Origin of the sequence: Paenibacillus sp. FSL M7-0896 (genome assembly GCF_037975415.1) — a bacterium.
GTDB lineage: Bacteria > Bacillota > Bacilli > Paenibacillales > Paenibacillaceae > Paenibacillus_AQ > Paenibacillus_AQ silagei.
In genome coordinates this window covers 5,823,268-5,880,938 of the sequence record NZ_CP150250.1, presented here as the reverse complement: position 1 = coordinate 5,880,938, position 57,671 = coordinate 5,823,268, and the positions used below count along the sequence as shown (strand labels likewise).

General features: G+C 53.7%; 53 protein-coding genes (2 of these 53 only partly in view). 40 read left to right on the top strand and 13 right to left on the bottom strand.

Features of this window, described 5'->3' with window-relative positions:
• The 5 genes from MKY12_RS25320 to MKY12_RS25300 all read right to left on the bottom strand — a co-directional run.
• Positions 1 to 684, bottom strand: partial view of a MurR/RpiR family transcriptional regulator gene (locus MKY12_RS25320; RefSeq protein WP_036727152.1) — the 5' portion only. The gene continues 195 nt to the left of window position 1, outside the view; only the first 684 of its 879 coding nucleotides appear in the window; the start codon lies at positions 682 to 684; its stop codon lies off the left edge, out of view.
• A gap of 775 nt (positions 685 to 1,459) precedes the next feature.
• The gene (locus tag MKY12_RS25315; protein WP_339311406.1) at positions 1,460 to 3,277 is read right to left on the bottom strand and encodes an FTR1 family protein; all 1,818 of its coding nucleotides are present in this window, start codon (positions 3,275 to 3,277) and stop codon (positions 1,460 to 1,462) included.
• Positions 3,278 to 3,613: 336 nt separating this feature from the next.
• A complete protein-coding gene (efeB, locus tag MKY12_RS25310) occupies positions 3,614 to 4,963 on the bottom strand; it encodes an iron uptake transporter deferrochelatase/peroxidase subunit (protein WP_339250794.1) in 1,350 nt (449 codons plus the stop codon).
• 4 nt (positions 4,964 to 4,967) lie between these two features.
• Positions 4,968 to 5,882, bottom strand: a complete 915-nt coding sequence (gene efeO, locus MKY12_RS25305) for an iron uptake system protein EfeO (protein ID WP_339250792.1) — start codon at positions 5,880 to 5,882, stop codon at positions 4,968 to 4,970.
• Positions 5,883 to 6,083: 201 nt separating this feature from the next.
• Entirely contained in the window at positions 6,084 to 7,061 is a 978-nt protein-coding gene (locus tag MKY12_RS25300) for a LacI family DNA-binding transcriptional regulator (RefSeq protein WP_339250790.1), read from the bottom strand.
• 476 nt (positions 7,062 to 7,537) lie between these two features.
• Here MKY12_RS25300 and MKY12_RS25295 point away from each other — a divergent pair, with 476 nt between their 5' ends.
• Positions 7,538 to 7,762, top strand: coding sequence for a LuxR C-terminal-related transcriptional regulator (locus MKY12_RS25295; RefSeq protein ID WP_019908812.1), 225 nt, complete (start codon positions 7,538 to 7,540; stop codon positions 7,760 to 7,762).
• A gap of 122 nt (positions 7,763 to 7,884) precedes the next feature.
• Here MKY12_RS25295 and MKY12_RS25290 read toward each other — a convergent pair whose 3' ends face one another.
• Both MKY12_RS25290 and MKY12_RS25285 read right to left on the bottom strand, forming a co-directional pair.
• Positions 7,885 to 8,274: a hypothetical protein gene (locus MKY12_RS25290; RefSeq protein ID WP_339250788.1), complete on the bottom strand. Its 390-nt coding sequence runs from the start codon at positions 8,272 to 8,274 to the stop codon at positions 7,885 to 7,887.
• Positions 8,271 to 8,531, bottom strand: coding sequence for a hypothetical protein (locus MKY12_RS25285; RefSeq protein WP_339250786.1), 261 nt, complete (start codon positions 8,529 to 8,531; stop codon positions 8,271 to 8,273). The genes MKY12_RS25290 and MKY12_RS25285 overlap by 4 nt, the downstream gene beginning before the upstream one ends.
• A 384-nt stretch (positions 8,532 to 8,915) precedes the next feature.
• On the opposite strand from MKY12_RS25285, the gene MKY12_RS25280 reads away from it, so the two are divergent.
• From MKY12_RS25280 to MKY12_RS25235, 10 genes are all read left to right on the top strand, one after another.
• Positions 8,916 to 9,905, top strand: a complete 990-nt coding sequence (locus tag MKY12_RS25280; protein ID WP_339311404.1) for a LacI family DNA-binding transcriptional regulator — start codon at positions 8,916 to 8,918, stop codon at positions 9,903 to 9,905.
• 20 nt (positions 9,906 to 9,925) lie between these two features.
• Positions 9,926 to 10,915 (top strand): BadF/BadG/BcrA/BcrD ATPase family protein, encoded by a 990-nt coding sequence (locus tag MKY12_RS25275; protein WP_339311403.1) that lies wholly within the window; start codon positions 9,926 to 9,928, stop codon positions 10,913 to 10,915.
• Entirely contained in the window at positions 10,900 to 12,198 is a 1,299-nt protein-coding gene (locus MKY12_RS25270; RefSeq protein ID WP_339311401.1) for a 6-phospho-beta-glucosidase, read from the top strand. Before MKY12_RS25275 ends, MKY12_RS25270 begins: the two co-directional genes overlap by 16 nt.
• 24 nt (positions 12,199 to 12,222) lie before the next feature.
• Positions 12,223 to 13,149, top strand: a complete 927-nt coding sequence (locus MKY12_RS25265; protein WP_076083030.1) for an ABC transporter permease subunit — start codon at positions 12,223 to 12,225, stop codon at positions 13,147 to 13,149.
• A gap of 43 nt (positions 13,150 to 13,192) precedes the next feature.
• Complete coding sequence (locus MKY12_RS25260; RefSeq protein WP_339250777.1) at positions 13,193 to 14,083, top strand: carbohydrate ABC transporter permease; 891 nt, start codon at positions 13,193 to 13,195, stop codon at positions 14,081 to 14,083.
• A gap of 34 nt (positions 14,084 to 14,117) precedes the next feature.
• Positions 14,118 to 15,764 (top strand): extracellular solute-binding protein, encoded by a 1,647-nt coding sequence (locus MKY12_RS25255; protein WP_339250775.1) that lies wholly within the window; start codon positions 14,118 to 14,120, stop codon positions 15,762 to 15,764.
• Between the two features lie 50 nt (positions 15,765 to 15,814).
• Entirely contained in the window at positions 15,815 to 17,554 is a 1,740-nt protein-coding gene (locus tag MKY12_RS25250; protein ID WP_339250773.1) for a family 10 glycosylhydrolase, read from the top strand.
• Positions 17,555 to 17,566: 12 nt separating this feature from the next.
• The gene (locus tag MKY12_RS25245) at positions 17,567 to 19,282 is read left to right on the top strand and encodes a beta-N-acetylglucosaminidase domain-containing protein (protein WP_339311398.1); all 1,716 of its coding nucleotides are present in this window, start codon (positions 17,567 to 17,569) and stop codon (positions 19,280 to 19,282) included.
• 226 nt (positions 19,283 to 19,508) lie between these two features.
• Positions 19,509 to 20,270 carry a SagB/ThcOx family dehydrogenase gene (locus MKY12_RS25240; protein WP_339250769.1) on the top strand — a complete coding sequence of 254 codons (762 nt, stop codon included), beginning with the start codon at positions 19,509 to 19,511 and terminating at the stop codon, positions 20,268 to 20,270.
• 58 nt (positions 20,271 to 20,328) lie between these two features.
• Positions 20,329 to 20,736, top strand: a complete 408-nt coding sequence (locus MKY12_RS25235; RefSeq protein ID WP_339250767.1) for a hypothetical protein — start codon at positions 20,329 to 20,331, stop codon at positions 20,734 to 20,736.
• Positions 20,737 to 20,963: 227 nt separating this feature from the next.
• On the opposite strand, the gene MKY12_RS25230 is transcribed toward MKY12_RS25235, so the two are convergent.
• Positions 20,964 to 21,494, bottom strand: a complete 531-nt coding sequence (locus tag MKY12_RS25230; protein WP_339250765.1) for an NAD(P)H-dependent oxidoreductase — start codon at positions 21,492 to 21,494, stop codon at positions 20,964 to 20,966.
• 186 nt (positions 21,495 to 21,680) lie between these two features.
• Here MKY12_RS25230 and MKY12_RS25225 point away from each other — a divergent pair, with 186 nt between their 5' ends.
• The 3 genes from MKY12_RS25225 to MKY12_RS25215 are packed head-to-tail and all read left to right on the top strand — an operon-like array spanning position 21,681 to position 23,407.
• On the top strand, positions 21,681 to 22,037 hold the full coding sequence (locus MKY12_RS25225; RefSeq protein ID WP_209876059.1) for a helix-turn-helix domain-containing protein: 357 nt from the start codon (positions 21,681 to 21,683) through the stop codon (positions 22,035 to 22,037).
• A 59-nt stretch (positions 22,038 to 22,096) separates the two neighbouring features.
• Entirely contained in the window at positions 22,097 to 22,519 is a 423-nt protein-coding gene (locus MKY12_RS25220) for a MarR family transcriptional regulator (protein WP_339250759.1), read from the top strand.
• 51 nt (positions 22,520 to 22,570) lie between these two features.
• Positions 22,571 to 23,407: an alpha/beta hydrolase family protein gene (locus tag MKY12_RS25215; RefSeq protein ID WP_339250757.1), complete on the top strand. Its 837-nt coding sequence runs from the start codon at positions 22,571 to 22,573 to the stop codon at positions 23,405 to 23,407.
• Between the two features lie 321 nt (positions 23,408 to 23,728).
• Here MKY12_RS25215 and MKY12_RS25210 read toward each other — a convergent pair whose 3' ends face one another.
• Positions 23,729 to 23,914, bottom strand: coding sequence for a hypothetical protein (locus MKY12_RS25210; protein ID WP_036723496.1), 186 nt, complete (start codon positions 23,912 to 23,914; stop codon positions 23,729 to 23,731).
• Between the two features lie 251 nt (positions 23,915 to 24,165).
• A complete protein-coding gene (locus tag MKY12_RS25205) occupies positions 24,166 to 24,648 on the bottom strand; it encodes a hypothetical protein (RefSeq protein WP_339250755.1) in 483 nt (160 codons plus the stop codon).
• 281 nt (positions 24,649 to 24,929) lie between these two features.
• Here MKY12_RS25205 and MKY12_RS25200 point away from each other — a divergent pair, with 281 nt between their 5' ends.
• Genes MKY12_RS25200 through MKY12_RS25190 form a run of 3 tightly spaced genes read left to right on the top strand, consistent with a single transcriptional unit; the run spans position 24,930 to position 27,410 of the window.
• Complete coding sequence (locus MKY12_RS25200) at positions 24,930 to 25,901, top strand: ABC transporter substrate-binding protein (protein WP_339311396.1); 972 nt, start codon at positions 24,930 to 24,932, stop codon at positions 25,899 to 25,901.
• The gene (locus MKY12_RS25195; protein ID WP_339250754.1) at positions 25,882 to 26,664 is read left to right on the top strand and encodes an ABC transporter ATP-binding protein; all 783 of its coding nucleotides are present in this window, start codon (positions 25,882 to 25,884) and stop codon (positions 26,662 to 26,664) included. The genes MKY12_RS25200 and MKY12_RS25195 overlap by 20 nt, the downstream gene beginning before the upstream one ends.
• Positions 26,658 to 27,410 carry an ABC transporter permease gene (locus MKY12_RS25190; protein ID WP_339250752.1) on the top strand — a complete coding sequence of 251 codons (753 nt, stop codon included), beginning with the start codon at positions 26,658 to 26,660 and terminating at the stop codon, positions 27,408 to 27,410. Before MKY12_RS25195 ends, MKY12_RS25190 begins: the two co-directional genes overlap by 7 nt.
• 549 nt (positions 27,411 to 27,959) lie before the next feature.
• On the opposite strand, the gene MKY12_RS25185 is transcribed toward MKY12_RS25190, so the two are convergent.
• Positions 27,960 to 28,787, bottom strand: a complete 828-nt coding sequence (locus MKY12_RS25185; protein WP_076083072.1) for a TerC family protein — start codon at positions 28,785 to 28,787, stop codon at positions 27,960 to 27,962.
• Between the two features lie 578 nt (positions 28,788 to 29,365).
• Here MKY12_RS25185 and nifB point away from each other — a divergent pair.
• The 16 genes from nifB to MKY12_RS25105 all read left to right on the top strand — a co-directional run bounded on the left by nifB (position 29,366) and on the right by MKY12_RS25105 (position 48,626).
• The gene (gene nifB, locus MKY12_RS25180; protein WP_339311394.1) at positions 29,366 to 30,733 is read left to right on the top strand and encodes a nitrogenase cofactor biosynthesis protein NifB; all 1,368 of its coding nucleotides are present in this window, start codon (positions 29,366 to 29,368) and stop codon (positions 30,731 to 30,733) included.
• Between the two features lie 6 nt (positions 30,734 to 30,739).
• A complete protein-coding gene (gene nifH, locus MKY12_RS25175) occupies positions 30,740 to 31,606 on the top strand; it encodes a nitrogenase iron protein (RefSeq protein ID WP_339311392.1) in 867 nt (288 codons plus the stop codon).
• 34 nt (positions 31,607 to 31,640) lie between these two features.
• Positions 31,641 to 33,098, top strand: a complete 1,458-nt coding sequence (gene nifD, locus MKY12_RS25170) for a nitrogenase molybdenum-iron protein alpha chain (protein ID WP_339311391.1) — start codon at positions 31,641 to 31,643, stop codon at positions 33,096 to 33,098.
• Complete coding sequence (nifK, locus tag MKY12_RS25165) at positions 33,095 to 34,654, top strand: nitrogenase molybdenum-iron protein subunit beta (protein WP_339311389.1); 1,560 nt, start codon at positions 33,095 to 33,097, stop codon at positions 34,652 to 34,654. Before nifD ends, nifK begins: the two co-directional genes overlap by 4 nt.
• An 88-nt stretch (positions 34,655 to 34,742) precedes the next feature.
• Positions 34,743 to 36,107, top strand: coding sequence for a nitrogenase iron-molybdenum cofactor biosynthesis protein NifE (nifE, locus tag MKY12_RS25160; RefSeq protein WP_339311388.1), 1,365 nt, complete (start codon positions 34,743 to 34,745; stop codon positions 36,105 to 36,107).
• The gene (gene nifN / locus MKY12_RS25155) at positions 36,097 to 37,425 is read left to right on the top strand and encodes a nitrogenase iron-molybdenum cofactor biosynthesis protein NifN (protein ID WP_339311386.1); all 1,329 of its coding nucleotides are present in this window, start codon (positions 36,097 to 36,099) and stop codon (positions 37,423 to 37,425) included. The genes nifE and nifN overlap by 11 nt, the downstream gene beginning before the upstream one ends.
• Positions 37,400 to 37,810, top strand: a complete 411-nt coding sequence (gene nifX, locus MKY12_RS25150) for a nitrogen fixation protein NifX (protein WP_339311384.1) — start codon at positions 37,400 to 37,402, stop codon at positions 37,808 to 37,810. Before nifN ends, nifX begins: the two co-directional genes overlap by 26 nt.
• Complete coding sequence (locus MKY12_RS25145) at positions 37,794 to 38,360, top strand: DUF269 domain-containing protein (protein ID WP_339311382.1); 567 nt, start codon at positions 37,794 to 37,796, stop codon at positions 38,358 to 38,360. The genes nifX and MKY12_RS25145 overlap by 17 nt, the downstream gene beginning before the upstream one ends.
• A 47-nt stretch (positions 38,361 to 38,407) precedes the next feature.
• Positions 38,408 to 39,160: a HesA/MoeB/ThiF family protein gene (locus tag MKY12_RS25140; RefSeq protein WP_339311380.1), complete on the top strand. Its 753-nt coding sequence runs from the start codon at positions 38,408 to 38,410 to the stop codon at positions 39,158 to 39,160.
• On the top strand, positions 39,157 to 40,299 hold the full coding sequence (locus tag MKY12_RS25135; protein ID WP_339311378.1) for a homocysteine methyltransferase: 1,143 nt from the start codon (positions 39,157 to 39,159) through the stop codon (positions 40,297 to 40,299). The genes MKY12_RS25140 and MKY12_RS25135 overlap by 4 nt, the downstream gene beginning before the upstream one ends.
• 396 nt (positions 40,300 to 40,695) lie before the next feature.
• Entirely contained in the window at positions 40,696 to 41,466 is a 771-nt protein-coding gene (locus MKY12_RS25130) for a Cof-type HAD-IIB family hydrolase (RefSeq protein ID WP_245368363.1), read from the top strand.
• A 376-nt stretch (positions 41,467 to 41,842) separates the two neighbouring features.
• On the top strand, positions 41,843 to 43,144 hold the full coding sequence (locus MKY12_RS25125) for a collagen-like protein (protein WP_339311375.1): 1,302 nt from the start codon (positions 41,843 to 41,845) through the stop codon (positions 43,142 to 43,144).
• 253 nt (positions 43,145 to 43,397) lie between these two features.
• Positions 43,398 to 45,125 (top strand): alpha-glucosidase, encoded by a 1,728-nt coding sequence (locus MKY12_RS25120; protein ID WP_339311373.1) that lies wholly within the window; start codon positions 43,398 to 43,400, stop codon positions 45,123 to 45,125.
• Between the two features lie 297 nt (positions 45,126 to 45,422).
• Entirely contained in the window at positions 45,423 to 46,160 is a 738-nt protein-coding gene (locus MKY12_RS25115) for a class I SAM-dependent methyltransferase (RefSeq protein WP_339250727.1), read from the top strand.
• A gap of 41 nt (positions 46,161 to 46,201) precedes the next feature.
• Entirely contained in the window at positions 46,202 to 47,197 is a 996-nt protein-coding gene (locus MKY12_RS25110) for an MBL fold metallo-hydrolase (RefSeq protein WP_339311371.1), read from the top strand.
• 1,000 nt (positions 47,198 to 48,197) lie between these two features.
• Positions 48,198 to 48,626: a TetR-like C-terminal domain-containing protein gene (locus tag MKY12_RS25105; RefSeq protein WP_339311370.1), complete on the top strand. Its 429-nt coding sequence runs from the start codon at positions 48,198 to 48,200 to the stop codon at positions 48,624 to 48,626.
• A 54-nt stretch (positions 48,627 to 48,680) separates the two neighbouring features.
• Here the strand turns inward: MKY12_RS25105 and MKY12_RS25100 are convergent, their stop codons facing one another.
• Positions 48,681 to 49,514 (bottom strand): hypothetical protein, encoded by an 834-nt coding sequence (locus MKY12_RS25100; protein WP_339250721.1) that lies wholly within the window; start codon positions 49,512 to 49,514, stop codon positions 48,681 to 48,683.
• Between the two features lie 42 nt (positions 49,515 to 49,556).
• Positions 49,557 to 50,156 carry a phosphatidylglycerophosphatase A gene (locus tag MKY12_RS25095; RefSeq protein WP_339250719.1) on the bottom strand — a complete coding sequence of 200 codons (600 nt, stop codon included), beginning with the start codon at positions 50,154 to 50,156 and terminating at the stop codon, positions 49,557 to 49,559.
• A 264-nt stretch (positions 50,157 to 50,420) separates the two neighbouring features.
• On the opposite strand from MKY12_RS25095, the gene MKY12_RS25090 reads away from it, so the two are divergent.
• From MKY12_RS25090 to MKY12_RS25060, 7 genes are all read left to right on the top strand, one after another.
• Positions 50,421 to 51,542, top strand: a complete 1,122-nt coding sequence (locus MKY12_RS25090) for a GerMN domain-containing protein (RefSeq protein WP_036726066.1) — start codon at positions 50,421 to 50,423, stop codon at positions 51,540 to 51,542.
• A gap of 191 nt (positions 51,543 to 51,733) precedes the next feature.
• The gene (gene rph / locus MKY12_RS25085) at positions 51,734 to 52,492 is read left to right on the top strand and encodes a ribonuclease PH (RefSeq protein WP_076083128.1); all 759 of its coding nucleotides are present in this window, start codon (positions 51,734 to 51,736) and stop codon (positions 52,490 to 52,492) included.
• 1 nt (position 52,493) lies between these two features.
• Positions 52,494 to 53,135, top strand: a complete 642-nt coding sequence (locus tag MKY12_RS25080) for an XTP/dITP diphosphatase (RefSeq protein WP_036726063.1) — start codon at positions 52,494 to 52,496, stop codon at positions 53,133 to 53,135.
• A 483-nt stretch (positions 53,136 to 53,618) separates the two neighbouring features.
• A complete protein-coding gene (locus tag MKY12_RS25075; RefSeq protein ID WP_339311369.1) occupies positions 53,619 to 55,475 on the top strand; it encodes a glycosyl hydrolase family 18 protein in 1,857 nt (618 codons plus the stop codon).
• Positions 55,476 to 56,141: 666 nt separating this feature from the next.
• Entirely contained in the window at positions 56,142 to 56,576 is a 435-nt protein-coding gene (locus tag MKY12_RS25070) for an NfeD family protein (protein ID WP_209876844.1), read from the top strand.
• Positions 56,576 to 57,511 carry an SPFH domain-containing protein gene (locus MKY12_RS25065; protein WP_081751185.1) on the top strand — a complete coding sequence of 312 codons (936 nt, stop codon included), beginning with the start codon at positions 56,576 to 56,578 and terminating at the stop codon, positions 57,509 to 57,511. Before MKY12_RS25070 ends, MKY12_RS25065 begins: the two co-directional genes overlap by 1 nt.
• A 145-nt stretch (positions 57,512 to 57,656) precedes the next feature.
• Positions 57,657 to 57,671, top strand: partial view of a cupin domain-containing protein gene (locus tag MKY12_RS25060; protein WP_076083140.1) — the 5' portion only. The gene runs 444 nt beyond the window's last position; only the first 15 of its 459 coding nucleotides appear in the window; it begins with the start codon at positions 57,657 to 57,659; its stop codon lies off the right edge, out of view.

The following is a 57,671-nucleotide window of genomic DNA, read 5'->3' as shown; positions in this document are numbered from 1 at the left end:
ATCAGCGAGTGTAGCGAGAGTACTGCTTCCGTATGAGGTTAACGACACCGTGGCTGCGCCGCTTGCGGCCGCACAGGTTAAGGCATCCACCGTCTCCGGGGTCTCTCCTGAATAAGAGACTGCAAAGGCTACATCGCCGGAAGAGAGTGAGGAAGCGGAAGTAATCTGCATATGGGAATCGGCAAAAGCGGTACAGTTCACACCGATGCGGATCAGCTTCTGATAGAAATCCTGGGCTACGATGGATGAGGTTGCCATCCCGTACAGATCAACCCGCCGCGCCCGGCACAGCAGATCAATGACCTGCTGCAGCCGGCTCAGATCCAGCAGCGAGGTGGTATCCCGGATCGAGGCCAGGTGGTTGGCCTGCATGGCCTCTACAATGAATTGCAGCGGATTGCCGGCCACGATGTCCTGATAAGAGGAGCTGCCGGTCTCCGGCGAGCCATCGCTATGCGCCAGCTCAGCCGCCAGCTTGAGCTTGAAATCGGGATACCCCTTGAAGTGCAGCGCTTTGCAGAACCGCGTAATCGTCGCTGTGCTGATGCCGCATTCCTCCGCCAGCTCGGTGATGCCCATATGGACAATCTCCCCGGGCGAGGCCAGAATACGCTCAGCCAGCTTGCGTTCCATTTGCGACAGCTTGGGCTTGTCATGCTCCAGAGCATGCAGAATGGGAGACAAGCGTTCACCTTCTTTTCTATAGATTCAGATTCATGTAGCTTTCTCTACTTATAAGATGTACATGTAGAATGAATACTTAATCTGGCCGAATGCACCGCTTTCTGAAATTATTTTACACAATGCTTATGTTTATTAAGAAAATTATTTTCATACTCAGGATAAAACAAATTGCGGAAGGTTGCAATAGGCAGTTTGGTTTAAGGCTGATTTGGGGCTGAATGAAGGGGGAGGGAGGTGGATTTTGGATAAAGTATGTATATAATTGCGGCCCAAGTGTATGTGGAAAACAACGTTCATTGTGCTGACGCGTAAGCACATGGGCCAAATGCGAATGTATGTGGAAAACAGCATACATTGTGCTGACGCGTAGGCACATAGGCCAAATGTATGTCGAAAACAACATACATTGTGCTGACGCGTAGGCACATAGGCCAAATGTATGTCGAAAACAACATACATTGTGCTGACGCGTAGACACATGGGCCAAATGTATGTGGAAAACAACATGCATTGTGCTGACGCGCAGGCACATGGGCCAAATGTATGTGGAAAACAACATACATTGTGCTGACGCGCAGGTAATCCTATATGGTCCTTTTCTGCACTTGCACGCTCAGCAATTAGTGTTTGACACGGCATTCAACTTCTGTTGATTCTTTAATCTGAACTTGTAAATATTCCTTACAAGTTCGGATTAGGGCAGAGATACAAAAAGCTGCAATCTGCGTGTTTGAAGGCACACGCACAGATTGCAGCTTTTATATTATTAGTATGTTTATTTAGTGATCCCGTTGGCAGCCTTTGTCTTGTTGACTCTACGTCTGCTGCGCAGCAGCTCCCAGAGGATGAAGACGAGGACAAGCAGCTGCGGGATGGTGGTCTCCCAAGTCGGATATATGCCCAGCCAGCCGATGGAAGGCAGACTGTGGCCGTTATGGGCGGGCAGCTTGCCGGCGATCTGCAAGGCGTGAAGGCTCTCCCCGAGGAAGCGGAACACCAGATAGTAGATCAGCACTGTAGCAGCGCGGAAGAAGGCGGCAACCGGCAATCTGGCGCTCAGTGCAATCATGGCATAGCCGAGGATAATCAGGACCACAAGGGCACTGCCAATCCCGAGCAGCAGTTGAGAGGTATCAATGGCCGGTGCCATTCCTGCGTAGAAAATCGTAGTCTCGGCCCCTTCGCGCAAAATGGCCAGCGCAGCGATGAAGAACAGGTACCACAGATTGCCTTTGGCCAGAGCGCCCTGCATCTGGCGGTCCACATATTTATTCCAGGCTGCCGTGCTGGATTTCCCATGCAGCCAGCGGCCGACGGTGAGCATCATGACCACAGCGACGAGGCCGGTGATGCCTTCGATCAGCTCGCGTGCGCCACCGGAGGCGGCTTGGGAGAGGGAATAGGTCAGCAATACGGCGAGGCCGATGCTTGCAGCCAGACCTGCCGCTGCGCCGGACCAGACCCAGCGGCGGGCCGCCGGTACTGCTTCACGGCGCAGATAGGCAAGCAGGGCGGCGAGTACAAGAATCGCCTCCAGCCCCTCGCGCAGCAGAATGAGTGCCGCATCCCATGCGGTATAAGTCTGTTCCCCGGCCAGCGGCGTCAGCTCAGAGAGCATTGTGTCCATAAGCGATAGCGCTTGGTCCAGCTTCGGAGGGCTGGAGAGCAGATAACCGGTGACGGCGGTGCTCTTGTTCTCGACGCTGGCATAGACCTTGGGTGAGGCCAGCTGGACCTGGCCTTCGGCCGAAGGCCAGGCAGCGATGAACTGTTCCATTATATCAGCGGCTGCTGCGCTGTCGCCGGCCTGGGCAGAGGCGGAAGCTTGCTTCAGATAGCTGATCAGCCCTTCAATGGAAGCCGGCTCCGCTGGCGCGCCACCGGTATCGACGGTTTTGCCTTCGCTGTAGCCGGACAGCAGCGTCACCAGCGCTTCCGATTCCGCCTGCGCTGCCTCTCCGCGGACCGGCTCTGCCTGCAGCGCAATGCGCAGCAGGCTCATCTTCGTCTCCAGCAAGCCGTAGACGGCGGGATTGTCTGCCCGGATGCCGCGTTCCACCGGCGTCCAGCCGTTCACCACGGCGCGGTAGGCTTCCGCCGCCGCGGCCCAGTCGGCGCTGCGCGCCGCATCCCGCGTGCGCTCCGCCGCGGGCAGCAGCTTCGCCGCCGCTGCGCGTCCGGCGGCGCCCGTGTCACCGCCGCCTTCGCCTGCGGCGGCGGTGACGAACGCGTCCACGCTGCGGGCGAGCGTGGACAGGGCCGCCTTGGCGGGCGCTCCGCCGCCGCCCGCCAAGGCTTCCGCCGCGGCGGCCAGCGCGGCGTCCACCTCAGCAGCCGGACCGGCGAGTGCCGGGTCCGGCTTGCTCTCGTTAGCGCTGCGCCACAGCGCCGCGAACGATTCAACATCGGCCGCCGCCGCCTCCCAGCGGCTCTGGCCGGCCTCGACCAGCGCGCTGCCTACAGGCGGCAGCAGCTCATCCAGCGGCGCGCCTGACGCAGAAGCCGGCGCGCCGGGTAGCAGCACAAGCAGGCAGAGGAGCAGCAGCGCTGCCCTGATCGGCCGCCATGGACTCTGTGTAACCGTGATCATCATCGGGATCATTCCCTTCAAGTTTAGCGAGGAGGGGTCACTTGCAACGGACTCAGCTGCGCTTATTTTAGTAATATTAACGTTTCTGCAAGTTAAACGGACTCAGTGGAGCTTATGTACAAATAATTGGGAGGAAAACGCCCGCTGTAGCGGAAATAAGCGCCGTGCAGTCCGTTGGAGTAGCTGAATATGCTCGAAAAGAGAAAATAAAGGCCTCTCAGTCCGTAACGATCAGCTACCTTTCCGTCCTCTCCGGTCCCCGAATCGCCGTTGCGCTTTCGGCCTCGCAATCCCCATAGCTCCTGCTTCCTCAGCGTCACCGGTCACAGCCTAGGCATTTCATCCCTCGAGCAGCAGCTCCCCGATATATCCGCCTTCGCGTACACCCGGGAAGCAGGCGAAGACGGCGCTGCCGGTGTGAACCATGTATTCATTCAGCCGGTCATTCTTCGCAAGGCGCTGCTGGATGCTGACAAACTGCTTCATCAGATCCTTTTGGAAGCTGATGAACACCAGACCGGCATCAAGCTGTCCGGTCTTGAGATCCATGCCGCTGGAATAGGAGTAGGAGCGGCGCAGAATCTTGACCGAGCCGTCCCCATGAGCGAGGGCGGAATGGGAATCCGGCGGAATGACGGGCTTGCCGCTGGCATCGGCTGCTGCCAGATTCAGCTCGGCGAATTCATCTCCGGCTCCAATCGGTGCACCGCTCTGCCGGTGCCGCCCGAAGGTGGCTTCCTGATCGCTCAGCGAGGAGCGGTCCCAGACCTCAATACGGAACCGTACGCGCCGCACCGCAAGATACGTGCCCCCGTTCATCCAGGCCGGGCCATCGGCGCTGCCGCTCCAGACGATATTTCGCATCTGCGTCTCATTGGTGACGTCCGGATTCCCCGTGCCGTCCTTGAAGCCAAGCAGATTACGCGGGGTGCCGCCTGACGGATCGGCGCTGCCGCTGCGCTGGAAGCCTTCCTGGGTCCAGCGCAGCACCGCCGTACCCCTGGCGATACGGGCGAGATTGCGGATGGCATGGAACGCCACCTGCATATCGTCCGCGCAGGCCTGCACACAGAGATCGCCGCCGCACCACTGCGGCTCCAGGCTGTCCCCTGTGAATGCCGGGAGCTCGGTGAAGGAGGCGGGCCGTTTGCCGGAGAGGCCGAAGCGGCTGTCGAAAAGGGCCGGACCTGCCCCGAAGGTAAGCGTGCACCCCGAAGGGGTGAGGCCGTCCGCCTCGCCGGTGTCAGTAGGCGGGAGATTGGGCTTGTCGTTCGCCGTGCCGATCATCGTACCCGAGGTCAGGGCAGCGGCGGCGGCAGTCCAGTCCTCCAGCAGTTTTTTCAGATCACTGACCTTGGTAGTCGTCACATCAAATGAAGCGAAGCACAGAAAATTCTGCGCAGGGGTAAGAATCCCCGCCTGGTGCTTGCCGTAGAAGGGGATCGTATCCGCCTGTTCTTCATTCTGCCCGGAGGCTGCGGCGGCGGGGACCGCCCGTCCTGCTGCCTGGCGTGCCGCCATAATGCCGCCCACCCCGCCTCCGCCGAGCAGCAGCCCGAGACCCGAGGCACCGGTCAGTCGCAGCATATCGCGGCGGCTGAATTTGGTGTTGAACAGTTTGGTCTCCGGCGCAGGAATCCCGTGATCCGCGTCAGCCTTATTCCGGGAATTCTTGTCTTTCTTGTTCATATCGTCACACTCCCAGAATCGTTCCCATGTTGGATAGCGGCTCAGCCAAGGCGTCGAGATTCTGGCTCAACCTGCGGACCTCCTCCGGTTTGAGCGTTTCGTAAGAGACGTAACCCTCCCCCGATTTGAACGGCGCCAGCTCATTCGTTAAGGCGGTGAACCGCTCGCCGATGGTTTTCTCAAGGGCCGGGTCTTTTTTGGCCAGCTCCGGCTTCAGCAGCTCATAGATCTTCTGGGCCCCCTCCACATTCGCCACAAAATCATACAAATCCGTATGAGAATAACGCTCCTCTTCCCCCGTTACTTTGGAGGAGGAGACCTCATTCAGCAGCTCAACAGCCCCGGTAACGAGCAGATTGGCATCGATTCCGGCCGTCTCCACCTTGGCTCGCAGCAGCTGCGCATCCTTCAGCAGGCGGTCCGCGACATCCGTCATGCCCTCCGTTGTATTGTTCTGCCAGAGAGCCTGTTCAATCTTATGGAAGCCGCGCCAGTCCGCAGCATCTACATCATTCTCACGGGCATCAATGTTCGGGTCCAGATCCCCAAGCGCTTCAGCGATCGGCTCGATCCGCTCATAATGCATGCGTGCCGGAGCATACAGCACCTTGGCTTCATCCAGCTTGCCCGCCTTGACAGCATCCGTGAAGCCCTCGGTCTGCTTAACGAACGCATCGCATTGTTCGATGACGTATTTGCGGTATTCGTCGATGGCAGTGGTGAAATCTGCATTCGTCTCACCTCCGGCCTTCGCTACACTTTCTGCCCCGCTGTCTGCCTGGGCTGCAGCATTATTCCCTGAGTTGTTACCACTGTTGCCGTTGTTGCCATCGTTATTACTGTTGTCCTTGCCCGCACAGCCGGCAAACAGGAGGGAAGCCGCAAGCAAACCTGCGGGTACTGCATAGCCTATTTTCATCTGTATGGATACCCCTTTTCATTTATGAAAATGATAATCGTTATCAATGATGGACTTATCATAAATCTCCCCCTATTGGCTGTCAATAAAAATGTGATAATTATCATATTCATACTGATCCGCACAAATAAAATGCAAAAATACGCCTCCCGGCAGGCGGAAGACGCAGTTCGTATATATAAATTTCCGGCTGATCGGATTCTACACCGTGGCCCGCTCAATAATCCGGTAGTCCAGCTTGCGGTAGACCGGCTCGGGGCGCTCCGAGTGAATCTGCTCATGGATAATGCGGAAGGCGGCGGCCCCCATCTCATACAGGTGGTTGTCCATGGTGGTAATCTGAAGCAGCCGTCCGATCGGCTGGTTATCGAAGCCCATAACTGCGAGGTCCCCAGGGATGCTGAGGCCGGCTCTGCGCGCTTCAATAATCAGCCCGGCGGCGACATGGTCTCCCGTAATAATCATGGCTTCCGGCCGCTGTGGCATCTTCAGCAGGGACTGTGCAGCGGCTGCGCCGTCTTCCTCCGTTGTACAGTCATAGATCATCCATTCCTCTTCAAAAGCCAGCTTATGCTCAGCAATGAATTCGCGGTAAGCAGACTGCCGGATCACGGCGCTGCTGCCGTTACTCCGTCCTTCGCAATACCCGATGGAGCGGTAACCTTTGCCGGTTAAGTACTCCAGCCCTTCCTTGAAAGCCGCATAATGCTCAATATAGACAGAAGAGAAGCTCCGCTCTCCATTATCCTGGCAGGTGACGACCGGACCGTAGGCCGTGTACTCCTCGATGATGTCCGGCTTCAGCGCAGTAGATACAATAACAACACCGTCAATCTCTTTATGGCGCAGCATCTCCAGCACTTTGACTTCTTCTTCCTCCAGATAATTGCTCTGGCACAGAATCAGCCGGTATTGCGAGAGCAGCGCCTCGTGGGCAATGCCATTCATAATAATCGAGAAATAAAAAGCATTAATATACGGCAGAATCACCGCCACCGCACCGGTACGTCCGGTAATCAAATGAACGGCGTTCATATTGCGGGTGTAGTCGAGCTGCTCAATCGTACGGAGTACAGCGGCTCTTTTGTCCTTGCTGACATACGGATGATTATTGAGCACCCGCGAGACGGTCGTTACAGACACTCCGGCCATCCGGGCGATTTCTTTAATATTAGCCACGCTTCTCTGCGCCTCCTGTGTGAGACTGTTATTTCATTATTCTAACATAGAAATGAACAGCTTTTCGGCCGATAAAAAGCTTGCTATGGAATCCATTTCATACTTTACACTGGGGGTGCAACAAGCCTTACCGGAGAAACCGGCGTGACCGCAAGGGCGTGACGGACCGGTAACGTTAGCCATTTCACGCTGCGGGCAGGAAGGATGTTCAGCAATATTTTTTCCTGAGCAACCCTTTAGCAGCGTGGTTTCTATAGACATTGCCCGACGGATGCCGCCTTAATGACTAAGGAGCAGCAGCCGTTTTTTGTGTGCATTCCGGTCAGAAGTACCGGGATTGTCCAGACTCCGCGCCTGCCCCCGCCCAATTTAATGCTGCGACAGCACCATTAACTGCCCCTCCACATAGTATGTTTTGACTGTATCCCTTTACCTTGTTATACCAAACAAACCCAGGGCAAGGAGGGGTGACACCATTGAAGGGCAACGAACATCATAGCAAATTTTTGCTGACGCATCGTGAACGCGAAGTATTCGAGCTTCTTGTGCAGGACAAAACTACACGGGATATTGCCGGACTGTTATTCATCAGCGAAAAAACCGTCCGCAACCACATCTCAAACGTAATGCAAAAATTAAACGTAAAAGGCCGTTCGCAAGCGGTTGTCGAGCTGATCAAGCTTGGGGAGCTGAAAATATAGCTGCCATGCTTCAGAGGTGATGCGTTTAAGCCTTCTCTTATCCTTCGGGATGAGGGGAGGTTTTTTGTTGCGGGCAAAAATAAACCAAGCGCTTGCTGACCTCTGATGGGGCATCGCTTGGTTTATTTATCAAGTTCGATGGTCATGGTTTCAAAATTCACCTTGCATTTGGCGCTCATCATAAAATCAATGCCAATAATTCCATCAAAGCCGTAAGGCTCTTGAATCGAACCAAGCTGTATGGGAAAATCACTCAAATCGATACCTTCAATGCAAAAGTCGGGAATCTGCTGCTCATAACAAATTTCGCTCGTTCCTCCTACTCCATACATTCGCTTGGCTCTTCCGTTAATAAAATCAATATCGATACCTATTACAGCTAGTATATCGGAATCAAAGACGGTTGCAGCACAGCCAGTATCAAATAAAAGATTCCTAAGAGAAATGGATTTACCTTGGTGAGTTAGTGTCAAAGAAATAATAGTCAGGCCATGGAGGAGGTGTAACTTCATATCGGTTGCCTTACTCCTGAGAAAAACTCTTCCACAACCTCAACATCATTTCTGCTTGTATGGAATACATACAGTTCACGGTTTGGATGAAGTTTATGCAGCTTTTTATAGCCGCTCCACGCTTCTTGCGGGTTATCGTAATCTTGTATGACTGCCATATCTTCTAAATGACGCATGCGGTTACTTGAGCTTGCTTTAATTGCTTCCACCAGTACAAAGCGGCTTGGGTGCAATTCTGTAATCTCTCCCCATTTCATTGGCTTCACCTCACTTGGCTTATCATATGTTTAGTATATCATAGCGGCTCTGCTTCAGCTTGCGCATCATTAAGCTTTCTCTTATCCTTCGGGATGGATTTTTTTTACTCTTACTAGTCCCGGCGATCCAACCTCCCGAAATATTAAGTCAAGTCCGGCTGCATTTTCTGGATTGACGGATAGGGGAATTGGTTGTAAAATCTGTGTAAAGTATAAACCTTTAAACTTTATGAAAGGTTATAAAGCTTTTGGTAAATGCAAAGCTGACGTACAATGTCCGATTTTTCAGTCAGGCTGTAAGTTGTAGCATACTGAGTAAATCTTTTTTATTTCTCTAAAAGTTAAATCGTTTAAACTTTCGAACGTGGAGGCATAGATACTTAAATGAACATTCATGATGTAGCCAAAAAGTCGGGGCTCTCGGTGGTGACTGTATCCAGAGTCCTTAACAATTCACCCTCTGTACGTGAAGGCAACCGCCAGAAAGTGCTGAATGCGATAGAGGAATTAAATTATCAGCCCAATTCAGCGGCGCGGAGTCTGGTGCGCGGCAAGACCGGAGTCATTGGGATGTCGATTAACAACTTTAACGATTCTTTCTATGACCGGGTGATTCGCGTAGTGAACCGGAAGCTGGCAGAGCAGGGGTACTTCCTGGCTCTGTCCATCGCCGAGAATGACGATGATGGGGTGAACTTCCTGTTCCAGAAGGACCGTGTGGACGGGATTATCCTGTTGTCTCCGCTGGAGGAGAAGGAATATGTGGAGGAGCTGAAGCGCAAGAACATTCCGGTTGTTCTGCTCGATAACCAGTTCCAGCATGAGGATGTTCCCAGTGTCCTCGTGGATAACTACCAGGGAGGGTACGAAGCGACAAGGCACTTGATTAGTCTTGGACACACTCAGATCGCTTATATCGGCGGCCCTTCGGAGTTCCTGAGTGTAACCGAGCGCAAACGGGGATATGTCCAGGCGCTGGATGAAGCGGGACTAACGCCCTTTAGCACGGAATATTGCGGCTTTACGGTAAGCAGCGGTTATGAGGTGGCCAAGCGATGGATTCGTGAAGATAAGCTGCCTACAGCCATTTTTTCGGGAGATGACTTTATTGCCCTCGGGGTTGTTCAAGCGCTGCGCGAGGAGGGGATTCTGGTGCCTCAGGATATCTCAGTCGTCGGCTTTGATGATCAGCAGTTCGTAGGTGAATTCTACCCGCGGCTCACGACGGTCAGACAGCCGGAGGCGCAGATGGGCAATATCGGCGTAGACTTACTGCTGAAAATGATCAATGGGGAGGTGATGCCGCCTGCGGTAACGAAGCTTGCTCCTCAGCTTCTCATCCGTGAATCTACCGCTTCTGTTCGATTAACTTGAAATTTAGGAGTGAATGATCTGTGAAGTATTTTTTGGGAGTGGATGCAGGGGGCAGTAAGACCTACGCAATGATTGCAGATGAACAGGGGAAGCTTCTCGGCGTAGGCAAGGGCGGGAACGGGAATCATCAACTGGACCGTGAGCAGGCAGAGAACAGCTTACAGCAGGCTGTATCGGAAGCCATTAAGGCCTCTGGACTGACCAGGGATCAGCTGGATTACTCCTGGTTCGGCTTGGCGGGAGCGGACAGAGAGGCCGATTTTAGAATTTTACGGCCCATCATCGGCCGCCTCGGCCTTCCCCGGACGGAGATTTCCTGCGATACCTGGAATGCCTTGCGTTCAGGGACAGAGAAGAATTACGGGATCGTGCTGATTTGCGGATCAGGCGTGAACTGCAGCGGCAAAAATCCGGCGGGTGCTACCTATCAATGCGGCGGCTTTGGCTACCGGTTCGGGGATTTCGGCGGCGGCTATGACTTAAGTATGGAGGTTTTCCGCAGCGTCCTCAGGGCGGATGACGGAAGAGAACAGAAGACGGTCTTAAGCGAACGCTTAACTCAGTTGCTGGGCTATTCCAATGTCCCGCAGCTACGAGAGGATTACCTCGATCATTTCAGAGACCTGCCTCCCCAAATTGCGGAGCTGCTGTTTCAGGCGGCAGAGGAAGGGGACCCGGTGGCCACCGGGCTGCTGGTCAAGCAAGGGGATGAGCTGGGTCTGGCGGCTGCCTCGGCTATCCGCCGGTTGGCTATGGAGGTGGAGTCCTTCGACATCGTGCTTGCAGGCAGCCTGCTGACCAAGGGAGACCGTGCGGGCATCATCCGCCGGGCCATTGAGCGAAGAGTGAAGCAGGTGGCCCCGGACGGCACATTAAGGATTTTAACCCGGGAGCCGGTTGTAGGATCGGTCGTTCTGGCGATGGAGAGCAGTGGGTTGCATGTGAATCAGGAGGTTCTTGATCATCTATCACAGGGTAAGGAGGAGCAATTATCATGGGGGAAACATTGAAGCTGGTTGTTATCGGAGCGGGGTCATCGTATACGCCTGAATTAATTGAAGGGATCATCCTGCACCACCAGGAGCTTCCTGTCCGCGAAATATGGCTGGTGGATATTGAAGAAGGAAGAGAGAAGTTACATACGATTACGGAACTGAGCAAGCGGATGATTGCCGAGTCCGGACTGCCGATTACCGTTGCAGAGACGCTTGACCGCCGGGAGGCCATTGCCGGAGCGGACTTCGTCTGCACGCAGATCCGGGTAGGGATGCTTGAAGCACGCAAATGGGACGAATTGATTCCGCTTGAGTACGGTGTCATCGGTCAAGAGACGACCGGTCCCGGAGGAATGATGAAGGGCCTGCGGACCATCCCGGTTATTCTGGACATTTGCAGGGATATCGAGGAGCTGGCCCCGGATGCCTGGCTGCTGAATTTTACGAATCCGGCCGGGATGGTGACTGAAGCTGTTCACAAATATTCATCGGTTAGAAGCGTAGGCCTGTGCAACTCGCCGATCGGATTTCAAAAGTGGCTCTCCGAATTCTTCGGGCTTCCCATGCAGAAGATCTATGCGGAGTTTGTCGGCATCAACCATCTGCACTGGGTATCCGATGTCGTGATTGACGGGAAGAGCAAGCTGCAGGAGCTTATTGATTACCCCGAGAGCTATAAGGCAAGCAATGTGCCGTTTGATTCCTGGGACTACCGGTTTCTGAACGGTCTGAAAGCTATCCCTTCCTATTATCTGAGCTATTACTATATGACGGACGCGATGCTGGCGGAACAGAAGGAAGCAGCGGCAACGGCCGGATCACGCGCTGAAGTTGTGAAGAAGGTGGAGGAGGAGCTATTCGAGCTGTACCGGAACGTGGAGCTGAAGGAGAAGCCGAAGCAGCTGGAACAGCGCGGCGGAGCCTATTACTCGGAGGCGGCAGTGCTGCTGATGCGCTCTATCCATAATGATTCCCGCGATATCCAGACGCTGAATGTAAGGAATAACGGGATTATTGATTTCCTGCCGGATGATGCCTCGATTGAGGTGAATTGTATGGTCACCAAGCAGGGGCCGCTGCCGATTCCGCTGCGCAAGGTGCCCCAGTCTGTCAGAGGCCTGCTGGCTGCGGTCAAGCAATATGAGAGTCTTACGATCGAGGCGGCTGTGCACGGAGACCGGGATGTGGCCCTGCAGGCGATGGTTCATCATCCGCTCATGCCTTCGGTCACCGTAGCTGAACAGCTGCTGGATGAAATGCTGGAGAAGAACAAACCGTTTTTGCCGTTATTTCAATAGAATCGTCCAGAGGAGGTCAAGCGGATGAATACGGCCGGGAAACCGAGCAGGTGGAAGAAATTTAACAGTCAATTGGATTTGCAGTCTATGGTTTGGCCGGGAATTATCTTTGTATTCATTTTCAGTTACATTCCGATGTATGGCGTGGTTATGGCGTTCCAGCAATACGATATTTTCGGCGGCATGATGAATAGCCCCTGGGTGGGATGGATGCAATTCAGAATGTTCTTCGAGGCGCCGGAGTTCTGGAATGTGATGCGTAACACCCTTGTAATTAGCCTGTTAAAATTGATTATCTCTTTTCCTGCCCCGATACTGCTTGCGCTGATGCTGAATGAAGTCGGGCATATGGGCTTCAAGCGCGTGATCCAGACCGTCAGCTACTTACCTTATTTCCTGTCCTGGGTTATTGTATCCGGTTTCGTATTTTCGCTGCTATCCGTTGATAACGGAACGGTGAACTATCTGCTGGAGCGGTTCAATCTGGTCCAGGAGCCGGTTAACTTCCTTGCGGTACCCAAATACTTCTGGTCTATTCTGGTAAGTGTAAATGTGTGGAAGGAAGTCGGATTCGGAAGTATTGTCTATCTGGCTGCGATTGCCGGCATTGATCCGACCCTGTATGAGGCTGCATCCATAGACGGAGCAAGCCGGTTCAAGCAAATTCACCTGATTACACTCCCCAGCATTACCCCCATTATCGTCATCTTTATGATTCTTGCCATCGGCGGTCTGCTCAGTGCGGGCTTCGAGGATATTCTGCTGCTTGCAACCAATCCAATCCTCAGGCCTTACTCCGATGTGATCGACACCTATGTGTACCGCGTCGGGATATTAAATGCCAGATTCTCTTATGCGACAGCGGTAGGGCTGTTCAAAGCGGTAATCAGTGTCATTCTGCTGGTGACAGCCAACAAAATCGCCCGCCGGGCAGATGTAAGTCTCTGGTAGATACCACAACAATGCTCCATAAACCTTTTAGGAGGGCCGAACAATGAGACTAAGCCTGGGCGACAAAATGATGCAGCGGAGTATTTATATCCTTTTGGCATTGCTGGCGCTACTCATGCTGTACCCGTTTTGGAACGCGCTCGTCATTTCCTTTAATCTGGGGAGCGATACGGCGCTCGGCGGTGTAACCCTGTGGCCGAGAGCCTTTACCCTGGAAAATTATTATATTGTGTTTCAGGATGACCGCCTGCTGAATTCGTTTCTGATCACCATTCTCAGAACGCTCTGCGGCACAGCATTATCCGTCTTCTTTACGGCCTTACTAGCTTACGGCATGTCCAAGAAGACCTTACTTTTCCGCAAGCAATACATGGTGTTCTTCATGATTACGATGTTCTTCAGCGGAGGGCTTATCCCCAGTTATTTACTCATCCGTTCTTTGGGGATGCTGGATACCTTTTGGGTGCTGATTATCCCCGGCATCATCAGCGTCTGGAACATGATTGTCATTCGCACCTTCTTCAGCGCTTTGCCGGAGGGACTGGAGGAATCCGCCAAAATCGACGGCAGCAGCAACTACGGCATTTTCTTCCGGATTGTGATTCCCGTCTCCGGCCCGGTGCTGGCCACGATAGCCTTATTCACCGCAGTCGGTTACTGGAATGACTGGTTTACGGGAGCGATCTACATTACCGAGGATCACCTGCTGCCTATACAGACGCTGCTGCGGCAGGTAATGAACTCCAACATCATGACCCAGATTGGCTCCTCGAATGCGATCGCGCTGGATCATATGAACCGGAATCGGACGATTACCACGAAGTCACTGACTATGGCTACGATGATGATCGCTACTATTCCGATTATCCTGACCTACCCTTTTCTCCAGAAGTACTTTGTGAAGGGCGTGATGGTCGGTTCATTGAAAGAATAGCAGTCCCCATCTTACGTAGAAAGAAGGAAAAAGAATGCGCAAACGCCTGACATGGGTAGCTCTGTTGCTGACTTCGCTGGTGCTGCTGCTCGCTGCCTGTAGCGGAGGGGGGAATTCTGACACTTCAGAGAACACAAGCGGGAACAATCTGAATACCGGGGCCGCTACAGATGACGGCAGCGGGATCAAGCCTGTGACCTTCAGCTTCTATGGCAACTACGACTGGCTCACGACATCACCATGGGGGGAGAATGAGGCGACGAAGTGGATTCAGGAGAACCGCAAGGTTACGGTTGAACCGATCCAATCCGGAGGAGCGGCCGGAGAAAAGCTGAACACGATGATCGTCGGCGGCGATTTGCCGGATGTCATTTTTACGGACCGGGGGTCCTCAGTGGAGAGGCTGGTGCAGGCGGGGCAGCTCGTTGCACTGGATGATTACTATGAGAAATATCCGAACTTCAAGAAATATGTGAAGGAATCGACCCTGAATCTGCTCCGTTCCGACGACGGGAAAATCTATCAAATCCCGAACTGGTATACCTCCGGGCAATTCGGCAACGGCGGATGGATGGTGAATAAGGATATCTATAACGCACTCGGCAGGCCGGCGCTGGAGACCTTTGATGACTTGTATCAATATTTGGTCCTGGTGCAAGACAAGTATCCGGATGTAGTCCCTCTGGAGGTTGGGGAGAAGGGGGCAGGTCTGGAGATCATGTATGGCGGCTTCAAGGAGAACTCCACCAGCAAGTTCGTTACACTCATGGGATATCCGGATGGCGACAAGCTGTCATCGATCCTGGATGATCCCGCTTACGAGGAGATGGTGCTGTACATCAATAAGCTGTACCGTGAACGGCTGATTACACAGGATGCGCTGCAGCAAACCCAGGATGCGGTCAAGGAAAAGGTCAATACCGGCCGGGTAGCAGTCATGGTCGAATCCAATATCACTACGTATGGAGCCGAGGGACACCGGGCACTGACAGCGGCCAATCCGGACAGCGGCTATGAAATTATCTGGCCGGTCCACAAAGCCGGAATTGACAAGACTAAAGTATTTGTGAGCGGCTTTGAGACGCTGGGCTGGAACGTCAATGTCATTACCAAACAAGCCAAGGACCCGGAGGCTATCTTCGCTTACTTTGACTGGATTACGGGTCCGGAGGGACAGAAGGTGCTGTTCTTCGGCCCCAAGGGCTTGTACTGGGATGAGGAGGATGCGGATGGAGCGCCGATTCCGAACGAGAAATACAAGACAACGCCTGCTAACGAGCGTACGGATACGATGCGGAAATTCGAGGACTTCAACTGGGCCGGGAATACGACCTTCATTGATACGGCCAAAATGAGCCTCGAGGCGCTGCTCTCCGCGAACCAGAAATCCTGGGAGACCGTGGCCCAGTCCACCGTGACCTGGAAAACCGCGCTGGATATTACACAATTCGTAAATACCGACCCGCTTCCCGATACAGAGACCGGCATTATCGCACAGAATATCGCAGACATTTATACTCTTGCTTACGCCCAGATGGTTCAGGCGAAGTCGGATGAAGAGGTGCTGTCGGCGCTGGATACCGCCAGAAAGAACACCGCAAAAGCGGGACTGGATAAGCTGCTTGAGTTCAGAACCGAAAAATGGCAGGAAAATGTGAAGAAAATGAACCTGACGAAATAACTGCCGTACGGGCAACTGGCCAAATAAAACTATGATGTGGAGGCGAGATTATGACATTTGCATTGAGATCGAGGTTCATGGCAGTGTTAGGCATTGTGTTGGTTTCTTCGGTAGCGGGGGGCTCCCTTCCCCTTCCGGCACAGGCCGAGGAGCAGAGCAATCCCCCATTTGAGACGGAAGTGATTGTACGGACTGTTAACCAGTTCAAGAACTTGGCGGATGTGCAGAATTTCATCGCGCTGTCCACCAGCTACGGGGTCGATGTCATCAGCATGAATGTGAAGCAGGATGAAGATGATGAGGTTCCGTCCGGCAGTGTATTTTATCAGAGTGATATCGCTCCTATTGCCCAGGGCTATCAGAATTTCGATGCTTTGCAGGCTGTCATTACGGCAGCTCATGCCGCAGGCATCAAGGTTCATGCCTGGATTCCCCAGTTCCATGACCAGCAGGCCTTCCTGGCTCATGATGAATGGCAGATGCAGTCGCTGGTGAACGGGGTTCAGACTCCGTTTACGGGCTCTAACGGTAACGAATATTTCGTCAATCCGATTCACCATGAAGTGCAGCAGTATGAACGCTCCATCATTCAGGAAGTGATCGAGAATTATGATGTGGACGGTGTTGTACTGGACTGGATCCGCTTCGACAATTACAACATGGATGTCAGTGATTATACGGTTGCCAAGTATCAGGCGCAGTTCGGGTATTCGCCGCTCAGCATTGACTTCAATACGGATTCGCCGCAGCGTCAGCAGTGGAATGAATGGAGAACCGAACAAATCGGACAGTATGTAGGCGATATCCGTGAGGATATTTCCGAATCCGCGAATCCGGATGTACAGCTCGGTGTATATATTCTGCCGCCGGAATTTACCGAGGTTGGACAGAATGTAGCCAAGTTCAAGGATGAGATCGACTTTGTCGCACCGATGGCGTACTTCGATGACTGGGAATTCAACAGTGATTGGGTATACAGCACCTCCTACGGTATCCTGAAGGATACCAGTGACGCGATCAGCGGCAGTGATGTTGACATCGTAGCTACCCTGGATAATGACTGGACCGATGATCAATATCAGGAGGTCTACAAGGGCATCCGCGAGAATTATCCGGATGTGAAGCGCCTGTCGTTCTTTGCCTATGGGGCCTGGCCGGAAGACGAACTGGCGAACATCCATGAACGTGAGACCTGGCCGACGCCGGGCTGGACGGCTCCGGTAGAGCAAGATTATCCGGCCCAGCTGCCTGCAGTATGGAAGGCGCGGAATATCGGTTCCATGCCGGGGAACGCCACCTACAATTCTTCCAATAAGCAATTTACACTCAGTAGCAGCTCTACGGATATTTGGGGCAATGGAGATCAGCTGAATTATATCTATCAGCCCGTGAGCGGCAATGCGGAGATTGTGGTTAAGGTGCAGTCCACCAGCTGGCTGGACGGCTGGGCCAAGGCCGGCATTATGATCCGGGAGTCCCTGAGCCATAATTCCAAGCACGCAGATATGATGCTTACCCCATCGAATGGGGCTACCTTCCAGTATCGTTCAGAAACTGCGGGAACTATGGCCGATCATACGGCAACTGCCTCAGCTCCGAAATGGCTGAAGCTGACGAGAACCGGCAATACGTTCAAAGGGTCGATTTCGGCAAATGGGAGCAGCTGGCAGACGGTCGGAACCATTCAGATCCCGATGAAAAGCAAGGTGTATATCGGGATTGCCCTCAGCAACCCCGGGAATGACTCGCGGAACAAGGCCGTGTTTGGAAATGTAAAGGTTACGGATTAAGGAGATATGCATATGACGATGCCGTTAAGGGAACGGCAGTATTACTTTCGGGACTATTACGATCAGGGTGAAGAGTTGGTGGTGGAAGGGCAGCAGTTAAGAATCGAGCTGACTTCAAAGTTCTCCATGATCCAGAAGTGGGAGTGGCCGCTTGCCGCCGAAGGCCCGATTGTGATCCTTGAGCCGTCTGGAGAAAATGAGGAAACACCTGAACCTGGCAATATCAAGCTGGAACTTAAATATGAGAGATCGCTTAAAGCGGATGGCTATCTGCTGGATATCCGTAAGGACGGCACCGTTACCATAGTGGCCTCCAATAAGAGGGGACTACGGTATGGAATGGATGCTCTGCACCGGCTGCTGAGCGTAGGTGAAGGCAAGTGCCGGTTGCCTGTGGCGACCATTCACGATGAGCCCTCTTTTCCGGTCCGCGGCATTATTGAAGGCTTCTACGGCACGCCGTGGAGCTTCGAGGACCGGATGGATGCTGTACGTTATCTGGCGGCTCACCGGATGAATACCTTCATGCATGCTCCCAAGGATGATCCCTATCACCGCGAGCTATGGCGTGAGCCTTATCCTGAGAATCTGTTCGAGCAGATTCGTGAGCTGAAGCAGGAATGTGATACGCAGCTGGTGGACTTCTATTATTGCATTAGTCCGGGGAATGATCTGCAGTTTCGCAGTGAAGAGGATTTTGCCAGTCTGGAAGCGAAGCTGGCAGCGATGATCGCCATCGGGGTCCGGCATTTCGCTCTGCTGATGGACGACATCGACTACGCCTTGTCAGGGGAGAACCTTCATTACCTTGAGCGCTCCGGACTGGCACACGCTTATGTGGCCAACCGTGTCTACGACTATTTAAGCCGCCAATTGCAGAAGGTTATGCTGGTGATGTGCCCCTCTGAGTACTGGTCCTCCTGGGATACCGAATATAAGCGGGATATCCGCGAGAAGCTGCATTCGGAGATCAAGGTATTCTGGACTGGCTCTGCCGTCTTTGCCCGGCAGGTCGGGAGCAGACCGGCACAGGAGAATTACAGCCATTACGGGCATGAGCTGTGGCTGTGGGACAACATACCTGTCAATGATGCCGACTATGACCGGTTGTTTCTGGACCCGGTCCGCGGGCATTATTCCCGGCTTGGCCAGACCGGACATCAGGCCGTGGTAGCGAATCCGATGGTGCAGTGGGAATGCTCCAAGATTACACTGAACACCATGGCCCACTATATGTGGAACAGTGAGCGTTATATGCCTGAGCTGTCCTGGGAGCTATCGGTCCGCGAATTTGCCGGAGAGCTGGCAGACGATATGATGTTCTTCTGCCGCCAGAATCTCAATAGCCAGCTCTATAGCGGTGGATATGAGGAATTGAAAGAGGCTGTGCAGAGCAGAGATATACGCTGGCTTGATGCGTATTTCGACCGTCTGGAGAGCATGTCCTACCGGTTAATTGAAATAAACAATTCCAAGTTCCAGACAGAAGCAGAACCCTGGCTGCAAAGAGCCCTGGCGGATGTAGAGCTGTGGAGAGCCTTGCGGCGGAAGGTAATAACCGGGGGAACTGAACCCGGAGCCGATGAAGAACTGCGTAAGCGGGCCGAAGCCTGCCGGGCCTTTGAGGTCCGGCTGGGGAGTGATCCCGCCTGGATGGCAGCCGAGGCCTGGGGACTTGCTGCCAGGGAAGGCAAGAAGGGATACCGGCTGATTTTGGAGGATGAGTAGAGTAGGTTAAAAGCCGTCCGCATACGCTTCCCGAGCCAGATTACGCTGGGAGCTGATAATATAGCTGCCGCGCTTAAGAGATGACGCGATGAAGACTTCCCTTACCCTTCGGGGTGGGGGAGTTTTTTGTTGAAGTGCGAAAACAACAGAAGAGTGAGTTAGATCACCATCTGAATTTTATCAAATGATAAATTATAGCTATTAAGGTAATCCGGGAGGAACTGTTATGACCAGATATGAACAACAACGAAATTTTCTGAAATCCAATTTTCATGAATTCAAGCAGATCAAAACAGACAAGATTAAGGGCATTGCACAACCGCCGATTGTGAAGTCATTTCATGCGGAATCACAAATTATTGATCTGCCAAAGGTTAGTAGAGACGTAGTGAGTAAAGAGAGTATATTTGACTGTATAGAGCAGAGAAGAAGTACACGCTTCTATTCGGCCGACACGCTAAGTCTAGAGGAGCTGTCCTATTTATTGTGGGCCACCCAGGGGATTACTGGAATGAACAAGAACGGGCTTACGCTGCGGAATGTACCCTGCAGTGGCGCGACACACACCTTTGAGACCTACTTGATGATTATGCGGGTAGAAGGCATCCGGCAGGGGATTTACAGATATCTTCCTGTGGAGCATCAGCTCTTGTTTATGTTTGAATTGGATGAGCTGGAGCAGAAGATTGATGCCATTACGCTGGATCAGCCGTTCGTCCCTAACTTTGCACGCAAGGCTTCTGTGCTGTTCGCCTGGAGTACCACACCGTACCGTTCTGAATGGAAGTATGATATTTCAGCCCACAAAAAAATCCTCATCGATGTTGGACATGTCTGCCAGAATCTGTACCTAGCCAGTGAATCGATCGGAGCAGGCGCCTGCGCTATCGGAATCTATGACCAGAAGCTGATTGACGAGATTTTGGCGCTGGACGGAGATGAAGAGTTTGTGATCTATCTTGGCGCAGTGGGGAAGAAGCGGGAATAGCATACTATATAGAGTCTATATAGAGTGAACGTAAGAAAGTAACTTGCTGGGAGGTACTATGCCAAATATCAAAAAAATAGATCTGGTCACCGCCAAAGTAACTGACTTTACAGTGAATGATCTGAAGTTCATTACAGATTACAGATACTGGGTTGAGCTGGATACGGTACAACTGTTCGATGAATACAATACGCCCATGCTGCTAATCAACTTTGTTTTAATACCTAAAGGCGGTAAACCGATATATAAGGTCAGCATTCAATTTCAAAAGGTGGGGAAATTTCAGATATCTGCCGGAGGAATGGTAATCCAATTATCCAGCTTTGAGATTTTGAATATTTCGGACAGGGGCTGGGATTCCGTTAAATATCTTGTCAGGGATATTGAGAATGAGGAACGGTTTAAGTTCTACTGTAATGACATTGAAGTGGTTGCTATCGAGGAAGTCGATTGGATTATTGGCTAACAGCAATGAATGGTGTACTTATTGCAACTCTATGACCTGGAACTCTAGCAATTTGCTAGAGTTGTTGTATAAAATGCAAGAATGGCCCCGCTAAGCCGCTTGGAGGAAGAGAAATCCTGCTTTTTATACAACACTTTGGGATTATGGCCGAGATGAGCAGGGGAATGTTGCATTTGGAGCATGATTTTCAGAAAAAGTATTATAAGGGGGGAGGTTTCTCCCCAGCCCTAGCTATGCCCAATAGTATACTCCCAATAATCCAACGCACTCTGATTAATTTCATCGTCACTCGCCTGGAAGGAGGCGCCGAAGACGGCGAAATAGGGTAATGCGGTTGCGCCTACATGCACTGCACTGGCTTTGAAAGGCGCGATCACTTCATCTATGGTAAAAGAAACGGAACCGGTTGGTAGGTAATTTTCCTGCTTATCTCCGATGGACATGGCGAGTCCCAGCTTTTTCCCGTGCAGCTTGTTCCCGTTCGAGCCGTAAGCCCAGCCGTGAGTGAACACATCGTCCAGCCATTTTTTCAGCAGCGGGGGGTAGCTATACCAGTATAAGGGGAATTGGAAAATAATCAGGTCATGCGCCTCCAATAAACGCTGCTCCCGCGGAACATCGATGCTCCAGTCCGGGTACTCCTTGTAGAGCTCGTGGACCGTAACGTCCTCCGGATGCAGCAGCAGCTCTTGTCTCCATCTCCGGTTCACTCTTGAAGCCTCTATATCGGGGTGTGCCAGGATGATCAGGGTTGTCATTAGGGATCACCTTTCCGGTGTATAATTTGGGTTGTGCAGCTGTTTCTATTATTTTGTAAGTTCCTGAAAATGTAAATACACACAATAAAGTAACAAGGTTACCTCAAGGTGTGCACTAGACTTTGCCGGATATTGTGGCATGCTAAGAGAAGCAGTGTTCGAATTAAGATTGGGGAGGTACCGGGGATGAAGCAATATCATTTAGGGATCGAGGCAACACTTGAGATTATCGGCGGGAAATGGAAGTCGCTGATTATATGTATACTGATGTCGGGAACGAAGCGGACGAGTGAACTGCAGCGCAGTATTCCGGGCATCTCGCAAAAGGTTCTGATTCAGCAGCTCCGCGAGCTGGAACGGGACGGGATCATCGGCAGAGTGGTCTATAGCCAAATGCCGCCCAAAGTGGAATATTACATCACCGAGTATGGAGTCACAGCCAATGAAATCATTGACCTGATGTGCTCCTGGGGCAGAACCAATATTGCGATCCGGCAGCAACGGGGTGAGGAAGTCATGCTGCTTGATAAGGACGCGGAATAGTAGCACAACTGATGTACTACTCTATTGACAATGATTTGATATCAAACTATAATTCGTTTATGGAAACCAGAGATGCTATTTCACTTATATCCAAGATCCGCGAGAAGGTTAACCGCTTCATCGTTCAAGAGATGGCGAAGCAGGGAGTAGACGGCATTGCCACCTCACACGGAGATATTCTTTATGCGCTGCTGTCTAAGCACAGACTCACCATGGCTGAGATCTCGGCACATATTCATAAGGACAAATCTACGGTTACAGCACTTGTGGATAAGCTGGTCCGGTTGGGACTGGTTAAGAAGGAGAGGGATCAGGAGGACACCCGGTACGTATATGTTACTCTAACCGGGAAGGGCGAGGAGCTGGAGCCGGTATTTGAATCGGTCTCTTCTGCCGTGCTGAAGCAGTTCTACCGCGATATCACGGAAGAGGAGCAGACAATTTTGCTGGCGATTTTAATAAAAATCAATCATAATTTCTAAAAATTTGGTGTGATAGTTTGATATCAAACTAATTATAGAGAGGACATTATAATGAGAGACTACACTGCTGAATTACCGCCGCATACAGAGAAATATGTCGGTAAGCATGATCTCTACCTGGAGATTTATAAGGGAGAGGAGGCGCGCGAAGGCCAAAAACAGGAAGATAGGGTACCCCTGCTGTTTGTGCATGGTGCGTATACCGGAAGCTGGATGTGGAGCAAGTACCTTCCCCATTTCATCCGTGAAGGCTGGACCTGTTATGTGATGAATCTGAGAAGTCATTACCGGAGCCGGGTGCTGGATATGACACAGATTACCTTTGAAGATTATCTGGAGGATATCCATGAGATAGTGCAGTTAATTCAGGCTGAATGCGGAGCTGCTCCTGTCCTGATCGGGTTCAGTATGGGCGGGATCCTAAGCCAGAAGGTGGCGGAGACAGCCAGGCTGGCCGGGCTTGTGCTGATGGATTCAAGTATATGCAGAGAGGTACATGAGGAGGTCCCTTATACGGATATCGTTAAGACAGTACCGGGTAACGTAGTACCCGCACCGGTCCGCGAAGAGGAGATCAGCCTGGATGAGACGGCAGAAGATATAGCGTTTCAGCGAAAATACCTGACGATGGAATCTGCCAAGGCCTTTAGCACATTTTCTTTTGAGTTTGGGGCAACAGGGGTATCCGTAGACAGCCGTTCCATTACATGCTCTTGTCTAGTGATCCATGCCATTAACAGTGATGAGGATGAGCGCAGGGGCAGAGCCAATGCAGCGTATTTCCGCGCAGAATATTTAGGCTTGTGGAACACTACGCATACCGGCCTGCTTGTAGGGCAGCGCTATATGGAAGCGGTACAGACGATCCTGCGGTGGTTAGCAAGATAATGAATCTATATAGATTGAACTAAAAAATTATAGTTAAAGGAAAAGTGGCGGAGGGGAATTTTGGAACTGGAGGAGCGGTAGCGTCCGCCTTTGTATGCGGATTTCAACCGTTAAAAACGGGATACATCGAGAAATCTGCAGACAACAGCGGCCGGAAGTCCAAAACTTCTCTGGAGTCACGTTTAATCCTAAAACCTAAAGATCATTAGTTCAATTTACTACTGCAACAAATAAAAGGCCGCCTGAGCCGGGATGCTCCCGTTCCTTAGCGGCCTTAACCTGGTAGGTGAAGGGTATTCTATATATACATCTAACTGGAAATTAGTGAAATTTGACGGTCTTGATGCGCGATTCCTGCTCGTAAGTTAGCGGGCTTGGCGTTGGCGGTGTGTGCAGATGGCGGTGTGCGCTGTATTCCATTCTCCGGTAATCCTCTTCTCCGGAAGCCATCCCCGGCTGCCACATCCCGGTTACCCAATTCTTCAGTTCCTTAATTCCTGCCAGCATTGCATTCATCCTCCTTGGCGATGAAATACGGTAATGAACCTCTGGGACATCTCTTTTGGTTACGCTTTCATTATACCATACATAATCCATAAAGCAATGGAATGTCCGCCTGATAAAGACAAATAAATAAGGAATAATGTTGTCATAACTGGTTTTGTATTTGTATAAGAGAACAATGTCCTTGTGATATGGACTGCGTGCGGGCAACAAAAAAGCGGCAGCCGGGAGGGCGGTCGCTTAGTGGCAGGATGTTATGCAGAAGCAGCTAAACGTTTCATTTCAGCTTCCTGATCTATAGAACGCCGGGCCAGGATATCCAGCGTTGCGTCATGTCCTCTTAGGCTCCGGTCAATCCGCTCCAGAGAATCCCGGCCAGCAACGACTTCAGTATTCACTTCGGACACCGCCTGTTGAATAAGAGGGATTAGCTTTGTATCTTCCTTGATGCTTTCGATATCATCCTTGATGGTAACGATGTCGGTCTTGATGTTTTCAATTTCATCCTTGATGTTTTCAATTTCATCTTTGATGATCACCAGCTCGGCCGTAATTTCAGACTTAAATGCAGTGAATTCTGACTGAAGATTTTTAACATCGGACTTGATGCCTGCAATTTCGGTCTTGATTCCTGAGATTTCGGTCTTAACTCCTGCAATTTCAGATTTCATTCCGTTAATTTCGGACTTTACTCCTTGCAGCTCGGCAAGAATCTGCTGGAGAATTACATCGCTCATAGGGCACAGCTCCTTAGATAGGGTTGGAATAGGACTGCTGCTTGAAGGGGGATACCTGCGGAATAGGTACAGGTCATTATAGCATATTTGCGTCATTATTGGGTGCTGCTGTAAAAAGAATTCCATGAACATATTGGACATTAGAAAACTGATACTTAAATTTATAAATATACAAAATAGGACAATGGGTGTACTATGTATGTGAATAAATTCGCATGAAGCGTAACCGATAAGAGATGGGGGAATCAAGATTCATGAAGACAAGAAACTGGAAACACCTTATGAAGCTAGTCGTGCTGACTGCTGCTGTCAGTGTAGTAGCTGCCGGATGCGGTAGCGCAAATCAGGCAGGAAATGCCAAAGATACTAATACAGGAGCTGCTACAGCTGTACCTGCTGAGGCCGTTACGATATCGCTGGGACTGCTGCCATCCATCGATGCAATTCCTTTTATTATTGCCCATGAGCAGGGATTTGATCAGAAGCATCATGTGAACCTGGATATCCAGACCTTCAAGAGCGCGAAGGATCGTGATGTGGCTTTTCAGGCGGGTAAGGTAGATGGCCTCAGTGCGGATCTGGTGGCGATCTCGATCTATAATGAAGCAGGACTCGATGTCAAAATCACCAGCACGACCACAGGTGAATTCGACCTGCTGACCGGAAATGATGAAGTGAAAGAGGTAAAGGATCTGAAGGGGAAGACCGTCATCCTGTCCAAGAATACCTCAACCCAGTATACCGTTGCCATGATGCTGAAGCAGGCAGGCCTGACGGAAGCCGATATTACTGTAACGGAAGTGCCGCAGATTCCAACGCGTCTGGAGCTGCTTAAGAATCATAAGGCGGATGCGGCTGTTTTGCCGGAGCCTTTTGTCACCATGGGCCGTACTGCCGGTCTGCGCGTTCTCAGCTCCACCCATAGTGCGGGGATCAATCCGTTTGTGCTGGCTTTTCCACAGAGTGCCATTGATGCCAAGGGTCAAGGAATCCGCGATATGTACGCCGCTTATGATGAGGCTGTCGATTATATGAAGACGCATGACCAATCGGAATATATCGACCTGATTATTAAGGAAGTGGGCTATCCCGATACGCTGAAGAATGAGATTAAGGTGCCGGAGTATCTGCCTGCGAACCAGGTGGATGTGAAGGAAGTGGAGGCTGCTTTTGCCTGGGCCCGTGAAAAAGGACTGTTGACCAAAACACTATCGGCTGAAGATGTGATCTCCGATGTCCAGTTTAAAAAATAGCGGTCTCCGCATTAATCAGCTCCATGTAGCTTATCAGAACGGGCAGCTGGCCCTGGGGGAAATGAACCTGACCCTGCCGGAGCACGGGATTTATACGGTGATCGGTCCCTCGGGCAGCGGCAAATCCACGCTGCTGCGGGCGATTGCCGGACTGCTGCCTGGTTACGAGGGGGAACTGCTTTTCAATGACAGATCTGTCCATGAGAAGGAGACGCTGATCGGGCTGGTGCCGCAGAATTATGGTCTGCTGCCCTGGAAGACGGTCCGTGACAACATTCGGATTGCGATGCGGATCGCCCGTCCGGGCGGGGCAGGCCGGGGTAGGCGGCAGCAGGACCGGCAAATTATGCACTGGCTTGAATCCATGGGAATCGCCCAGCTCGCCGGCCGGTTTCCGCTCTCGCTGAGCGGCGGTCAGCAGCAGCGGGTGGCCATTGCCCGCGCCTTTGCCATACTGCCAACGCTTCTGTTGCTGGATGAGCCGTTCTCGGCGCTGGATGCCATTACGCGGGAAGGGCTGCAGCAGATTTTTATCGACAACTGGCAGGCGCATCCGGCGACCACGCTATTCGTGACCCACGATGTGGAGGAGGCGATTCTCTTGGGACAGAAGATTATCATCATGCTGCCGGGCCAGCAGGAGCCGCCAGAGATTCTCGATAACGCTGCTGTATTTGCCATGAAACATTCCCAGAAGCGGGAGAGCGATGAATACTTCGAGCAGACGAAGAGAATCCGAAAGGTAATGATGGAAAAATGGTAAAACGACGGCATTTTATTCACCTGCTGCGCCTGCTGCTTGTTTTTGCCGGAATGAATGCGCTCTGGTATGTCGCTTATCTGCTCATGAATCACGCGATTCTGCCCAGCCCCGGCGCGGTCTATAAGGCAATGTTTCAGCTTGGGGCCCATGATGTGGCGCTGAATGTCGGCTACAGTCTGATGCGCATCACTGAAGGTGTGCTGCTGGCTCTGCTGCTCGGTCTGCTGGCCGGTCTGCTGATGGGCCGCTCTCCCTTCTGGAACCGGGTACTGGACCCGGTCGTCTATCTGACCTATCCGATTCCCAAAATTGCGCTGTTGCCGGTGGTCATGCTCTTCTTCGGACTCGGAGAAACCTCCAAGGTGCTGATGATTATGCTGATCCTGCTGTTCCAGGTCATTATCTCGGTACGTGATGGTGTGAAGGCCATCCCCGAGAGTACTTATGATGTGCTGACGAGTATTGGTGCCAGCACGATGCAGAAATTCTGGAATGTGACGCTTCCCGGCGCTTTATCGGTGATCCTCAGTACGATTCGCATTTCGCTGGGTACAGCGATTTCCGTACTCTTTTTCACCGAAATCTACGGCACGGAGCATGGCATGGGCTTCTTTATCATGGATGCCTGGCTGCGGCTGGACTACCCTGAGATGTATGCCGGAATTATGCTGTTCAGTCTGGTGGGATTCGTGCTGTTCCTGCTGGTGGATGTGCTGGATTACAGATTCATGAAGTGGCGGAGATAGTGCTTGAGTGGGAGCAACGTGAGCACTTGGGTGGACGCTGCGCGAACGGACCGTTGTTTGGGTCGCTGTGGTCTCCAGATTTTTTTTATTCCCCTATGTGGTGAAAATCCGGAGACCAAGGCGACCGCTGCCGCTTCTACACAATCGTTCCGTCCTCTCCGCTGTTTAAGCGGTATACAATACATCTAAGTTTCAAAAACTCAAAAAGAAATCGCCCTTTTGGTAAGATGGAAGATCGACCATCCATCCCAAAGGGGCGATTTCTTTTTTATGGACTATATAAGACGCACTAAAGAATTAACAAAAAGCAAAAAGAAACGGAGGGGAAATTTGGAACTGTAGGAGCGGAAGCGACCGCCTGAAAGCTTTCCGAAGGAAAGCTCGCATCGTAAGCAAAAGCTGTATTTGGATTTCTACCGCGAGCAGCGGTTTCAATCAGGAAATTCAAATACAATAGCGGCCGGAAGTCCAAATGTTCACCGCAGCGACGACCAAGCTTTGAGTTCTAATCTTAAGGGCATCTTATAGAGCTTTTCTTTCTAATATAGATTATTTACCGAGCTGCTTATCGACTTCCTTGACAGGATTCTCGCCGACATTCTCTTCGGTCTTGACACTGCTCATGAACCAGCCTGTAGCTGCAATGATGATCAGAACTACATAGAAGGTCAGTTTCCACCAGGTGCTGTGTGCGAAGTCTTCGGACAATACACCCAGAGCAGGATGGGCCAGCGTGATGACTGCGAGCTTAACCCCTACCCAGCCGACGATGAAGAAGGCAGCAACCTCAAGACCCGGACGGGTGTGAAGCAGCTTAACGAAGAAGGAAGCTGCGAACCGCATAATAACGAGACCAATGAACCCGCCCGCGAAGATTACAAGGAACTGTCCGCCGTCGAGGCCGCCGATGTTGCGGATACCACTTGCCGGAAGAGCAACGGCCAGGGCTACGGCTGCGAGGATGGAGTCTACGGCAAAGGCAATATCTGCTACCTCGACCTTAAGTACGGTGAACCAGAAGCTGGCTTTCTTCTTATTTACAGCTCCAGGGCTTCCGCTTTCAGCGGCGTCTTCCGTGACCGGCTTAGCGAATAACACTTTTCGGAAGATGTGATTCCCCGCGATAAATAACAGATAAAGCGCACCGATGGCTTGTACCTGCCAGATGTCTACCAGATAGGAGATGACGAACAGTGATCCGAACCGGAACACAAACGCTCCGGCCAATCCGTAGAACAATGCCTTCTTACGTTCCTCATCAGGAAGATGCTTAACCATAATTGCGAGTACAAGTGCGTTGTCTGCGGCAAGCAGCCCTTCCAGTGCTACGAGAACGAGCAATACCCATCCGTATTCTAATAATAATCCCCAATCCATTGCTGTTTCCTCCTCAAGTGGGTTTAGCTGCTTTTTGCGAAACTAACGGTGATACCATTAGTTTAACCAAAAATATATATAAAAAAGACCTTTACCAAACAGATTAGCCTTTGGAATAAAGGTAACCTGGTTGGTAAAGGTCTCGCTAACAATAATCTATTGCCGATAAAACCGGAGAATATCCTCATATTCTCGTATTGACGATTTTATCTAACAGCTACTCCCCTTTACGGGATTATATGAAATTTTATAGTATTCGTTTCTGGCTAAACGTATCATATCCGAGTTAAGAGACATTGTCAATGTTTTTGTGAGAACACATATCATTAGAAAGTGACAGGCCTGAAAACGGAAACATGATAAGTGTGAGTCATATAAGTTGACATATGATATGGCGAAACTGCAAACAAAAGGAAATAAAGGGCAAAACGAACGTTGGACTAATTGACGATCCCCGGTAATGAAAATATGATGAAACTAATTAAAGCGGCCAAGTGAATTTAATGTTAGATAAAATAACATTAACCAAAACAAAGGCTATTTGAACCATAAAACTTTTAGCTTTTAGGAGGTGGGAAATGATGCAGCCGTCATGTCTATCAAGTGAAGCGGAGGAGGAGATTAGCCGCCACCCTTGTTACAGCGAGGAGGCCCACCGGTTCTATGCCCGGATGCACATCCCGGTTGCTCCCGCCTGTAACATCCAGTGCAATTACTGTAACCGCAAGTTCGACTGTGTGAATGAGAGCAGGCCGGGCGTGGTCAGTGAGGTGCTTACTCCGGAGCAGGCGGAACGCAAGGTGCGGGGAGTTGCCGCTGGGCTGATGCAGCTCTCGGTCGTGGGTGTAGCCGGCCCCGGAGATCCGCTGGCGAACCCGGAGCAGACCTTCGATACCTTCGCCCGGGTCAGGAAGCATGTGCCTGATGTCTCTCTCTGTCTCAGCACTAACGGACTCACGCTGTACCGGCATGTGGATGAGATTATGGAGCTGGGCATCCGCCATGTCACGATCACCATCAACGCCATTGACCCTGAGGTCGGCCAGGCGATTTATCCCTGGGTGTTCGATGAAGGCGTACGGTACGAAGGCAGAGAGGCAGCCGAGCTGCTGATCCGCCGTCAATTACTGGGACTTGAGATGCTGGCGAAGCTGGGGATTCTGGTCAAAGTGAATTCCATTATGATTCCGGGGATTAACGATCATCATCTGACTGCAGTGTCAGCGCGGGTAAAAGAGCTCGGAGCCACGCTGCACAATGTAACACCGCTTATTCTCGCACCGGGCAGCCAGTATGAAGCGGATGGCCGTAAGGCACCCCGTCCGAAGGAATTGCTTAATTTGCAGGAGCAGCTGGGCCGTGACGGGATGAAGGTGATGCGTCACTGCCGGCAATGCCGGGCCGATGCGATCGGGCTGCTGGGCCAGGACCGCAATCCCGATTTTCCGCTCGAAGCGATGGAGGCTGAGCCAGTCATTAATGAAGAAGCCCGGGCGATGTTCCAGCGTGAGCTGGACACCAAGATCCGCGAGCGCGTCTTGGCCAGACAGGCCAGACGCATTCAGGCCGGCGGGCCGAAGACACGGGTCGCGGTTGCCACCAGAGGCGGCGACAAGGTGAATCAGCATTTCGGTCATGCCACTGAGTTCCTGGTCTACGACACCGACGGAACGGATGTACAGCTCCTGGGTGTCCGCAAGATCCAAGCCTATTGCCATGGCAAGGCCGATTGTAACGGTGACAAAGCAGCTACGCTGCAAGAAATTATATCAATTCTAAGTGACTGCCGTATTCTTCTCTGCTCCGGCATCGGCGAGGCCCCAAGGGCCAGCCTGAACGCAATCGGTGTCCTGCCTCTTGTCCGCAAAGGCGGCATTCAGGAAGCCATTCTCGAAAGCGTGAAGTACAGCTCTTATTTTGAAAAACTAAACATTTCGAAGGGATGATGAACAATGAGACAAATCGCGTTCTACGGTAAAGGCGGTATCGGTAAATCGACAACTTCACAAAACACCCTGGCTCAGCTGGCAACCAAATTCCAACAAAGAGTCATGATCGTAGGCTGCGACCCGAAGGCGGATTCCACCCGTCTGATCCTGAATACCAAAGCCCAGAACTCCGTGCTGGAGCTGGCGGCTGAGCTTGGCTCCGTAGAGGACCTGGAGCTTGAGGATGTGCTGCAGACAGGCTTCGGCGACATTATCAACGTAGAGTGCGGCGGGCCGGAGCCGGGGGTAGGCTGCGCAGGACGCGGGATTATCACTGCGATCAACTTCCTGGAGCAGGAGGGCGCCTATCAGGATCTGGATTTCGTCTCCTATGACGTACTGGGTGACGTAGTATGCGGCGGATTCGCCATGCCGATCCGTGAGGGCAAGGCCCAGGAGATCTATATCGTCTGCTCCGGCGAGATGATGGCGATGTACGCAGCGAACAATATCGCCCGAGGTATCCTGAAATATGCGACCAGCGGAGGCGTAAGACTCGGCGGCCTGATCTGTAACAGCCGGAATACAGACCGTGAGGATGAGCTGATCATGGAGCTGGCCCGCCGCCTGAACACGCAGATGATTCACTTTGTTCCCCGCGACAACATCGTTCAGCATGCCGAGCTGCGCAGAATGACCGTAGCCCAATATAATCCTGAGCACCAGCAGGCGAAAGAATATGAAATACTGGCCGAGAAAATCCTCAATAACAAAATGCTGACGATCCCTACCCCGATCTCGATGGAAGAGCTGGAAGAGCTGCTGATGGAATTCGGCATCATTGAAGATGAAGAAGCTGCGATCAAGAAGCTGCAGGCTTCCGGGCAATAAGCTCTGAGGCGAAGAGAAAAAGGAGGATCAAACCATGGGACTGAGTATTGAAGAGAATCAGAAGCTGGTTGAGGAGATTCTGGAAGCCTATCCCAAAAAGGCGCGGAAGGACCGCGAGAAGCATTTTCAGGTGGCGGATGAAAAGGCCATTGATTGCAGCACCTGTGCGGTGAAGTCCAATATCAAATCCCGTCCGGGTGTCATGACCCCGCGCGGCTGCGCCTATGCCGGCTCCAAAGGGGTGGTCTGGGGGCCGATCAAGGATATGGTCCATATCAGTCACGGGCCGGTGGGCTGCGGACAGTATAGCTGGGGCTCACGCCGTAACTTTGCGAATGGGACGCTTGGCATCGATAACTTTACGGCGATGCAGATTACCAGTGATTTTCAGGAGACGGATATCGTGTTCGGCGGGGATAAGAAGCTGGCCGTCATTATGCGTGAGATTACCGAGATGTTCCCGCTGGCCAAAGGGATCTCCGTCCAGTCGGAATGCCCGGTCGGCCTGATCGGTGATGATATCGAAGCGGTGTCGAAGAAGATGTCCAAGGAGCTGGAAATGCCGGTTGTTCCGGTACGCTGCGAAGGCTTCCGCGGAGTCAGCCAGTCGCTGGGCCATCATATTGCGAACGATGCGATCCGTGACTTCGTGATGGGCCGTGCCGAGCTGGCCGAGACCGGGCCTTACGATGTCAATATTATCGGGGACTATAACATTGGCGGCGACGCCTGGGCCTCCCGTATCCTCCTGGAAGAGATGGGCCTGCGCGTTATTGCCCAGTGGTCCGGTGACGGCTCTCTGAACGAGCTGGAGGTAGCCCACAAAGCGAAGCTGAACCTGATCCACTGCCACCGCTCCATGAACTATATGGTAGACCATATGGAGAAAGCCTACGGTATCCCTTATCTGGAATACAATTTCTTCGGGCCTACGAAGACGTATGAGAGCCTGCGGGCGATTGCAGCCTTGTTCGATGAGACAATTCAAGAGAATTGCGAGCAGATGATTGCCAGATACAAGCCGGTCATGGATGCAGTGATCCGCAAATACAGACCTCGCCTGGAAAATAAGACCGTCATGCTGATGATCGGGGGCCTGCGTTCCCGCCATACCATCGGTGCTTATGAAGATCTGGGGATGGATATCGTAGCCTCCGGTTATGAATTCGCCCATAAGGATGACTATGAGAAGATGCTCCCGATGCTTGCCGAGGGAACCATTGTCATGGATGATCCTACAGCTTATGAGCTGGAAGAGCTCACGAAGAAGATGAACATTGATCTGGTGGGCTCAGGCGTGAAGGAGAAATATGTCTATCACAAGATGGGCGTGCCGTTCCGGCAGATGCATTCCTGGGATTATAGCGGCCCGTATCACGGCTTCGACGGCTTTAAGGTGTTCGCGAAGGATATGGATATGACCGTGAACAGCCCTGTATGGGCTCTGGTGAGCAGACAAGGAACAATGGAGCCGAAGGAGGCGGGCGTATGAGCAGGGATGAACTGAACATTAAAGATAATACCAGCTTGTTCAAGGAAGAGCGTTATGTGCAGCAGCGGGAGAACAAGAAGCAGTTCGAAGCGCCCTGCAGCGAGCAGGAGACCGCCGAAGCACTCGCGTACTCCAAGTCTGCAGAATATATGGAGAAGAATTTCAGCCGCCAGAATGTGGTGATTAATCCGCATAAAGCGTGCCAGCCGCTGGGTTCGGTCATGGCTGCACTCGGATTCGAGAAGACGCTGCCGTTCGTACACGGTTCGCAGGGCTGCAACGCCTACTTCCGCAGCCATCTCAGCCGCCACTTCAAGGAGCCTACGCCGTCCGTGTCCACATCCATGACAGAGGATGCAGCCGTATTCGGCGGGATGAATAACCTGATTGACGGTCTGGAGAACAGTGTCGCCTTGTACAAACCGGAGATGGTTGCGATCTGTACCACCTGTATGGCTGAGGTCATCGGGGATGACCTGAACTCTTTTATCGGCAATGCCCGCATTAAAGGGGTGATCAGTGAGGAATATCCGGTGGCCTACTGCAACACGCCGAGCTTCGTCGGCTCACATATCACTGGCTACGACGCCATGATCAAGGGTATCCTGAGCTACCTCTATACCCGTTCGGGTATTGAGAGCAAGCCGGGGAGCGGCGCGGAGAGCGGAGAGAAGCTGAATGTGATGCTGGGCTTCGAGCCATACACCGGCAACTTTGCAGAGCTGCGCAAGATTCTGGGTGCCTTCGATACGAAGTACACCATACTTGGAGACCACAGCGGGAACTACGATTCACCGGCAACCGGAGAGTATGAATACTACTACGGCGGCACGAAGCTTGCGGATGTTCCGCAGGCAGCCAATGCGCTTGCCACCTTGTCCCTGCAAAAGTATACGCTGAAAAAGACCCAGGAATATATCAGCGGCACTTGGAACCAGCAGCTGGCAGCGTTATCCACGCCGCTGGGCATTAAGGGCACAGATACGCTGCTGGATACGATCAGCGAACTGACCGGTCTCCCGATTCCAGCAATACTCACCGAAGAACGCGGCCGTGTCGTGGATGCGCTGATGGACAGTCACCCTTACCTGCACGGCAAGCGGGTGGCGCTGGTAGGTGACCCGGACCTGCTCATCGGCCTGATCGGGTTCTGCCTCGAGACCGGAATGGAGCCGGTGCACATTATCTGCTCGAACGGTGATGTGGACTTCAATGAAGTGAAGTTCAAGGACGAAGCCGAAGCGCTGCTGGCAGCAAGTCCGTATGGCACCGAAGCTACTGTGCATGTCGGCAAAGACCTGTGGCATATGCGCTCGCTGCTGCTGAATGACAAGGTGGATCTGGCGATTGGCAGCTCCCATCTGAAATTTGCCGCCAAGGATGCGGAGGTGCCGCTGGTGCGGGTCGGCTTCCCGATCTTCGACCGCCATCATATGCACCGTTATCCGATTATCGGGTATCAGGGAACACTCAACCTGCTCAGCCTGATCGTGAACACGATTCTGCAGCAGCTTGATGATCATAACTCCGGCTTTAATTTTGAGCTGGTGCGCTAGAGCCGTTTGTCTTTAGCCATTAATAAGATAGAAGTGCGCAAGATTCGTGTGGAACACAAGCCTCTTAAGCGAAGGAGATGAAAAGCCAATGGACCCTTTACGGCAAGATGAATTTGATTCCCAGGCTTGCGGGAGCATAGCGCCTAAGGCGAAGCCCTGTCCAAGGCCCAAGCCGGGCGAAGCTGCTGGAGGCTGCTCCTTCGACGGAGCCCAGATCACGCTGCTGCCGATTATGGATGCTGCACATCTGGTTCATGGACCGATTGCCTGCGCGGGAAACAGCTGGGAGAGCAGAGGCACGTTGTCCAGCGGCCCCTCCCTGTCCCAATACGGCTTCACTACGGATCTTACGGATTCTGATATTATTTTTGGCGGCGAGAAGAAATTGAAGGACAGCATTGATTATATTGCCGGGCGCTTTGCGCCTCCGGCAATATTTGTATATTCAACCTGCGTGACCGCACTGACTGGCGAAGATATGGATGCGGTCTGCAAGGAGGCGGCGGACCGGATCGGGATTCCTGTGATCCCGGTGAACAGTCCCGGCTTCGTCGGGAGTAAGAATCTAGGGAACCGGCTAGCGGGGGATGCGCTGCTGCAGTATGTCATCGGGACGGGAGAACCGGAGCCGGAGACGGATCTAGGGGTGAATCTGATAGGGGAGTACAATATCGCCGGTGAGATGTGGGATATTGAGAAGCTGATGAACAGCGCCGGGATCGCTGTAACCTCGCGGATTACGGGGGATGCACGCTATAAGGAGATTACATGGGCGCACCGGGCGAGAGTGAATATGGTGGTCTGCAGCCGGGCGCTGCTGGGCCTTGCCAAGGAGATGGAGTCAAGATACGGGATCCCGTATTTCGAAGGCTCGTTCTATGGTGCGAAGGAGACGACCTATTCGCTGCGCCAGATGGCCTATCTGATGAATGACCGGGAGATGGAGCGGCGTGTGGACCGGCTCACCGAGCGGGAGGAGGCCCGGCTCGGCCAGGAGCTGCGGCCTTACCGCAAGCTGCTGAGGGGGAAGCGGGCCGTACTCTATACGGGCGGGGTCAAAAGCTGGTCCGTCATCTCGGCCCTGAAGGAGCTGGGCGTTCAGGTCGTGGGGGTAGGCACGAACAAAAGCACGGAGGATGATGTGCGGCGGATTGCCGACCGTGTGGGCGATGATACAGAATACATTCCCGAGGGCGGGGCCAGCCGGATCATCAAGACGGTAAGAGAGCGCAAGGCGGATATTATGATTGCCGGCGGCCGCAATATGTATGTGGCGATGAAAGAGCAGATTCCCTTCATTGATATTAATCAGGAGCGCCACAAAGCGTATGCCGGATATGAAGGGCTGTTGCGGCTGGCCAAAGAGCTGACCTATTCGCTTGCGAACCCGATCTGGAAGCTGGCGGCAAGCCCTGCTCCCTGGGATAAGGAGGCGCCGCCCTATGACCGTTAACCGGAGAAAAAAGCCCGCCTCGGTCAACCCGATGAAGATCGGGCAGTCGCTGGGTGCTGTACTGGCCTTACAGGGCTGCTACCGGGCCATGCCGCTGATTCACGGCTCCCAGGGCTGCTCCGCTTTTCCGAAGGCACTCCTGACCCGTCATTTCCGGGAACCGATTGCCGTACAGACCTCGGCGCTGCAGGAGATGGATGTGATCTTCGATGCCAACCGCAATCTGGAGGAAGCGCTGAATCTGGTGCTGAGCAAGCACCGCCCGGATATTATCGGCATCATTGGGACGGAATTGACCGATGTAGCCGGTGTGGATTATCAGAATATGCTTAAGTCGTATAAAAGAGAGCGGAATTTGCGCGGAGGTCTCGCCTTCTCGGTTGTGCTGCCTGATTTTCGCGGATCGCTGGAATCGGGCTTCAGCTCTACGGTGGAGGCCATGATTGACGAGATGATCCAGCAAGTAGGACACCGGGGGCAAAGAAGCGTGAATGCCCGGCAGATTACCCTGCTGCCCGGCTCGTTCTTAACCCCGGCCGATGTGATGGAACTGAAGGAGATCATCTCCTCCTTCGGCTTCGAGGTGATCGCGCTGCCGGATATCTCGACCTCCTTGTCCGGCCATCTGCTTACCGGCTTCTCGCCGCTGACGCGCGGCGGGGTTCCGCTGGACTCTATGCTCCAGAGCCTGCAGTCCGGGCTGACGATTGCCGTGGGCGGCAGCATGGAACGTCCGGCCAGACGGCTGCATAATGCCATAGGCACTCCGTATAAGGTATTCGAAGGGGCAATGGGGCTTAAGGCGACCGATGAACTACTGCATTTCCTGCATCAGATCAGCGGGGAGCCGGTGCCGCTGCGGTATTGCTGGCAGCGGGAGAATCTGCTGGACGGCATGCTGGACGCCCATTTTCAATTTGCCGGAATGTCGGTTGTTGCTGCACTGGAACCGGATCATCTGCATTCGGTCTCGGGGTGGCTGGAGGAGCTGGGCGTAGAGCAGAAGGCGCTGATCACTTCGTTCGAGACCCCGCTCATTGCCGGAATGGAGCGCGAGGTATGGGTGGGCGATCTGGATGATGCCGAGGTGCTGGGCAAGGGGGCGGATCTCTGGATCAGCAATTCCCACGGGATCGCCGGGGCGCAGCGGACGGGTGCCGCCTTCTTGCCGGCCGGGTTCCCGGTCTGGAATGAGCTTGGGGCTTACATGTCCGTCTCTGTAGGGTACCGGGGAGCGATGGAATGGAGTAATAAGGCAGGGAATCTGTTCATGCAAAGGGAGGCAGGCAGCCGTGAAAGTAGCGTTCGCCACAGATGATGGAAGCCGTGTGAATGCGCATTTCGGACAGAGTCCGATGTTCGCTGTATATAATGTAACGAGAGCCGGAGCCGAGCTGGTGGAGCTGCGCAGGCTGTCAGCTGTGCCGAACCAGGATGAAGCAGGCAAAATCGACAGCCGCCTGGATTCCGTAGGCGACTGCACCCTGATCTTCATCATGCAGATCGGCGCTTCGGCCGCTGCGCGGGTAACACGCCGGAAAATTATGCCGGTGAAGGTTCCGCCGGGCAGCCCTATCCAGGAGCAACTGAAGCGGCTGGTTGAGATGCTTCAGGGCAAGCCGCCGATGTGGCTGGCCAAGGTGCTGCGGGCAGAGGAAGCGGAAAAGAATGAAGGAGGGGATGCGGATGGAACCCATGGCTAATGAGAGTGCGGCGTGGCAGGGTACGGTAATTCCGGGAGCTTCGGCGCTGAGACAGCGCAGTCCCAGAGCGCGCAAGGAGCTGAATCCGGAGACCGCAGATGCCCTGATCCGGCGTCTGTGTAATCTGCTGGATGCTGGAGATTTCTTCGGACGCAGCAGCAGCCTTCCTCCGCTGGAGAAGATCGCGAAGCTGTTCCTGGCATCTGCCGGGGACAAGGATCAATCGGAATTCAATTGCGCGGTGTCGCCCAAGGTCCGCCAGCAGGTACCGCTGCTGTTCCAGGCCATGGCGGGTGTCATGGAGGAGAGATTCGGCCTTATGATCCAGAGTACGGCGGAGATTAACGGCGAGGGCTTCGGACGGGGGCTGCTCTACAGCGGCAGAGTCATTGTGGTGCTTAAGAGCCTGCGGGCCGGCTTCCCCTTCCCGTTCACTTCGGCTGAGAAGACGATTTCGTACGGGGTGGAGTGCATTGAAGAAGGAATGGCATGGCTGGAGAAATATAAAGAGCTGACTTCAGCGCACGGCCTGCTTAGCCTGGAGGGCTAGAGTAAGAAAGGAATATCTAATATAAGTGGTCACAGGGGGAGTCAGGGATGGAGCAGCTTGCCGGAGGTTTGGAGCTGGAACGGTACACCCGGCAGCTGAAGCTGGTCGGGGAAGACGGGCAGAAGGCGCTGAAGGAAGCGACGGTTATGGTGGCCGGAATCGGCGGGCTTGGCGGAACGGCTGCCCTCTATTTGGCGGCGGCTGGAGTAGGCCGGCTTATTTTGGCCCATGAGGGTGTCATTGTAGCCCCTGACCTGAACCGGCAGATTCTGATGGACAGCGGGCATCTGGGTCAGGAGCGGATGAGTACGGCGGTTGCCCGGCTGAAGCAGCTGAATCCGCATGTAGAGATTGAAGGCTATAATTCCAGAATTGAATATCCTGCGGCATGGCCTTGGGTGGAAGCAGCCGATCTTGTCATCGATGCCCGCTACGACTTCCCGGAGCGTTATGCGCTGAACCGGCTATGTGTCGATACGAATACACCTATGGTGGAAGCGGCCATGTATGGCTTTGAAATATCGCTTACTACGGTGATTCCCGGACTTACGCCTTGCCTCGAGTGCCTGTATCCGGTGGTGCCGCCGCAGTGGGAGCCGCTCGGGTTCCCGGTTCTGGGCGCCACCTCCGGGATTGCCGGTTGTCTGGCAGCGCTGGAGGCCGTAAAATGGATTACAGGGGTAGGGACAACTTACGCGGGCGTAATGCATCGCTTCAGCTCACTCGACTTCGCCTGTTATAGCGTCCGTATTGCCCGTAATCCGAATTGCGCTTGCTGCGGAGAGGGAGGTAAACCGTGAAACGTCTCAAGCTATGTGACACGACACTCAGGGATGGTGAACAGGCGGCTGGAGTATCATTCACGAGGGCGGAAAAGCTGGAAATCGCAAAGTTGCTGTCGGAGAGCGGAGTAGAGCAAGCAGAGGTAGGCATTCCTGCCATGGGCAAGCGGGAGCAGGAGGATATTGCCGCTGTTGCTGAGCTGGGATTACCCATGAAGCTAATGACATGGAACCGCTCGGTGCCAGGGGATATTGACAAGGCCAAGGCTACCGGCGTGAACTGGAGCCATATCTCCATTCCGGTGTCGGAGATTCAGCTGCAGGGCAAGCTGGGGCTGACACCCCGGGAAGGTCTGAACAAGCTGCTGCGTACCGTGGAGTACGGGCTGCGGCAGGGTATGACTGTATCGGCAGGCATGGAGGACTCCTCCAGGGCGGATATAGGCTTCCTGATCGAAGTGGTGAATACCTTATACAAGGAAGGCATCCGCAGGTTCCGGTATGCAGATACCGTCTCAGCCCATCATCCGGGCCAGATGGCAGAGCGGGTAAACCAGCTGCTGGGCGCAGTGCCTGGGGATGTGGAGCTGGAGGTACACTGCCACAATGACTTCGGGCTGGCCTGCGCGAATACGCTCAGCGGCATCGCCGCCGGAGCGGTGTGGGCCAGTACGACGGTGGCCGGGATCGGCGAGAGGACCGGCAATGCGGCCATGGAGGAAGTAGCCATGGCCTGGCGCTATTTGTACGGCGGGGAATGCGCGGTCCGGCTGGAGGGGCTCCAGAGCCTCGCGGACAAGGTTATTGCCGCGTCCGGCCGCAGTGTCGGCGATGCGAAGCCGGTCGTGGGACAGCTCGCCTTCACCCATGAATCCGGGATTCATGTGGACGGGCTGATGAAGGAGCAGGAGACGTATCAGTTCTTCGATCCGGCGGTGGTCGGCCGCGCGCACCGCTATGTGCTGGGCAAGCATTCCGGCAGCGGCGGCGTGGCCCATGTGCTGGAGCAGCAGGGACTTGCGGTCAGCGCCGAGACGGCCGGCCGTCTGCTGGAGAAGGTCCGGGCCTACGCGGAGGCCCGCAAGGGCACTGTGCCGGAAGTCATGCTGCTGCAGTGGCTGATGGAAGAGCAGCAGCGCGCGCAGAACGCGGTGTAGGCAACGCACTAAAGAATTTAACAAAAAGCAAAAAGAAGCGGAGGGGAAATTTGGAACTGGAGGAGCGATAGCGACCGCCTTTGTGTTTGGATTTCTACCACGAGGAGTGGTTGCAATTAGGAAATCCAAAATACAACAGCGGCCGGAAGTCCAAATGTTCACCGCAGTGACGACCAAGCTTTGAGTTCTACTATAAGTGCGTTTTATATATGCGGATGCTTAAGCTGGGCTGTCCTCCATGTGGAGTGCGGCGCAGCTTTTTTTGGAATACAACGGCTGATGATATCCGGGGCTGGCAGGCCGGGGGGAGAATAGACTCTACTTTGACGGAGGATTTTGTTACAATTTGAGCAGGCTGTAAATAGGCAGAGCGTATGGAGAAGGGAAGGCATCACTTTGAAGAAAACGATTTTTTTCGATATTGACGGTACGATCTATGATGAAGACAAGAATATTCCGGCTTCCACCAGAGAAGCGATAGCGGAACTGAAGAGACGCGGGCACCATGTAGCAATTGCTACCGGAAGAGCGGATTATATGTTCGAGGGGCTGCGCGGGGAGCTGGGAATTGACTCATATGTCTCGCTGAACGGGCAGTATGTAGTCTATGAAGGGAAGCCGGTGTACAAGAACCCGATTGCGACCAGCGTGCTGGAGGAGCTGACCTTGTTCGCGGAGAAGCTGGATCACCCTGTTGCGTATACGGATACGGCGGGCATGAGAGTGAATGTGGCCGATCATGAGTACATCAATACGAGCGTTGGTTCGCTGAAGCTGGTATTTCCGACGCATGATGCGGGATATTTTCTGAAAAATGACATTTACCAGGCGATGATCTTCTGTCCGCAGGAGAGTCAGCAGATCTATGCCGAGCGGTACCCGGAGCTGAATTTCATCCGCTGGCACCCGCTGTGTATGGATGTGCTGCCCGGCAACGGCTCCAAAGCGAACGGGATCGCGGAGATGCTGAAGGTGATCGGGGTGAAGAAGGAAGAGGTCTATGCTTTTGGCGATGGCCTGAATGATGTGGAGATGCTGGGGTATGTCGGGTATGGCATTGCCATGGGCAACGGCGAGAAGGCAGCGAAGGCGGCCGCCTCCTTCATTACGAAATCTGTCCGCGAGGACGGGATCTATGAAGGCTTGAAGATGGTCGGGCTGCTGTAAATAGGAGCACTCGGTTGCTATGGTCTCACTTCATTGAACTCTTGAGGTGATATTCTTACTCCCGGATTTAGCATGGTGCTTTACTGGAAGAGTATTCGATTGCAGTTTATGCAATGGAATACTCTTTTTTGCATTGCAATCAAATATGATCAACGGGGCAATGAAAGCTTTTTGTCCGGCAATAGTATATGTTTTTGGTGGACGGGTGGTGAGCGGGTATGAGAACAAATTCCGGCCTGACGGGGTGAATTGAGCTTGTCCATCCTGTACAATTAACCACTTTTCCATAAAATAATTATTTGCCTACAGGATGAATGTCCATGCCCTTTCTGGGTGAACGGAGTAGGATACATAGAGTCTATAGGAGGTGTCAAATATGGGTCGTACGGAACATAAGAAGAAAAAGCGGGGCTGCACAGAGGAGCTTACCGGATGCCCTTTGCCGAGAGCGAAACGTCCCGTGAGAAAACGGAAGGACAACAATTGCAGCTGCAAGAAAAATATTATCGTCAAAAAGCAAATTGTCCGCGTCAATATTCCATTAGGTGCTTTGGGTGCAGCCGGAGCCGCAGGAGCCTTGAATGCGGCTGGAGCTGTAGAAGCACTGGGAACAGCTGGAGCAGCCGGAGCAGCCGGAGCGCTGGGAGCCGCCGGAGCAGCAGGTGCGCTCGGAGCGGCCGGAGCGGCCGGTGCGCTTGGGGCGGTTGGAGCAGCGGGAGCAGCGGGTGCACTTGGAGCCGCGGGAGCGGCTGGTGCGCTCGGAGCCGCAGGCGTAGGCGGAGCCGCAGGAGCAGGCGGGGCAGCTGGTGCCCGTGGAGCAGCCGGGGCTGCCGGGCTTCTGGGTGCAGCGGGAGCCGCCGGAGCATTGGGTGCAGCCGGAGCTCAGGGTGCACTCGGAGCAGCCGGAGCCGCAGGAGCAGCTGGTGCGTTAGGTGCAGCTGGGATAGCCGGAGCGCTGGGAGGGATTGGCCCGGCAGGGCCAGCGGGCGCACCAGGACCCGCAGGCCCCGTAGGACCCGCAGGACCTGCGGGAGCAGTAGGCCCGGCAGGACCCGCAGGAGCGGGCGGAGCGGCAGGCCCTGTAGGCCCGGCAGGTCCTGCCGGAGCAGATGGAGCCGCAGGGCCCGCCGGGGCCACAGGCGCTACAGGTGCAGCAGGGCCCGCCGGGGCCACAGGCGCTACAGGTGTAGCAGGGCCAGCTGGAGCCACAGGGGCAACAGGAGTTGCCGGTCCAGCGGGTGCAACCGGGGCCACAGGAGCGGCTGGAGGAATCGCCCAGTTTGCTTATGTATATAACCTCGGAGCACAGGTAGTGCCGATTGAGGCAGATGTGTCTTTTGATACGAATGGGCTGATTACCCCGGGAATTACACATGCCCCTGGGACAACTACAATTTCGGTTGCCAATGCCGGAATCTATGAGGTTAATTTCTCGGTATCCGGTGTGGAGCCCAGCCAGTTCGCCCTATTCGTGAATGGGGCACAGGTTCCGGGAACGGTCTATGGATCGGGCGCAGGCACTCAGCAGAATACCGGGCAGGCGATCATCGCTTTATCCTCAGGTGATGTGCTGACGCTCCGGAATCACAGCTCGTCTGCCGCCGTCACACTGCAGACGCTGGCTGGGGGCACACAAGCCAATGTCAATGCTTCGATTGTGATTAAGCAGTTGGCCTAGCAGATCAACTGCAAGGATGAAGAGCAGGGTTGTATAGAGGGCGGGGGACCTGATCAGGTTTCCGCCCTTTCTTTTTTCGGCAAGGGTCTATAAGGCCTGTAGATACGCAGTTGTTGAAGTTGCTGTTCTGGGGTTGACACTAAGGAGCAGTTATACGCTTTTTAGATAAATTGTTATTCACTTCAGCCAGTATGGTTAAGATATATTATTATGTCTAGCACCATAGGAATCGAGAGAAGCGGAGGTATCTGAAGTGAACCCTAAATGGTGGAAAGAGAGTGTTGTCTACCAGATCTATCCGATTAGCTTCATGGACAGTAACGGTGACGGCATTGGAGATCTGCGCGGGATCTTATCGAAGCTTGATTACTTGCAGGACCTCGGGGTGGATGTGATCTGGGTCTGCCCGATTTATAAATCCCCGAACCATGACAATGGCTATGATATCAGCGACTACTGCGACATTATGAAGGAATTCGGCACGATGGATGACTTCGACCTGCTGCTGCGCGAGATGCATTCCCGCGGCATGAAGCTGATGATGGATCTGGTGCTGAACCATACCTCGCATGAGCACCCGTGGTTCGTGGAGTCGAGAAGCTCGAAGGATAATCCCAAACGGGACTATTATATCTGGCGCAAAGGCAAAAACGGCGGCCCCCCGAACAACTGGGAATCCTACTTCAGCGGCTCGGTCTGGGAGCTTGACCCCCGGACGGATGAATATTATCTGCACTTGTACTCCAGGTTCCAGCCCGATCTCAACTGGGAGAATCCGGCCGTCATCGACAAGTTGCACGAGATGGTGCAATGGTGGCTGAAGAAGGGTGTGGATGGCTTCCGCTTTGATGCAATTGCCCATATCGTGAAGGCGGAAGGCTACCCGGATGCCCTGAATCCCGGCGGCACCCCCACTGTCCGCGCCTATGACATGTTCTCGAACCTGAATCATGTGCATACCCTGCTGCAGAATCTGCACGATCAGGTGCTCTATTACTACGACATCATGACGGTAGGGGAGACCTCCGGCCTCGGGCCGGAGCAGGCGCTGGATTATGTTGGAGACGGACGCCGCGAGCTGAATATGACCTTTCAGTTCGAGCATATGAATCTGGATGCCGCCTCGCCGGGCAGCGGGAAATGGGATGTGGTGCCCTGGAAGCTGACGGAGCTTAAGACCATCATCAGCGATTGGCAGACCGTCCTGCATAACCGGGGCTGGAACGCCAACTATCTGTGTAATCACGACCAGCCGCGCTCGGTCTCGCGGTTCGGCGATGACCTGTACTACCGGGTTCCGTCGGCCAAGATGCTCGCCACCTTCATTCATATGCTTGAAGGCACGCCGTATATTTATCAGGGTGAGGAGATCGGCATGACCAATGTGGCCTTCGAGTCGATCGATGATTACCGGGATGTGGAGACCTTGAACTATTATGAGGAAAAGCGCAACGCCGGTGTTCCCGAAGCCGACATCATGGCTGCTATTCATACCAAAAGCCGCGACAATGCCCGGACTCCGATGCAATGGGATGATGGCGAGGATGGCGGGTTCACCACAGGTGTCCCGTGGATCAGGGTCAACTCGAACTCCCGGGAGATCAACGCAGCCAGCAGCGTCAAGGACCCCGAATCTATTTACAACTATTATAAGAAGCTGATCCAGCTGCGTAAAAAACATCAGGTCATCGTCTACGGCGAATATGGACTGCTGCTGAAGGAGCATCCCGAAATCTATGCCTATACCCGGACGCTGGAGGACGAGCGCCTGCTCGTGATCCTGAATTTCTTCGGGCATGAGCCGGTATTCGAGCTGCCGGAGGAATTCCAGCCGGCCGCGAAGCTGGAGATGCTGATCTCCAATTATGAGCCTGCTCAGGAGGAGGATCTCCAGCAGTTGAAGCTCCGCCCTTATGAAGCGCGCGTGTATCTCCAGCGGTTGGATAAGGGGTCTGCTAAAGCGAACCCAAGCGATAATTAAGCATAGAACCGAACGAATCCACAACCGACCTATAGATGTGCAGCAGTTCTGGCGGGAACGCCGGGACTGCTGTTTGTTATGCGGAAGACTGAATACATATACGTCGCGAAGTATTGAGAATTATTACGTTTTTAACCCGCACTGTGATCCTATTCCTTTAATTATAAATAAATGATTATGTGTTGCAGGTCTGTGACTTCGCTGGGCTTCTACACTAAAAGGCGGTACAATAGGCGTTATTAGAGACAGGGATAAGCCCGTGCGGTGAAGCGGGGTATGGAGGGAGTTAGGAGACAGATGAGTGAGTGGTATGAGCAATGTTTTGGCGAGGACTATCTGATTGTATACAGACACAGGGATTTCAGCGGTGCGCGTCATGAGGTGGAGAGCCTGATCCAGTGGCTTGGCCTGCCCCGGGGCGCGAAGGTGCTGGACCTCTGCTGCGGCATGGGCCGCCATTCGCTGGCTCTGTCGCAGGCTGGCTATGAAGTAACGGGCGTGGATCTGTCGGAGGTGCTGCTGCGTGAGGCGCGTGCGCAGGCGGGTGCGGAGCAGGTAACCTGGCTGCGCTCGGATATGCGTGAGCTTCCGCTTACGGGCGGCTTCGATGCTGTGGTCAATTTGTTCACTTCTTTTGGGTATTTTGAAGAGGATGAGGAGCAGATTAAGGTGCTTAAGGAGATCTGCCGGATGCTGAAGCCGGGCGGCCGGTTCCTCATTGATTTCCTGAACCCGGCTTACGTCATCCGCCATCTGGTGCCCCATTCGGTCCGCGAGGATGGAGATATCACGATTGACGAGACCCGCCGGATCGAGGAGGGGTATGTGAAAAAGGAGATCCTGCTGACCTCGAAGACCGGGAGCGCTCCGGCCCGCAGGTGCCAGGAACGGGTGAAGCTCTACACGCTGGAGAATTTCCGCAGAATGCTTGACGCTGCCGGGCTGCGGCTGGATACCGTTCACGGCGGCTACGATGAAGAGGAATATGACACTGAAGCCTCAGCCCGCATGATCTTCATGGGAGGCAGACCTTAGAGATGGCATCAGGGAGAGGGCTTAGAGGAGGCGAAGGAAGGTTGAACAAGGAGATCATTCAAGCTTGGGACGAAGGAGTTCTTCAGGTATCTGTACCAATGGGGCTGCCGCTGCGCCAGGTTAACAGCTATCTTCTGCCGGACAAGGACGGCAGGGTTACGGTCATTGATCCAGGCCCGCATACACCGGCTGCCGAGCTTGCCTGGCAGGGGGTACTCGAGGCGCTGAGCCTTACCTGGACGCAGGTGCGGGATATCGTGGTGACCCATCATCATCCCGACCATTACGGGCTGGCAGGCTGGATGCAGTCCCGCAGCGGAGCGCGGGTGTGGATGAGCGAGCGGGCGCATGCCGAGGCTGCCCTGGCCTGGGGGGACGAGGCGATTCTGAATGAGGCGCTGCCGCTCTTTTTCCGGCGGCATGGCATGCCGGAGGAGTGGCTTCTGGGTATCCGGGAGCATCTGGATAGCTTCCTGCCCGAGGTGACCCCGCAGCCGGAGGTCACCTATATCAATGCCGCGGAGACGTTTGTGATGGGCAGCCGGAAATGGCAGCCCATTATCACAGGCGGGCATGCGCCGGGGCATGTGTCGTTCTACCACGGCGGCAGCGGGCAGATCCTCTGCGGCGATGCTGTGCTGCCGCAGATCTCGCCCAATGTCGGCCTGCAGCCGGGCAGCGATCCGCAGCCGCTGCTGACGTTCCTGGAGGGGCTGCGGGAGCTGCGCAGCCTGCGGGTTACGCTGGCGTTCCCGGGCCACCGGGAACCGTTCCCGGGGTTCACGGCGCGGGCGGACAGCCTGCTCCGGCACCATGAGGAGCGGCTGGATGCTACAGCCGCGCTGCTCGCAGGCGGACCGCAGAGCGGGTTCGCGGTCTGCGATGGGCTGTTCCGCAGCCGGGTCGCGACAGCGCACCAGATGCGGTTCGCCATGAGCGAGGCGCTGGCCCATCTGGCCGAGCTGGTGCGCCGGGGGCGGGCGGCCGAGACGGAGGCCGGGCCAGGCCGCGGCCTGCTTTTCACGGCTGTGGAGTAGACTGGCGCGAGGAAGCAGTGCGTGCTCCTGGCAGCAGATTACTACATACTGTAATCTGCTGCCGATAGCCCGCTGCTCATCACATGTAGTTCATAACACATACACGTAGCTCATCACACTCAGCCAATTACAAGTAGCTCATAACACGTAACTCACAATTCATAACTCTTAAGCTCACAACCCGTAACTCACAACCCGTAACTCAATGGTACAACCCGCTGCTGATACCCCGCTGCATACAACCCGTTGACCCTAACACGCTTATTCGCCTGATGTTACCCTCACATTATTCTGAGAACCTAGAGAACTGGAAAGCCTGGAAGAAATGACTAATTCGTTGGTGAAAACTTGTAGCCTGAAAACAACACTACTCATCTCATCCCTCCTCCAAAGTTGGCTGTAAGCGGTGAGGTATGAGATTCAAAGGGATAAATCCCATTGTTTCAGCTGAAAATGGCGGATGTGTAGAAATGAAAGGGATAAATCCCATTGTTTCAGCTGAAAATGGCGGATGAGCAGAAATGAAAGGGATAAATCCCATTGATTCAGCTGGAAATGGCAGATGTGTAGAAATGAAAGGGATAAATCCCTTTGAGCAGTCTGAATGAAGAGCACAAATGCCCCTGAATTCGCCGAAAGCGGGTGGGGAGCGTAAATGAAGGGCACAAATGCCCTTGAATTCGGCGGAAGTGGGCGGGGGAGCGTAACTGAGGAGCACAAATGCCCCTGAATTCGGCGAAAGTGGGCGGGGAGCGTAAATGAAGAGCACAAATGCCCCTGAATTCTGCACACCTGTTGATTTTTTGACAACTGATAAATATGATGAACCCAACTAAGGGCTCTGAGGAAGGAGAGGTAAGAGGGATGGCTGTGGATAGGCGGATCGGGAAGACGCGGGATGCTATTTTTAAGGCGTTTCTTAGTCTGATGGAAGAAGATTACGGTACATGAGATTGCGGAGCGGGCTAATGTCAGCAGAGGGACTATCTATCTGCATTTTGTGGACAAATATGATCTGCTGGATCAGTGTGTTGAGCAGGAAATGACGGAGCTGCGTGACCGCTGTATGGGCGTCCAGGAGAATCTGCATTTCACCTCCTCCGGTCCCCTGCTGCGTACGGCTGAATATGTGGAGCAGCATGCTACCGTCTTCATTACACTCATTAATAACAGCGGCATTCCTACCTTCAGAAGCCGTCTGCATGCCATGCTGATGGAGGGACTGGCGGAGCAGATCGATATGGAGGGTGTGAACCGGGGGATGAACAAGGAGATGCTGCTGCATTTTATGGCTTCGGCTGCTGTGGGAGTCATGGAATGGTGGATTACACACTCACTGCCTATTTCGGCCAAAAAGCTGATGGAGGATATCAGTATCCTCCTCGAACGCAACCAAATGGGACCGCAGCCGCTGGACGCTCTGCCCTAGACAATAATCTGACGGTGCCGTCCAGTGGCCTGCGGTCTGCAATTATCCCCATTCTTAAGAATCCGGCTGGATCACCTTCATCTTGGACGGGTTGTTGATTTTGTATTTGACCGGGTGCTGGGAGAGCTTCTTGGCTACAATCTTCGCTTCAAAAGAAACAGGGTCGCCCTCCTTCAGCTCCAGCTTCTTCAGCGTGGCGCTATGGCTTGACCAGACTTCGTCAATGGCCAGCTCATGCCCTTCTATCGCTACATTTTCATAGATAATCACTTCATCATCGTTATCCGAAAAGTGGTTGGGAACGGTCGTGAATTCTTTGACAACCGCTGTAACCTTGAGCTTGTCTTCGGGCAGCTGCAGGGCGGGCTTCTTTTTGGAGGCCGCTGGCTTACGCGGCTTCTCTGCCGGAGCCGCTGTCTCCGTAGCACTCACGCCTTCCGCAGCAATCCCACTCTCTGAACGCTCCGCAGTATCGCCCACCGCAGCACCAGCACTTCCCGCACCCTCCGCATCATCCTCACCGCGAACCTCCTCAACCGGCTGGTTCTCCAGCAACTCGGCTTCTCCGGCAGCTTCAGCCGGGTCCTCGTACCGTGCATCCGCCGCTGCTTGCGCACGCTGGCCGAAGCTGGCGGTCTGCATTTCTTTGAGGTAGGCCGGGTGGATACAATGCTGCTGCTTATTCTCGAACTGGACCACCACCGTCTGATTATCCACAAACCCTATAATTTCACAAGGCAGGGTCAGGCCCTGCCGCTTGTACAGATAAGTCTTGACCCGGGTGGCTGAACCGGGCAGAAGATTCCATTCCTTACACCGCTCAATCCGCTCATCCTCACTCTCGAAATCCTGGACAGCCAGCGGCTTCACTACGAACGAATAGGTCATGCACACTTCGCACCTTTCCTTTTATGAATAGTAGCTCTCCTCTTATTCCGGCAACGTCTCCTCCAGCCGGCTGCGCCGTGCAGCCTCTTCCGCGTCCTCCGGGGCATGGGGCAGGCCCAGCTCCTCCTCGCGTTCCGCCTGCTTGCGGTGGGCGATCCGGCTGCTGGCCGCTGCGGCTACAGCACCGACGATATCATCCAGATAGGTATGGATCTGGCCGGTGGTTTTGTCATTCAGCCTCTCCAGTACGCCGGGCTTGAGCTTGTCCACGTAACCATAGTTGGTGAACCCGATACTGCCATATACATTAACAATCGAGAAGGCGAGAATCTCGTCTACCCCGTACAATCCTTCATCGTTCTCAATCATATCCTGCAGCGGCGAGAACAGCTTGCCCTCCTCCGCCAGCACATCCAGCTGGATGCCGGTCAAGACTGCATTCTGCACCTCACGCTTGCTGAGGACCATCTCAACGTTATGAATACATTCTTCCATGGTCAGGCCCGGATAGTATTTCTTTTGCAGCATCATGACAAGCTCGGCAATCTCCTCCAGAGTGACCCCGCGCTTGTGCAGCCAGTACCGGGTCGCTTCGGCAACGGCTTTGCTGTTGAGGCTGTAAGGAATTTTGGCATCAGTCATGAAAAGTCCTCCATTCGTGAGTAGGTTGAATTAGCAGGTATGTACTAAATTGTACGCAAGCGGCAGACCGATGTCCAGAAACCTCCGGAATTGTATCCCGCAAGCAGGCTGAACTTGGATGAACACAGCAGTGTCCGCAGCCAAGCAGGGGTTCCGGCAGAACTTCTGTAATTTAGGATAAGCTGTTGTTATTTTTTGGACACAGGGCTCGTATACATAGCAGTACAAACTGATCTTAGCGCTAGAAAGGGGTAATGAAGATTGATGAAACCAGTGAAACACCTCCGCGGGGCGTCTGCGGCTTGCCTGCTGGCCGTTCCGCTTGTGCTCTCCGGCTGCAGTCTGTTCGGTTCAGAATCCGCCGCTGTGGACCCGCCTCCCGCCGCCGTAGAAGCGCAAATGCTGCAAGTGAGCGGGGAAGATACGCTGGATACCGGTGTATTCGGACCGGCCTCCATGGATGAGACTGATCTGTCTGCCGGGGTGAAGGATACCGGTGCGCCTGCTGTAGCCGGGGAGCGGACTACTGTGTATCTGGAGGATCAGAACGGTCTGCTGGCTCCGGTGGCTCTGTCTTTTCCAAAAAGCGAGGACACGGTCATGCTGAAAAATTCCCTCACGGCACTCGTCAGCAAGGGGGATTACGCGTCTGCACTGCCTAAGGGCTTCCAAGGCGTACTACCTGCAGGGACGAAAGTGAACAATGTATCTGTCGGCCAGGACCATGTCGCAATTGTTGAATTCAACTCGGCGTTTAACGACTACGATCCTGCGGATGAACGCAAAATTCTCGAAGCGCTGACCTGGACATTGACAGGGCAGGACGACATTAAGGGAGTGCAGCTCTGGGTCGATGGCAAAAAGCTGACTGAAATGCCGCTGCAAGGTACACCGCTGGACCGCCCGCTGTCCCGTACGATGGGCATTAACCTGCCGAAGCATAACGCTCTGATGATGAATTCCAGCGCAGTTACAGTCTATTTCGCAGCAGCTTCACCGGATGGCGGCCACCAGTATTATGTTCCGGTTACCCGTTTTGTACCCGCTGGCGGGGATACGGTGAAGGCAGCTCTGAGCGAGCTGATTGCCGGACCGCAGTCCGAGAACGGCCTGGAGATGGTCATGACGCAGGGAACGGTAGTTGATTCTGTAAAAGCAGGGCAGAACGGGGTAGTCACCGTATCGCTGACCGATGATATGTTCGAAGGCAGCACAAGCATTCCCGAGGAGATGCTGGAGTCGGTCGTGCTGACGGTGGCCCAGAATACAGATGATTCGCTGGTACAGATCCGTCTGAACGGCAAGGATACGGTTACGGGTACCAACAACGTCGATTACGGTCAGCCGGTCTCCGCGCCGGAATATGTGAACGAGCTGCCGCTTTAGAGCGAATCCACCGGCCTAAAAAGATGCTTTTGTGCCTACTCTTTGATAGAATAAAGTATTGTTCATCCGAATAACGGGTCAGGAGCAGCGGTGCCGTTCTCTTCCAAAGGGGGCGGCACCCGTTTCTGCGTATAAGATACGGATGAATGTATACACAAACTTTGCGCTATACGATGTAGGAGGCAGAAAAGATGAGATCAAACGGACGCAACGAAGACCAGCTCCGGCCACTGACGATAACGACCCAGACCAACAAATATGCAGAAGGCTCCGTCATCATTGAGATGGGAGATACCAAGGTCATCTGTACGGCAACCGTGGATGAGAAGGTCCCGCCGTTTCTGAAGGGACAAGGCAAGGGCTGGGTAACCGCCGAATATTCGATGCTTCCCCGCGCGACCCAGACCCGCAACCAGCGTGAAGCCGCACGCGGCAAGCTGACCGGGCGGACCATGGAAATCCAGCGCCTGATCGGACGGGCCCTGCGTTCGGTGGTGAATTTGCAGGCGCTCGGCGAACGCAGTATTACGCTGGACTGCGATGTAATTCAGGCAGACGGGGGAACGCGGACGGCTTCGATCACGGGTGCTTTTGTAGCGATGGCCTTCGCCATGAACAAGCTTGCCCTCCAGAATAAGCTGACGGTCTTCCCGATTACAGACTACCTGGCAGCCATTAGTGTGGGTGTCGTTGGCGACAAGACGCTGCTCGATCTGAATTATGAAGAGGATTCCAAGGCGAAGGTGGATATGAACGTGGTCATGACGGGCAGCGGCGCTTTCGTTGAGGTTCAGGGCACGGGAGAAGAGCGCCCGTTCACCCGCCAGGAGCTGGACCAGCTGCTGGGTCTCGGAGAGAAGGGGATCTACGAGCTGATCGCTGTGCAAAAAGAAGTCCTCGGCGCCATCGCGCTCAAAATCCCTGCCGGCCAGCCCGGTCAAGAGGTGTAGGATGAAGTCCGGCAGCGGAATTCTGATTGTCGCGACGAAGAACAAAGGCAAGGTGCGGGAGTTCCAGCATGCCTTTGCTCCCTTGGGACTTACGGTCAAAAGCATGTATGACTACCCGGATCTGCCGGATGTGGTCGAGGACGGGGCCACTTTTGCCGAGAATGCCTTCAAGAAATCCCGCGCTGTAGGGGACGCTCTTGGACTGCCGGTGCTGGCAGACGATTCCGGTCTCTGTGTAGAGGCGCTGGACGGAAGCCCCGGCGTATACTCGGCCCGTTATGCCGGCGAGGCGGCGGATGATGAGGCGAACAATCTGAAGCTGATGAGCGAGCTGGAGCGGCTGAAGCAGGGGGAGGATACCGGACAGCCGCTGCTGAGTCCTGCCCGGTTCGTCTGTGCCTTGTCGCTCTATGATCCAGCGGACGGCCGGGAATGGACGGCTGAGGGTACGGTCGAAGGCTGGATTACCTCGGAGCCTGCGGGTGCCGGCGGTTTCGGTTATGACCCGCTGTTCTATCTCCCGGAATACGAGAAGACGATGGCTGAGCTGACGCTTGAGGAGAAGCAGTCGATCAGCCACCGCGGGACGGCGCTGCGGCGTCTGACCGAGAAGCTTGCTGCTGCGCAGAGCGGCGGTAAATAGAAGAGTTGGAATCTTGGAAGCAGCCCGTGAGCAGAATATGCTCGGGGCTGCTTCTGTTTTTTTTAGATAATAATCCCCCCTGATTATGGAAATTTATCCCTAGCATATCCTCCGGCTTTGTATGAGAATAAGAGTTGACTTCACCCCTTCGCAGGTCCTTCATCCTTCCGCAAATCGTCGCAATCCACCCACCCTGCCCTGTACCAAACAACAACGTAGGCAGTAGCGGAGCGAGTGATCCGTATGCTGCTGAACTGCGCTTTTTTTGAGCTGTATTTCACTATTCTACCAGTCAGATTGCCAGGAGTTTAATAGTTTCACAGGGTGAAGGTCAAGGCCAATCGGGTCCGGGAGGTGAACGCTGAGCTTTCTCATTCGCGGCAAGGGAAGAACGGTCACTTAATATCCTTGATGGCAAAGACGGATGGATGTCCATGAAGCAGGCTTACAGGTTACGCATTGAACCGGGGAGGTAATCACGAAATGGCCTTTATCAAAAGCAAGTCCTTTGTGCTTGGCTTGGCGGCAGTCCTTTTCCTTACTCTTTTTTCGGCTTTTGGTGCAAATAGCAGAACTGTTCAGGCAGCCGGAGACTACAAGATTGTCGGCTATTATGCTTCATGGGCCGCCTACGGGCGGGCTTATAATGTAACGGATATCGATCCTGGCAAAATGAATGTCATCAACTATGCCTTTGCCGACATCTGCTGGAACGGAATACACGGCAATTCCGACCCGACCGGGCCGAATCCGGTCACCTGGTCCTGCCAGAACGAGCAGGGACAGGCGATCAGCGTTCCCAATGGCACCGTAGTGCTGGGCGATCCCTGGATCGATGCCCAGAAAAGCTTCGGCGATGATAAATGGGATGACCCGATCAAGGGGAATCTGAAGCAGCTCTGGAAGCTGAAGGAGAAGAATCCGAAACTGAAAACGATGATCTCCGTCGGGGGCTGGACCTGGTCCAACCGCTTCTCGGATGTGGCTGCCACGGCGGCAACCCGTGAGGTGTTCGCCAATTCTTCCGTCGATTTCATCCGCAAATACAAGATGGACGGTGTCGATCTGGACTGGGAATACCCGGTCAGCGGGGGACTTGCGGGCAACAGCTACCGCCCCGAGGATAAGCAGAACTACATCCTGCTGCTCCAGAAGATTCGGGAGAAGCTGAATGCCGCAGGAGCTGCCGACGGCAAAACGTATCTGCTGACCATTGCCTCAGGTGCAGGCCCCACTTACATCCAGAACAACAATCTCAGCGGAATCGCTGCTGTGGTGGACTGGATCAATATTATGACCTACGACTTCAACGGCAGCTGGAACCCTACTACCGGCCACAATGCGCCGCTGTATTACGACCCGGCGGCTGCTTCGTCAGGGTTGACCGAGCCGGCGAACTATAATATCGACAAGGCGGTGACCAGCTATCTGAGTGCAGGCGTACCGGCTAATAAGCTGGTGCTCGGCATGCCTTTCTACGGCCGGGGCTGGGGCGGGGCCCCTGCTGCGGGGAACGGACAATATCAGGTATCTGCCGGGATCTCCCAGACCGGAACCTGGGAGAAGGGCAACTACGATTTCAGTGATCTGGAAGCCAATTATATCAATAAGAACGGCTACACCCGTTACTGGAACAACACCTCCAAGGTCCCTTATCTCTATAACACGTCCAATCAAACCTTCATCAGCTATGATGATGCCGAATCCATCGGCTTCAAAGCCAGCTACCTGAAAACCAAGGGTCTGGCCGGAGCCATGTTCTGGGAGACCAGCGGGGACCGCAATAAGACGCTGCAGACCAAGCTCAGCGCTGAACTGGGCGGCGGAGTAGTGACACCAACGGCTACGCCGGTGCCGACCGCAACGGTGAAGCCATCGGCCACGCCGACCGCAACAGCTACGCCGACTGCGACACCAGGTCAATGCACGGCCGCTGCGTGGAGTTCCACCGCTGTCTACACACAGGGGCAGCAGGCCTCCTATGGAGGGCTGATCTATCAGGCCCAGTGGTGGACGCAAGGGGACCGGCCGGATCTTAGCGGAGCCTTCGGGGTGTGGCGGGTGACCGGAACTTGCGGTAACGCTACTCCGCAGCCGACAGCTACGCCACTCCCGACAGTAAGCCCTTCGGCTACGCCGACAGTAGCGCCAACCTCTACTCCTGTAGTGACGCCAGTCCCTTCGGCTACCCCAGGCGCTGCTGCCTGGAAAGCGGGCGCCACTTATAGTGTCGGCAATATCGTAACTTACAGCGGGCAATCCTACACCTGCCTGCAGGCGCATACCTCTCTGGCCGGCTGGGAGCCGAATGTCACTCCTGCGCTCTGGAAGCTGAACTAAAGGCGGAGCGGACAGCACGGAAATCCAGCCATAGGGCATGAGTATGCCAAAGTATAGAACAAGGAACGGTGCCGGCTTTTAAGCTGGCACCGTTTTTTTAAGTGCTTTTTAGAATAGGCTGTTTCGTACACGATCCTGCTTATAGATGGGGAGTGCGAGCTGACAGAGTTGGAAAAGAGGCACTTAATTGTGCCGAAATGCGCTACTTAGAGCGAACAGTTGGAAAAAGTACAGTTAATCTGCCGAACGCTCCCCATTCAAGGGAATCTGGGCCGATTAAGTGTTGTTTCTCCAACTAATTTCTGTAGGTGCCATAATATTTCTTATTTAGATGTATTAAATCCACTTGCTTGATCCGCCCCTCTCCATTCCAGTTCAGGCGTGGTGGCTGGCACCGTATTTATAACTAATTCCGTTCCTTGGAGGTTTTGGAAGCAGGATTCCGGGGTACGGAAATGTGGGTAATGAGTTTTTTGCGCTTCGATTGGATATATTTATGTTTAAATACAATTTAGCCGTCCTGTATCCCGCTTGAGGTTCATAAGCTTCCACAGGCTGAAATATAATGAACAGACAGGCGGCTGTCCCGGCCTCCAAAAATTTTGTGAAACGTGATGCCGATTATTTCGTTATAGTAGTATATAGCGGAAGGTGGTGGGTTCACCAATGAGTATGTGGGTATTGTGGTTAATTGCCGCTGGCGTCTTGTTTGTTGTAGAGATGTTTACGTTTACATTCTATTTGTTATGGCTTAGCCTGGGAGCCTTGGCTGCCGGACTGGTTGCGCTTGTGCTGCCGGATGCATGGCTGCTGCAGGTTGTAGTGGGTTCGCTGGTAGCCCTGGCCCTGACGTTCTTCACCAAGCCATTGTCTGAGCGGCTGCGCAATGCGCGGGGCTTCAAGGATACCGGGACCGAGATTATCGGCAGACAGGGTCTGGTGACCGAACCGATTGAGCCTGGCCGTTACGGGCAGGTCAAGATTGGCGGCGATACATGGAGTGCGACCTCTACAGTAGCACTGGGCAAGGGTCAGCAAGTAATTGTAGTAAGAAGAAGCACTACCATTATTGAAGTAGAACGATGGGGGGATATGTACTAATGGAATTGGTGATTATCGGAATTATTATTGTTGTCGTCGTAGTATTTATCGCAATGACGATCAAGATTGTCCCGCAGCAAAGAGTTGGAGTTGTAGAGCGTCTGGGTAAATTCCATCGCCTGCTCACACCAGGTCTGAACATTCTGATTCCGGTTATTGATCAGGTGCGGGTCTATCATGACTTGCGGATTCAACAGGCGAATGTACCGCCGCAGACGGTAATCACGAAGGATAACGTACAGGTGCAGATCGATACGATTATCTTCTATCAGGTAGTGGGTCCGGAAGAAGCAACGTACGGAATCTCCGATTATGTGTATGGGGTACGGAATATCTCCACAGCCACCATGCGTCAGATTATCGGTAAGCTGGAGCTGGATGAAACCTTGTCCGGCCGTGAAAAAATCTCCTCCGACATCCGTCTCGCGCTGGATGAAGCGACAGAGAAGTGGGGCGTGCGCATTGAGCGTGTCGAAGTTATCGACATCAAGCCGCCGCTCGATATCCAGGAAGCCATGGACAAACAGATGAAGGCAGAACGCAGCAAGCGTGCGATTGTCCTGGAGGCGGAAGCCGCCAAGCAGGATATGATCCTTCGTGCTGAAGGGGATAAGCAGAGTAAGATCCTGAAGGCCGAAGGGGATAAGGAAGCCCGCATCCGTCAGGCGGAAGGTCTCGGTCAGGCGCAGGAGCTGGAAGCTCTCGGTCAGGCCAAGGCGATCGAAGCAGTGGCGATGGCCGAGAAGGCCCGGATTGCCATGATTGCCAGCGCAGGACTGGATGAAAAAGTACTGGCCTATCAGTCCTTTGAAGCTCTGACTGACATGTCTAAGGGACCAGCGAACAAAATATTCCTGCCGACCAGTGCGGTGGAGACGCTGGGCAGCCTGGGAGCGATTGCCGAAGTATTCAAGGCTAGCAAAGAAGGCAAATAAGCGGAAGATAATTTACAATTGCTGCAGGATCCGTTACAGTTAATAGCACAATCAGGCCGAGGCTTAGCAGGTACGCTTGTACCTCTTAAGCCTTTGCTTATGAAGACTGTTTTGCCGCTGTGCAAAACTTGAAGGAGAAGAACTCATGACGCAAAAAGAA

Bases quoted from the DNA above. Each gene is read 5' to 3' on its own strand.
- MKY12_RS25315 (WP_339311406.1), bottom strand. From the start codon at position 3,277: ATGATGATCACGGTTACACAGAGTCCATGGCGGCCGATCAGGGCAGCG.
- efeB (WP_339250794.1), bottom strand. From the start codon at position 4,963: ATGAACAAGAAAGACAAGAATTCCCGGAATAAGGCTGACGCGGATCAC.
- efeO (WP_339250792.1), bottom strand. From the start codon at position 5,882: ATGAAAATAGGCTATGCAGTACCCGCAGGTTTGCTTGCGGCTTCCCTC.
- MKY12_RS25290 (WP_339250788.1), bottom strand. From the start codon at position 8,274: ATGAAGTTACACCTCCTCCATGGCCTGACTATTATTTCTTTGACACTA.
- MKY12_RS25285 (WP_339250786.1), bottom strand. From the start codon at position 8,531: ATGAAATGGGGAGAGATTACAGAATTGCACCCAAGCCGCTTTGTACTG.
- MKY12_RS25280 (WP_339311404.1), top strand. From the start codon at position 8,916: ATGAACATTCATGATGTAGCCAAAAAGTCGGGGCTCTCGGTGGTGACT.
- MKY12_RS25270 (WP_339311401.1), top strand. From the start codon at position 10,900: ATGGGGGAAACATTGAAGCTGGTTGTTATCGGAGCGGGGTCATCGTAT.
- MKY12_RS25265 (WP_076083030.1), top strand. From the start codon at position 12,223: ATGAATACGGCCGGGAAACCGAGCAGGTGGAAGAAATTTAACAGTCAA.
- MKY12_RS25260 (WP_339250777.1), top strand. From the start codon at position 13,193: ATGAGACTAAGCCTGGGCGACAAAATGATGCAGCGGAGTATTTATATC.
- MKY12_RS25255 (WP_339250775.1), top strand. From the start codon at position 14,118: ATGCGCAAACGCCTGACATGGGTAGCTCTGTTGCTGACTTCGCTGGTG.
- MKY12_RS25250 (WP_339250773.1), top strand. From the start codon at position 15,815: ATGACATTTGCATTGAGATCGAGGTTCATGGCAGTGTTAGGCATTGTG.
- MKY12_RS25245 (WP_339311398.1), top strand. From the start codon at position 17,567: ATGACGATGCCGTTAAGGGAACGGCAGTATTACTTTCGGGACTATTAC.
- MKY12_RS25240 (WP_339250769.1), top strand. From the start codon at position 19,509: ATGACCAGATATGAACAACAACGAAATTTTCTGAAATCCAATTTTCAT.
- MKY12_RS25235 (WP_339250767.1), top strand. From the start codon at position 20,329: ATGCCAAATATCAAAAAAATAGATCTGGTCACCGCCAAAGTAACTGAC.
- MKY12_RS25230 (WP_339250765.1), bottom strand. From the start codon at position 21,494: ATGACAACCCTGATCATCCTGGCACACCCCGATATAGAGGCTTCAAGA.
- MKY12_RS25225 (WP_209876059.1), top strand. From the start codon at position 21,681: ATGAAGCAATATCATTTAGGGATCGAGGCAACACTTGAGATTATCGGC.
- MKY12_RS25220 (WP_339250759.1), top strand. From the start codon at position 22,097: ATGGAAACCAGAGATGCTATTTCACTTATATCCAAGATCCGCGAGAAG.
- MKY12_RS25215 (WP_339250757.1), top strand. From the start codon at position 22,571: ATGAGAGACTACACTGCTGAATTACCGCCGCATACAGAGAAATATGTC.
- MKY12_RS25210 (WP_036723496.1), bottom strand. From the start codon at position 23,914: ATGCTGGCAGGAATTAAGGAACTGAAGAATTGGGTAACCGGGATGTGG.
- MKY12_RS25205 (WP_339250755.1), bottom strand. From the start codon at position 24,648: ATGAGCGATGTAATTCTCCAGCAGATTCTTGCCGAGCTGCAAGGAGTA.
- MKY12_RS25200 (WP_339311396.1), top strand. From the start codon at position 24,930: ATGAAGCTAGTCGTGCTGACTGCTGCTGTCAGTGTAGTAGCTGCCGGA.
- MKY12_RS25195 (WP_339250754.1), top strand. From the start codon at position 25,882: ATGTCCAGTTTAAAAAATAGCGGTCTCCGCATTAATCAGCTCCATGTA.
- MKY12_RS25190 (WP_339250752.1), top strand. From the start codon at position 26,658: ATGGTAAAACGACGGCATTTTATTCACCTGCTGCGCCTGCTGCTTGTT.
- MKY12_RS25185 (WP_076083072.1), bottom strand. From the start codon at position 28,787: ATGGATTGGGGATTATTATTAGAATACGGATGGGTATTGCTCGTTCTC.
- nifB (WP_339311394.1), top strand. From the start codon at position 29,366: ATGATGCAGCCGTCATGTCTATCAAGTGAAGCGGAGGAGGAGATTAGC.
- nifH (WP_339311392.1), top strand. From the start codon at position 30,740: ATGAGACAAATCGCGTTCTACGGTAAAGGCGGTATCGGTAAATCGACA.
- nifD (WP_339311391.1), top strand. From the start codon at position 31,641: ATGGGACTGAGTATTGAAGAGAATCAGAAGCTGGTTGAGGAGATTCTG.
- nifK (WP_339311389.1), top strand. From the start codon at position 33,095: ATGAGCAGGGATGAACTGAACATTAAAGATAATACCAGCTTGTTCAAG.
- nifE (WP_339311388.1), top strand. From the start codon at position 34,743: ATGGACCCTTTACGGCAAGATGAATTTGATTCCCAGGCTTGCGGGAGC.
- nifN (WP_339311386.1), top strand. From the start codon at position 36,097: ATGACCGTTAACCGGAGAAAAAAGCCCGCCTCGGTCAACCCGATGAAG.
- MKY12_RS25145 (WP_339311382.1), top strand. From the start codon at position 37,794: ATGGAACCCATGGCTAATGAGAGTGCGGCGTGGCAGGGTACGGTAATT.
- MKY12_RS25140 (WP_339311380.1), top strand. From the start codon at position 38,408: ATGGAGCAGCTTGCCGGAGGTTTGGAGCTGGAACGGTACACCCGGCAG.
- MKY12_RS25125 (WP_339311375.1), top strand. From the start codon at position 41,843: ATGGGTCGTACGGAACATAAGAAGAAAAAGCGGGGCTGCACAGAGGAG.
- MKY12_RS25115 (WP_339250727.1), top strand. From the start codon at position 45,423: ATGAGTGAGTGGTATGAGCAATGTTTTGGCGAGGACTATCTGATTGTA.
- MKY12_RS25100 (WP_339250721.1), bottom strand. From the start codon at position 49,514: ATGACCTATTCGTTCGTAGTGAAGCCGCTGGCTGTCCAGGATTTCGAG.
- MKY12_RS25095 (WP_339250719.1), bottom strand. From the start codon at position 50,156: ATGACTGATGCCAAAATTCCTTACAGCCTCAACAGCAAAGCCGTTGCC.
- MKY12_RS25090 (WP_036726066.1), top strand. From the start codon at position 50,421: ATGAAACCAGTGAAACACCTCCGCGGGGCGTCTGCGGCTTGCCTGCTG.
- rph (WP_076083128.1), top strand. From the start codon at position 51,734: ATGAGATCAAACGGACGCAACGAAGACCAGCTCCGGCCACTGACGATA.
- MKY12_RS25080 (WP_036726063.1), top strand. From the start codon at position 52,494: ATGAAGTCCGGCAGCGGAATTCTGATTGTCGCGACGAAGAACAAAGGC.
- MKY12_RS25075 (WP_339311369.1), top strand. From the start codon at position 53,619: ATGGCCTTTATCAAAAGCAAGTCCTTTGTGCTTGGCTTGGCGGCAGTC.
- MKY12_RS25070 (WP_209876844.1), top strand. From the start codon at position 56,142: ATGAGTATGTGGGTATTGTGGTTAATTGCCGCTGGCGTCTTGTTTGTT.
- MKY12_RS25065 (WP_081751185.1), top strand. From the start codon at position 56,576: ATGGAATTGGTGATTATCGGAATTATTATTGTTGTCGTCGTAGTATTT.